The 57416-nt window shown below is 64.9% G+C and carries 53 protein-coding genes and 4 pseudogenes (2 of these 57 cut by a window edge); 32 read left to right on the top strand and 25 right to left on the bottom strand.

Annotated features, from left to right (window positions below):
- A pseudogene (locus MVA47_RS21340) lies at positions 1-204 on the top strand (RtcB family protein) (it extends 1004 nt beyond the left edge of the window).
- Between the two features lie 14 nt (positions 205-218).
- On the opposite strand, the gene MVA47_RS21335 reads toward MVA47_RS21340, so the two are convergent.
- Positions 219-1508, bottom strand: a complete 1290-nt coding sequence (locus MVA47_RS21335; protein WP_247209796.1) for a sodium:proton antiporter — start codon at positions 1506-1508, stop codon at positions 219-221.
- A gap of 96 nt (positions 1509-1604) precedes the next feature.
- Positions 1605-2177, bottom strand: coding sequence for a sigma-70 family RNA polymerase sigma factor (locus MVA47_RS21330; protein ID WP_247209795.1), 573 nt, complete (start codon positions 2175-2177; stop codon positions 1605-1607).
- Positions 2178-2692: 515 nt separating this feature from the next.
- Between MVA47_RS21330 and MVA47_RS21325 the strand changes: the two genes are divergently transcribed.
- From MVA47_RS21325 to MVA47_RS21315, 3 genes are read left to right on the top strand one after another with little or no spacing between them, the layout of a single operon-like run.
- The gene (locus tag MVA47_RS21325) at positions 2693-3256 is read left to right on the top strand and encodes a type 1 glutamine amidotransferase domain-containing protein (protein ID WP_247209794.1); all 564 of its coding nucleotides are present in this window, start codon (positions 2693-2695) and stop codon (positions 3254-3256) included.
- A 34-nt stretch (positions 3257-3290) separates the two neighbouring features.
- Positions 3291-4118 carry an oxygenase MpaB family protein gene (locus MVA47_RS21320; protein ID WP_247209793.1) on the top strand — a complete coding sequence of 276 codons (828 nt, stop codon included), beginning with the start codon at positions 3291-3293 and terminating at the stop codon, positions 4116-4118.
- A 29-nt stretch (positions 4119-4147) separates the two neighbouring features.
- Positions 4148-4783 (top strand): LON peptidase substrate-binding domain-containing protein, encoded by a 636-nt coding sequence (locus MVA47_RS21315; protein WP_247209792.1) that lies wholly within the window; start codon positions 4148-4150, stop codon positions 4781-4783.
- An 18-nt stretch (positions 4784-4801) separates the two neighbouring features.
- Here MVA47_RS21315 and MVA47_RS26820 read toward each other — a convergent pair whose 3' ends face one another.
- Complete coding sequence (locus MVA47_RS26820; protein WP_281504841.1) at positions 4802-5332, bottom strand: DUF4190 domain-containing protein; 531 nt, start codon at positions 5330-5332, stop codon at positions 4802-4804.
- A gap of 88 nt (positions 5333-5420) precedes the next feature.
- Positions 5421-6116 (bottom strand): hypothetical protein, encoded by a 696-nt coding sequence (locus MVA47_RS21305; RefSeq protein ID WP_247209791.1) that lies wholly within the window; start codon positions 6114-6116, stop codon positions 5421-5423.
- A gap of 18 nt (positions 6117-6134) precedes the next feature.
- On the opposite strand from MVA47_RS21305, the gene MVA47_RS21300 reads away from it, so the two are divergent.
- The 4 genes and pseudogenes from MVA47_RS21300 to MVA47_RS21285 all read left to right on the top strand — a co-directional run bounded on the left by MVA47_RS21300 (position 6135) and on the right by MVA47_RS21285 (position 10581).
- Positions 6135-6992 carry a rhodanese-related sulfurtransferase gene (locus MVA47_RS21300; RefSeq protein ID WP_247209790.1) on the top strand — a complete coding sequence of 286 codons (858 nt, stop codon included), beginning with the start codon at positions 6135-6137 and terminating at the stop codon, positions 6990-6992.
- Positions 6989-8026 (top strand): GTP-binding protein, encoded by a 1038-nt coding sequence (locus MVA47_RS21295; RefSeq protein ID WP_247209789.1) that lies wholly within the window; start codon positions 6989-6991, stop codon positions 8024-8026. The genes MVA47_RS21300 and MVA47_RS21295 overlap by 4 nt, the downstream gene beginning before the upstream one ends.
- 283 nt (positions 8027-8309) lie before the next feature.
- Positions 8310-9137: pseudogene (locus MVA47_RS21290) on the top strand (N-acetylmuramoyl-L-alanine amidase); the annotation flags it as partial.
- A gap of 493 nt (positions 9138-9630) precedes the next feature.
- Positions 9631-10581, top strand: coding sequence for an SDR family oxidoreductase (locus MVA47_RS21285; RefSeq protein WP_116914971.1), 951 nt, complete (start codon positions 9631-9633; stop codon positions 10579-10581).
- Here the strand turns inward: MVA47_RS21285 and nadE are convergent.
- Entirely contained in the window at positions 10550-11374 is an 825-nt protein-coding gene (gene nadE / locus MVA47_RS21280; RefSeq protein ID WP_247209788.1) for an ammonia-dependent NAD(+) synthetase, read from the bottom strand. The two genes, MVA47_RS21285 and nadE, sit on opposite strands and share 32 nt — an antisense overlap.
- Positions 11375-11380: 6 nt before the next feature.
- Between nadE and MVA47_RS21275 the strand changes: the two genes are divergently transcribed.
- Positions 11381-12187 (top strand): fructosamine kinase family protein, encoded by an 807-nt coding sequence (locus tag MVA47_RS21275; protein ID WP_281504840.1) that lies wholly within the window; start codon positions 11381-11383, stop codon positions 12185-12187.
- A complete protein-coding gene (locus MVA47_RS21270; RefSeq protein WP_247209787.1) occupies positions 12184-12744 on the top strand; it encodes a nucleosidase in 561 nt (186 codons plus the stop codon). The genes MVA47_RS21275 and MVA47_RS21270 overlap by 4 nt, the downstream gene beginning before the upstream one ends.
- Before the next feature lie 9 nt (positions 12745-12753).
- Here MVA47_RS21270 and MVA47_RS21265 read toward each other — a convergent pair whose 3' ends face one another.
- The 5 genes from MVA47_RS21265 to MVA47_RS21245 form a co-directional block, all read right to left on the bottom strand.
- A complete protein-coding gene (locus MVA47_RS21265) occupies positions 12754-13572 on the bottom strand; it encodes a DUF6542 domain-containing protein (RefSeq protein WP_247209786.1) in 819 nt (272 codons plus the stop codon).
- Between the two features lie 71 nt (positions 13573-13643).
- On the bottom strand, positions 13644-14138 hold the full coding sequence (locus MVA47_RS21260; RefSeq protein WP_247209785.1) for a hypothetical protein: 495 nt from the start codon (positions 14136-14138) through the stop codon (positions 13644-13646).
- Positions 14139-14278: 140 nt separating this feature from the next.
- On the bottom strand, positions 14279-15430 hold the full coding sequence (locus tag MVA47_RS21255; protein WP_247209784.1) for a DNA recombination protein RmuC: 1152 nt from the start codon (positions 15428-15430) through the stop codon (positions 14279-14281).
- Between the two features lie 51 nt (positions 15431-15481).
- Positions 15482-15985, bottom strand: coding sequence for a methylated-DNA--[protein]-cysteine S-methyltransferase (locus tag MVA47_RS21250; protein WP_247209783.1), 504 nt, complete (start codon positions 15983-15985; stop codon positions 15482-15484).
- Positions 15985-17502, bottom strand: coding sequence for an AlkA N-terminal domain-containing protein (locus tag MVA47_RS21245; protein ID WP_247209782.1), 1518 nt, complete (start codon positions 17500-17502; stop codon positions 15985-15987). The genes MVA47_RS21250 and MVA47_RS21245 overlap by 1 nt, the downstream gene beginning before the upstream one ends.
- Positions 17503-17719: 217 nt before the next feature.
- On the opposite strand from MVA47_RS21245, the gene MVA47_RS21240 reads away from it, so the two are divergent.
- Positions 17720-17974 carry a hypothetical protein gene (locus MVA47_RS21240; protein WP_062798692.1) on the top strand — a complete coding sequence of 85 codons (255 nt, stop codon included), beginning with the start codon at positions 17720-17722 and terminating at the stop codon, positions 17972-17974.
- Positions 17975-17978: 4 nt separating this feature from the next.
- On the opposite strand, the gene MVA47_RS21235 is transcribed toward MVA47_RS21240, so the two are convergent.
- Positions 17979-19091, bottom strand: coding sequence for a DNA glycosylase AlkZ-like family protein (locus MVA47_RS21235; RefSeq protein ID WP_247209781.1), 1113 nt, complete (start codon positions 19089-19091; stop codon positions 17979-17981).
- Positions 19092-19192: 101 nt separating this feature from the next.
- Here MVA47_RS21235 and MVA47_RS21230 point away from each other — a divergent pair, with 101 nt between their 5' ends.
- From MVA47_RS21230 to MVA47_RS21170, 13 genes are all read left to right on the top strand, one after another.
- Positions 19193-20419, top strand: a complete 1227-nt coding sequence (locus MVA47_RS21230; protein WP_374474289.1) for an AI-2E family transporter — start codon at positions 19193-19195, stop codon at positions 20417-20419.
- Positions 20420-20488: 69 nt separating this feature from the next.
- On the top strand, positions 20489-21568 hold the full coding sequence (gene ychF / locus MVA47_RS21225) for a redox-regulated ATPase YchF (protein ID WP_247209780.1): 1080 nt from the start codon (positions 20489-20491) through the stop codon (positions 21566-21568).
- Between the two features lie 234 nt (positions 21569-21802).
- A complete protein-coding gene (locus tag MVA47_RS21220) occupies positions 21803-22156 on the top strand; it encodes a DUF1801 domain-containing protein (RefSeq protein WP_247209779.1) in 354 nt (117 codons plus the stop codon).
- Between the two features lie 237 nt (positions 22157-22393).
- On the top strand, positions 22394-23458 hold the full coding sequence (locus tag MVA47_RS21215; protein ID WP_247209778.1) for a DUF222 domain-containing protein: 1065 nt from the start codon (positions 22394-22396) through the stop codon (positions 23456-23458).
- A gap of 447 nt (positions 23459-23905) precedes the next feature.
- On the top strand, positions 23906-24331 hold the full coding sequence (locus MVA47_RS21210) for a DUF6153 family protein (RefSeq protein ID WP_247209777.1): 426 nt from the start codon (positions 23906-23908) through the stop codon (positions 24329-24331).
- Positions 24332-24417: 86 nt separating this feature from the next.
- Positions 24418-25071 carry a DUF305 domain-containing protein gene (locus tag MVA47_RS21205; protein WP_247209776.1) on the top strand — a complete coding sequence of 218 codons (654 nt, stop codon included), beginning with the start codon at positions 24418-24420 and terminating at the stop codon, positions 25069-25071.
- 167 nt (positions 25072-25238) lie between these two features.
- Positions 25239-27308, top strand: a complete 2070-nt coding sequence (locus tag MVA47_RS21200; RefSeq protein WP_247210984.1) for a heavy metal translocating P-type ATPase — start codon at positions 25239-25241, stop codon at positions 27306-27308.
- The gene (locus tag MVA47_RS21195) at positions 27305-27754 is read left to right on the top strand and encodes a helix-turn-helix transcriptional regulator (RefSeq protein WP_116915150.1); all 450 of its coding nucleotides are present in this window, start codon (positions 27305-27307) and stop codon (positions 27752-27754) included. The genes MVA47_RS21200 and MVA47_RS21195 overlap by 4 nt, the downstream gene beginning before the upstream one ends.
- A gap of 5 nt (positions 27755-27759) precedes the next feature.
- Entirely contained in the window at positions 27760-28170 is a 411-nt protein-coding gene (locus MVA47_RS21190) for a VOC family protein (protein ID WP_247209775.1), read from the top strand.
- Positions 28170-28640, top strand: a complete 471-nt coding sequence (locus MVA47_RS21185; protein ID WP_247209774.1) for a nitroreductase family deazaflavin-dependent oxidoreductase — start codon at positions 28170-28172, stop codon at positions 28638-28640. Before MVA47_RS21190 ends, MVA47_RS21185 begins: the two co-directional genes overlap by 1 nt.
- 106 nt (positions 28641-28746) lie before the next feature.
- Positions 28747-31131 carry an excinuclease ABC subunit UvrA gene (locus tag MVA47_RS21180; RefSeq protein ID WP_247209773.1) on the top strand — a complete coding sequence of 795 codons (2385 nt, stop codon included), beginning with the start codon at positions 28747-28749 and terminating at the stop codon, positions 31129-31131.
- A gap of 153 nt (positions 31132-31284) precedes the next feature.
- Positions 31285-33477 (top strand): EAL domain-containing protein, encoded by a 2193-nt coding sequence (locus tag MVA47_RS21175; protein ID WP_247209772.1) that lies wholly within the window; start codon positions 31285-31287, stop codon positions 33475-33477.
- Positions 33478-33606: 129 nt separating this feature from the next.
- Positions 33607-34665: a glycerophosphodiester phosphodiesterase family protein gene (locus tag MVA47_RS21170; protein WP_374474442.1), complete on the top strand. Its 1059-nt coding sequence runs from the start codon at positions 33607-33609 to the stop codon at positions 34663-34665.
- Positions 34666-34681: 16 nt separating this feature from the next.
- Here MVA47_RS21170 and MVA47_RS21165 read toward each other — a convergent pair whose 3' ends face one another.
- Together MVA47_RS21165 and MVA47_RS21160 are read right to left on the bottom strand one after the other, a co-directional pair.
- Complete coding sequence (locus tag MVA47_RS21165) at positions 34682-36019, bottom strand: family 43 glycosylhydrolase (RefSeq protein ID WP_247209770.1); 1338 nt, start codon at positions 36017-36019, stop codon at positions 34682-34684.
- Positions 36020-36280: 261 nt separating this feature from the next.
- A complete protein-coding gene (locus tag MVA47_RS21160) occupies positions 36281-37162 on the bottom strand; it encodes an alpha/beta hydrolase fold domain-containing protein (protein WP_247209769.1) in 882 nt (293 codons plus the stop codon).
- Positions 37163-37298: 136 nt separating this feature from the next.
- On the opposite strand from MVA47_RS21160, the gene MVA47_RS21155 reads away from it, so the two are divergent.
- Both MVA47_RS21155 and MVA47_RS21150 read left to right on the top strand, forming a co-directional pair.
- Positions 37299-38384: an NADH:flavin oxidoreductase/NADH oxidase gene (locus MVA47_RS21155; RefSeq protein ID WP_247209768.1), complete on the top strand. Its 1086-nt coding sequence runs from the start codon at positions 37299-37301 to the stop codon at positions 38382-38384.
- A gap of 103 nt (positions 38385-38487) precedes the next feature.
- Positions 38488-38961, top strand: coding sequence for a hypothetical protein (locus MVA47_RS21150; protein ID WP_247209767.1), 474 nt, complete (start codon positions 38488-38490; stop codon positions 38959-38961).
- 4 nt (positions 38962-38965) lie between these two features.
- On the opposite strand, the gene MVA47_RS21145 is transcribed toward MVA47_RS21150, so the two are convergent.
- From MVA47_RS21145 to MVA47_RS21135, 3 genes and pseudogenes are all read right to left on the bottom strand, one after another.
- Positions 38966-39157 carry a YbdD/YjiX family protein gene (locus MVA47_RS21145; protein ID WP_062800843.1) on the bottom strand — a complete coding sequence of 64 codons (192 nt, stop codon included), beginning with the start codon at positions 39155-39157 and terminating at the stop codon, positions 38966-38968.
- A pseudogene (locus MVA47_RS21140) lies at positions 39157-41474 on the bottom strand (carbon starvation CstA family protein). The gene MVA47_RS21145 and the pseudogene MVA47_RS21140 overlap by 1 nt, the downstream one beginning before the upstream one ends.
- A gap of 173 nt (positions 41475-41647) precedes the next feature.
- Positions 41648-42331: a hypothetical protein gene (locus MVA47_RS21135; protein WP_247209766.1), complete on the bottom strand. Its 684-nt coding sequence runs from the start codon at positions 42329-42331 to the stop codon at positions 41648-41650.
- A 185-nt stretch (positions 42332-42516) separates the two neighbouring features.
- On the opposite strand from MVA47_RS21135, the gene MVA47_RS27100 reads away from it, so the two are divergent.
- The 4 genes from MVA47_RS27100 to MVA47_RS21120 all read left to right on the top strand — a co-directional run bounded on the left by MVA47_RS27100 (position 42517) and on the right by MVA47_RS21120 (position 46228).
- Positions 42517-44562 carry a histidine kinase gene (locus MVA47_RS27100; protein ID WP_247209765.1) on the top strand — a complete coding sequence of 682 codons (2046 nt, stop codon included), beginning with the start codon at positions 42517-42519 and terminating at the stop codon, positions 44560-44562.
- The gene (locus tag MVA47_RS21125; protein WP_308280579.1) at positions 44540-44998 is read left to right on the top strand and encodes a response regulator transcription factor; all 459 of its coding nucleotides are present in this window, start codon (positions 44540-44542) and stop codon (positions 44996-44998) included. The genes MVA47_RS27100 and MVA47_RS21125 overlap by 23 nt, the downstream gene beginning before the upstream one ends.
- A 29-nt stretch (positions 44999-45027) precedes the next feature.
- Positions 45028-45192 carry a LuxR C-terminal-related transcriptional regulator gene (locus tag MVA47_RS27095; RefSeq protein ID WP_308280578.1) on the top strand — a complete coding sequence of 55 codons (165 nt, stop codon included), beginning with the start codon at positions 45028-45030 and terminating at the stop codon, positions 45190-45192.
- Positions 45193-45979: 787 nt separating this feature from the next.
- Entirely contained in the window at positions 45980-46228 is a 249-nt protein-coding gene (locus MVA47_RS21120; protein WP_247210982.1) for an HNH endonuclease signature motif containing protein, read from the top strand.
- 166 nt (positions 46229-46394) lie between these two features.
- On the opposite strand, the gene MVA47_RS21115 is transcribed toward MVA47_RS21120, so the two are convergent.
- The 8 genes and pseudogenes from MVA47_RS21115 to MVA47_RS21080 all read right to left on the bottom strand — a co-directional run bounded on the left by MVA47_RS21115 (position 46395) and on the right by MVA47_RS21080 (position 55102).
- A complete protein-coding gene (locus MVA47_RS21115; protein ID WP_247210981.1) occupies positions 46395-47369 on the bottom strand; it encodes a 2-hydroxyacid dehydrogenase in 975 nt (324 codons plus the stop codon).
- A 17-nt stretch (positions 47370-47386) separates the two neighbouring features.
- Positions 47387-48745 (bottom strand): glucarate dehydratase, encoded by a 1359-nt coding sequence (gene gudD / locus MVA47_RS21110; RefSeq protein WP_247209764.1) that lies wholly within the window; start codon positions 48743-48745, stop codon positions 47387-47389.
- Positions 48746-48770: 25 nt separating this feature from the next.
- The gene (locus MVA47_RS21105; protein ID WP_308280577.1) at positions 48771-49487 is read right to left on the bottom strand and encodes a sulfite exporter TauE/SafE family protein; all 717 of its coding nucleotides are present in this window, start codon (positions 49485-49487) and stop codon (positions 48771-48773) included.
- Positions 49484-50550: pseudogene (locus MVA47_RS21100) on the bottom strand (ABC transporter ATP-binding protein). Before MVA47_RS21100 ends, MVA47_RS21105 begins: the two are co-directional and overlap by 4 nt.
- A complete protein-coding gene (locus MVA47_RS21095; RefSeq protein WP_247209763.1) occupies positions 50543-51565 on the bottom strand; it encodes an ABC transporter ATP-binding protein in 1023 nt (340 codons plus the stop codon). The pseudogene MVA47_RS21100 and the gene MVA47_RS21095 overlap by 8 nt, the downstream one beginning before the upstream one ends.
- Positions 51562-52578, bottom strand: coding sequence for an ABC transporter permease (locus tag MVA47_RS21090; RefSeq protein WP_023963241.1), 1017 nt, complete (start codon positions 52576-52578; stop codon positions 51562-51564). The genes MVA47_RS21095 and MVA47_RS21090 overlap by 4 nt, the downstream gene beginning before the upstream one ends.
- A 9-nt stretch (positions 52579-52587) precedes the next feature.
- The gene (locus tag MVA47_RS21085; protein WP_030164191.1) at positions 52588-53514 is read right to left on the bottom strand and encodes an ABC transporter permease; all 927 of its coding nucleotides are present in this window, start codon (positions 53512-53514) and stop codon (positions 52588-52590) included.
- 70 nt (positions 53515-53584) lie between these two features.
- Positions 53585-55102: an ABC transporter substrate-binding protein gene (locus tag MVA47_RS21080; RefSeq protein WP_247210977.1), complete on the bottom strand. Its 1518-nt coding sequence runs from the start codon at positions 55100-55102 to the stop codon at positions 53585-53587.
- Between the two features lie 423 nt (positions 55103-55525).
- Between MVA47_RS21080 and MVA47_RS21075 the strand changes: the two genes are divergently transcribed.
- A complete protein-coding gene (locus tag MVA47_RS21075) occupies positions 55526-56572 on the top strand; it encodes a 2-hydroxyacid dehydrogenase (protein ID WP_247209762.1) in 1047 nt (348 codons plus the stop codon).
- Positions 56569-56964 (top strand): universal stress protein, encoded by a 396-nt coding sequence (locus tag MVA47_RS21070; RefSeq protein WP_247209761.1) that lies wholly within the window; start codon positions 56569-56571, stop codon positions 56962-56964. Before MVA47_RS21075 ends, MVA47_RS21070 begins: the two co-directional genes overlap by 4 nt.
- A gap of 21 nt (positions 56965-56985) precedes the next feature.
- On the opposite strand, the gene MVA47_RS21065 is transcribed toward MVA47_RS21070, so the two are convergent.
- Positions 56986-57416 carry the 3' end of a LysR substrate-binding domain-containing protein gene (locus MVA47_RS21065; RefSeq protein WP_023963249.1) on the bottom strand. The gene runs 463 nt beyond the window's last position, so the window shows 431 of its 894 coding nt (coding positions 464-894); its start codon lies off the right edge, out of view; its stop codon occupies positions 56986-56988.

Raw genomic sequence — 57416 nt, 5'->3', positions numbered from 1 at the left:
TTCTCCCGCACCGAAGCCAAGCGCCGGTTCACCGAGGCAGATCTGGACAAGGCGATGGTCGGCATCGAATACCGGCACGGACCCGACTGGATCGACGAGATCCCGGCGGCCTACAAGGACATCGACGTTGTCATGCGTGACGCGCAGGAGCTCGTGGACATCGAGTTCGAACTGCGTCAGGTACTCAACGTCAAGGGAACCTGAGTCCGCGGGGTGGTTCACTGTTTCGGATCCCGGTCCGCGGCGGCAGCGTCATCGCGTTCGCCTTCGAGCAGGCGCATCACCCTCGCGGCGCTCACGCCGTGCACCACCACCGACAGCACGATCGTGAAAGACAGTGTGGCCCAGAGCATGTTCGCCTGTGGCAGGTCGGTTTCGGCGACCGCGTAGGCGAGGTAGTAGATCGAGCCGATGCCCCGGACCCCGAAGAATGCGGTGGCCCTGCGTTCTTTGGGGCCGAGGTCGGCGCAACCCTGCAGCGACAGCCAACCGACCACGGGTCGGATGACAAACACCAGGGCCACACCCACCAAGACGCCGCCCCAGGTCAGTTCGGCCAGCAGCCCGGACGTGAGGGCAGCGCCCACGAGAAGCAGCACAACCAATGTCAGAACGTGCTCGAGTTGTTCGATGAGACTGTGCATCTCCTCGTGGTAACCGCTGGACCGTTCGACGTTGCGGATGGCCAGGGCGCACGCGAACACGGCCAGGAAGCCGTAACCGCCGACGAGCTCGGTGAGGCCGTACACCGCGAAAGTAGCGGCGAGTGCGACGATCGGCTCACCGCGATCGGCCAGCCGCGCGTGTTTGATCGGGAAGCGGAAGAATCCGCGGCCGAGCAGGTTCCCGGCGAACCAACCGACCAGACCACCGATCACGATCTTGCCGACCAGGTCCCACGCCAGCCACGTCACGATCCAGTCCTCGATCGGGCCCTTGGTCGCCAGAAATATCGCCAAATACACGAACGGGAATGCGAGTGCGTCGTTCAGGCCTGCCTCAGATGTCAGCGCGAATCGAACCTCATCGTCTTCCTGGTGGGAGCCCTCGCCAGAGGTCGGTCCCTCCACTTGGACGTCCGAGGCCAACACCGGATCGGTCGGCGCCAGGGCGGCTCCAAGCAAAACCGCTGCGGCGGGGGTGAGCGCAGCAGCCCACCAACCGAGTACCGCGACCCCCGCGATGCACAGCGGCATCGCGATGAACAGCAGGCGCCAGGTGGAACTCCAGGTGCGCCAGTTGAGTGGTCGATCGATGGCCAGTCCCACGCCCATCAATGCCACGATGACACAAGCCTCGGTGAGGTACTGGGTCACGGCCGGATGGGAGAGAGGGGAGACCGGATCGGTTCCGGTGTCCCCGACGATGAGTCCCGTTATTGCGCCGATGGCGAGGACGATCATCGGGGCCGACAAGGCGCGGTCTCGGAAAAGTCGGGGAACGGTCGCAGCGAGTAGCAGCGCGACGCCGGCCGACACGTAGGCGATTTCGACGTTCAGCGGAGGCATCCCGGGGTGTGTGGTCTGACCATGACCACTTCGTACCCCGAAGTGCCGGTACCGAACCTCAGTACCGGACCCGAGCGACGGATCGGATGGGCGAGATCACGCCTCGGCGTGGATTTGCGACCTCAGCCGCAGGATCCCGTCGCGGAGGCGGGTCTTGAGAGTTGGCACCAAGATGCCGAGACGCTTCGCGGTCTCTCCGTGTGTCAGGTTGGCGAAGTACACCATGTCGATGCTCTGACGCTGGCGACTCGACAGCTTGCTGAGATGCCGCCGGATCTGAAGGTGCTCCTCGCGCAGCAGGAGGGGTTCATCGGCTCCGCCCTGCGGGATGTCGACCGAGAACATCGCGAGAACCGCGGTCTTCTTGCGTAGCCGTTCCTCTGCCCGCACCCGGTCGATCGCCCGCCGGTGGCAGATCATCATGAGCCAGGACAGCGGTCTACCCATCTCGGGCTGGTACTGACCGGCCTTCTGCCATACCTCGATGTAGACCTCTTGCAGGGTTTCCTCGGCGTATCCGAGATCCCGGACGGTCTTGTAGATCAACCCGAACAATCGTGCTCGGGTGGTGTCGTGCAATCGCCGAAACGCCGCTTCGTCTCCCTTGGAGACACGCTGGAGAAGTTGACCGAGGTCGACCTCTGACTCCGTCTCGGGTGCGTCGGTCATATTTCCATATAGGGACATGTTCTCAGTCCGTTACAGTCGCAGCTGTCCATCGCCCGGCCCCGAGACGGGTTTGAATTGTGAGTGGAGATGTCGAGCAAGGGCTTTCGCGTACCGCTGGTACACGCGCGGCCCGGTGTAGCCGGTGCTACTCGTCAGTAGAAGTGGATTCGACCGACCGGAACGTCGCTCTCAATCGTGTTTGGCGACGCAATTCGGATTGATGCAGTGCGGATCCGTCTTGGTCTTGTGAGTGTCGCCCCCGAAGGTTCGGAACTCCTTCACCTCGACCTCCATCTGCTGGCCGCAGGCTGGACAATGGTGAATCACTGGTTTGCTATACGTTTTCGTTGCCATACCCCACGGTAAGACTGTGATGTAGCTCACGTCTAGGCCCAATCGGCGGACAGTTTCGCGGTAACCGCTTGTTTGTCGGCAGGGTGGGCCGGGTATCCGGGTCGACGAGTGCAGAACGCGCCAAAAGCACACGTGCACAACGCTTTGACCGGAAGGTTGCAATGGCAAACGAACTGAGTGGGCAGAAGATCGCATTCTTGGTGGCGCCGGAGGGCGTCGAACAGGTTGAACTCACCGAACCCTGGGACGCGGTGGAGAAAGCGGGCGGTACACCGTCTCTGGTTTCCCTCGAATCAGGACAGATCCAGGCCTTCAATCATCTCGACAAAGCTGATCAATTCCCCGTCGACAAGGTGGTAGCCGAGGTCCCCTCTGCGGACTTCGACGCGTTGGTCCTGCCGGGCGGTGTCGCCAATCCTGACAATCTGCGGATGAACGACGAAGCCGTCAAGTTCATCTCCGGTTTCTTCACCGAGGGCAAACCTGTTGCCGCCATCTGCCATGCCCCGTGGACGCTCATCGAGGCCGGTGTGGTGTCCGACCGCAAGCTGACATCGTGGCCCAGCCTGCGCACCGACATCACCAACGCCGGTGGCCAATGGACCGATGAGGAAGTGGTTGTCGACAACGCCGGTTCGAACACGCTGATCACCAGTCGTAAGCCGGACGATCTACCCGCATTCTGTGAGGCACTGATCCGGGAGTTCGCCGCCGACAACAGGTGACATCGGGCATCATCACCCTGAAGTTAGGGGAACCGTGCGAACACCCACGAAGACCGCGGATTTGCTGACCCTCATGGGGAGCGCGAACAACACGGCCAACGTCATCATGCAATTGGCGATGGCGCCTGTTGGCCACGGCGTGCGTGAAAGTCGGGTCGACTCCGGGAATGTCTTCATGCATCCCGTGAAGCGGGCACGGACAACCTTTTCATTTCTTGCGGTCGCGTTGATGGGGGACGACGAGGACAAGGAGTTCGTGCGGGAGAAACTTCGATCCGTTCATCGCCAAGTGGTGTCCACGAAAACCAGTCCCGTGAAATACAGCGCGAATGACCCACGCCTGCAACTCTGGGTTGCTGCGTGCCTGTACCGCTGGTTCGTCGACCAATACGAGTTCCTGTACGGACCCATACCTCCTGGCCAGGCTGATGCCATTTACCAGGACGCCGCCACATTGGCGACAACTCTCAATGTGCGACCGCACATGTGGCCGGCCGACCGAGAACAGTTCGAGCGCTACTGGGAGGAGCAGCTCGGGTCGATCCACATCGACCCTGCGGTGCGCGAGCATCTGCTGGCCATCGCGGACCTCAGTTTCCTACGAGGTCACGTGGGTCCGGTGGGCACCTTGCTTCACTTGACGCTGGGAAAGCCCTACCTGTTCATGACCACAGGTAGCCTGCCCCAGCCGTTCCGTGACGAGATGGGCTTTCGGTGGTCGCCCGCGCAGCAGCGTGCCTTTGACGACATCCGGCGGATGGTGGCAGTGGTCGACCGTGTCGCGCCCGTGCTGAAGCTGATGATGCGGGCGCAAGTGTTCGACGTGCGGCTGCGGCGACGCGCTGGGATCCGGGTGTTCTGAGGTGCCGGCAGCCAGGCATGCTGGGTGACATGAGCGCACACCCGATGTTTCCGCTGGGAATGACGCTGCTGCCCGGCGAACCGTTGAGCTTGCAGGTGTTCGAACCTCGCTACCGGACGATGGTCGCCGACTGCACGTCCGCGGACGGCGACAACACCTTTGGCGTCGTCCTGATCGCTCGAGGCCACGAGGTGGGCGGCGGCGAAGAACGCGTGGACGTCGGCACACTTGCCTCCATCGAGGAATGCAGTCCACGTCCCGACGGCCGCTATCACCTGTCGTGCGTGGGTACCGAACGATTCCGGGTGAGGTCGTGGCTGCCCGACAACCCGTATCCGAAGGCCGACATCGAGCTGTGGCCGACGCCGCAGACCGATGAGCTGAACCTCGACCTCCAGCCGGTGGTCCACCGACTCGACTCGTTGGCCGAAGCGCTGATGCGGATCCGGGGAATCGCGGTCGGCGACCGCCTCATCGAACCGCTCGACAACGACGAGACGGTGGAGACGAAAGTTTACGGCACCGCTGTGCGACTGGGCCTCGGCCCGGCCGATCGACTGCGCATTCTGTCGGCCCCGACGACTGCAGAGCGTATCGATGCACTCTGCCAGGCCCTCGACGACCTGATCGCGGTCATCGAGTTCTCAGGACTGCCGAGTAATTGACCGCCCGAGTAGCGGTGGTCAGCTCGATCCGGAGCTTGCCGCGACAAGGATGACAAAGCCGATGACCCCGATCACCGAGATCGCGATCCCGATCCAGCCGAGGATCTGTCCGGCCTGCGCCATGCCCTTGCCGTTCTGCGTTCCCTGAGACTGGTCGATCTCTTTGATCGCCTTGTTGCCGAAGATCACCGCGGGAATGCTGACCAGGCCGCACACGAGCACAAATGCACCGATGCCCAGCACCAGCGAGATCACCGCACTGGTGTTGGTCTGGGCGACGGGGGTGTACGGATACCCCGCGGGGTTGTATCCAGGCACCTGGCCGTAACCCGGCTGGCCGTAGCCCTGCTGCCCATAGGTCGGTTGCCCGTAGCCCTGCTGGCCGTAGTCGGGCTGGCCGTAACCCGATTGCCCGTAGTCGGGCTGGCCGAATCCGGGCTGCTGGTAGCCGAATCCGGGGTCCGCGGGCGGCGGATTGTCGCCGGCGCCCGGATCCTGTTTGCGCAGCGGATCGTTGGAGGGCGGCTCGTACGGCGGGGGATAGGTCATGCCGTCACCTTTCAGGCTCGACTGGGGCGCTCGGGCTCAGCTGGAGTTGGTCAGGCAGCGGCCCGATTCGTGTGCCGAGTGTATCCGGCTAGCGCCCGGGTGTGGCGGTGGATTCCTCGCCGCCTTCGGTCAGTGCGGCCGGAGCCGGGTCGGCGCCGGACAGGGCGCGGTACTCACCGTCGCGCAGGGCAAACCCGTTGAGTGATCGGGTGTTCAGGCAGTACAGGCCGGAGTCGTCGTTCAGACATTGGAAGGTGCCGACGGACATGGTGGAGCCGGTGGGCAACACGGAGCCCCGAACCCACACCCACGGTGTGTCGGCACAGGTCCCCTGGGTGGGGGTGTCGGTGAGGACAACATAGTCGGCCTCCCAGTTGCAGTAGTCGCGGGTGGTCGTGGAGCTGCCGGCGGGGTTGGTGGGTTCGCACGCAAGGGTCGGCCGGTCACGCTGCACGGTGGAGCAGTTGACCGCACCGTCTGCGGTCGCGAAATGAAACTGCGAGGTGTCCTCTATCGGACCGTCCTGTGTCTGCGCGGCCTGGTGATACAAGCTGTTGTCGACGCGGGGCGCGGTGCTGATCGCGGTGGCCACGGTGAAGCCCTGTGACCGCCCGGCCGTGGTGCTCCGTGTGGTCGTGGTGGTGGAGGTCGCCGATTGCTCGGTGGACAACTCGTCGGTCGGCGGCAGTTCCGTGCGGGTGGGGCCGTCCTCCGGAAGGCAGCCGCCGAGCACCGCCGCGGTCGCGACGGCTGCGATGGCCGCGGCGATCGATCTGTTCCTCATGTCCGTACCCTTACCCGTGTGTCGACACCCAAGATCGTGCTGTTCTACGTCTTCACGCCGCTGGCCGATCCAGAGGCAATCCGCCTATGGCAGCAAACTTTATGCGAGTCGGCAGGCGTGACGGGCCGGATCATCATCTCCGAGCACGGCATCAACAGCACCGTCGGCGGCGACATCACCGCGGTGAAGCGCTACGTCCGCGGCACCCGGGCGTATCCGGCGTTCAAGAATGCAGACATCAAGTGGTCCGACGGCGCCGGGGACGATTTTCCTCGCCTCAGTGTCAAGGTGCGTCCGGAGATCGTCACATTCGGGGCGCCGGACGAAGTGCGGGTCGACGACGGTGGCGTCGTCGGCGGCGGTGCGCACCTCACGGCTGAGGCTCTCCATCAGCTGGTCGCGGACCGCGGTGACGACGTCGTGTTCTTCGATGGTCGAAACGCGATCGAGGCGCAGATCGGTCGTTTCCGCGACGCGGTGGTGCCACCGACGCAGACCACCCGCGACTTCCTGGAGGTCATCGAGCGCGGTGACTACGACCACCTCAAGGACAAGCCCGTGGTCACGTACTGCACCGGCGGTGTGCGGTGCGAGGTGCTGTCGGTGTTGATGCGCAACCGCGGGTTCGGTGAGGTCTATCAACTGGACGGTGGAATCGTCCGGTACGGCGAACAATTCGGCGATGACGGCTTGTGGGAGGGCTCGCTCTACGTCTTCGACAAGCGGATGAGCGTCGACTTCTCTGACCATGCCAAGGTCATCGGACATTGCGCGCAGTGTGGCGCAGCCACCAAGAACGTTGCCAACTATCCCGACGCCGACGGCAGAGACCTCGTTGTCGTCTGCCCCGACTGCGTCGCCGGACCGGAGCGATGAAGACCGTTCCTGTTCTGATAGTCGCGGGGTTCCTGGGTTCGGGCAAGACAACTCTGCTCAACCACCTTCTCCGCAACCGTGCCGGTCTGCGAATCGGGGTGGTGGTCAACGACTTCGGAGCAGTGAACATCGACGCGATGCTGGTGGCGGGTCAGGTCGACGGCACGGTGGCGCTCGGCAATGGCTGCATGTGCTGCACGGTCGACGACGAGGGACTCGAGGCAACCTTTGCCGCGCTGACCACTCCGCGCGCCGCTCTGGACCTGATCGTGGTGGAGGCGAGCGGCCTGGCCGAGCCGCGCAATCTGGTGCGGATGGTCGCGGCGAGCACTCATCCGCGAACCGAGTACGGCGGTCTTGTCTACCTTGTCGATGCGGCGAACTATGAGGCCACACGGGAGCGTCATCCGCAGATCGATCAGCATGTGGCGCTCGCCGACATGATCGTGATGAACAAGGTGGACCTGGCCGAGCAATCGTCTGTCGACGCCGTGCGCGACCGACTACGCGAGCGAAACGCCACGGCGCCGATCGTCGCGACCAGCGACTCCGCGATTGACATAGGGCTGCTGTTGGATGCTGACGACAAGCCCGTGGATGACAAGGCTCCGCGGCAGCTGGGTCTCGACGAGCTGCTGCTGGCCGAGGATCCGGGCGGCGCAGACGGCAGCGAGGAGCATTGCGGTCATCTGCACCACGACTACCAGTCGGTGTCCGTGACCGAGAGCGCCCCGATGAACCCGCGGGCGCTGTCGGCCTTTCTCGAACAACCGCCTGCAGGTGTGTTCCGTATCAAGGGATTCGTCTGGTTCGACGTGGTGGGGCATCGGCAGAAGTACGTCCTGCACACCGTGGGGAACTACGTGACGGTCCACTCCCAGCGCTGGGAGAAAGACGAGCCACGGCGTACCGAACTCGTGGTGATCGGGGTGGGCATCGACGAGGAGCAGGTGCGCCGGGTCCTGCTGGAGGCTCGCGCCGACGGCGACGTCGACAAGCAGGCCATGCTCAGCCTCACCCGCTACCTGCGGTAGCGCAGGGTACCTGCGGATCTGTCTGTCACGACCTGTGCCGCCGCACAGTTGCGCATCGACCAGATCACAAGCCAACAACAGTTTCTCAGCTGCAGGTCGGCAATTTCCCAAAAGTCTCAACTACTGCTTGACTGTTACTGAAGTGAATATTGTGACTGATGTTGCGCCTATTGGGTGGAACTCGGACTCGATTTCAGGCGTACTCGAAAGGAACACCGTGACCAAGAAGAACCTCCGCGTCGCCGGGCTCACCTCCCTGGCGGTTGCGGCCTCCCTGATCGCGATGCCCACTGCAGCCAATGCCGAACCTGCACCGGCACAGGGGAACACGCTGGCAGGCAAGACTGTTTTCCTCGATCCCGGACATCAGGGATCGGCTGCGGGCAACGACCTGAACAAACCGGTTCCCGACGGGCGTGGAGGCACCAAGCCGTGCCAGACCACCGGAGCCACCAGCCCCGATGGGGTGCCTGAGCACAAGGTCAACTGGGACATCACCCAGCTGGTCAAGGCCGGACTCGAGAGCCAGGGCGCCAAGGTTGTCCTGAGTCGCCAAGATGACACCGGGTGGGGAGGGTGCATCGATGAGCGGGCCAACGCGGCCAACGCCTCGAATGCCGACCTGGCCGTGAACATCCACGCGGACTCGACCTCGCCCGGCACCGATGCGGGTAAGAGTGGCTTCCACATCATCGTCCCCGAACTGCCCATTCCTGACGCGGCCGTGAACGAGGTGCAGTCGGGCAAGGGGCGCAAGGCCGCCGAGCAGATGCGTGACGCATTCAAGAGCGCAGGGTTTGCACCCGCGAACTACGCCGGCGCGCAGGACGGACTGCAGACCCGCGCGGACATTGCGGCCGTCAACCTGACGAAGGTGCCAGACGTCTTCGCCGAGCTGGGCAACCTGTCGAACCCGGCTGATGCCGCTGCGTTGTCGGGTGCCGAGGGCCAGCTCAAGTACGCCATCGCCATCGTCGACGGCGCCATCAGGTACTTGCTGACGGGTGCCACCGCACCGACCCCGACGACCGCCCCCACCACGGGCACCACGCCTACCACCGCTACGGCGCCGACGACCGGAACCTCGCCGACGACGGCCGCGCCCTCTGCCGCGGGTACACAGCCGACCACGCCGGCGGCATCGACGGTCGCCCCGACCGCACCTTCAACCACCACGCCGTCGACCACCGCGCCCTCCACCACCACGCCTTCAACCACGGCGCCGTCGGTGACCACCCCGTCAACACCTGCGCGACCGACGACGACACCCTCGACGGGCACCCCGAAGGCAACCACACCGAAGACGACCACCACGACTCCTTCGCCGGGTATCGGGTTTCCGCAGTTGCCTCTGGCCGGTCAGCAGTCCACAACACCCACCACCGAGCAGAGTGAGGGAATCGATCTGAGTGGTCTGCAGGCGATCCTGCCGCTGCTCGGACAGTTGTCGCAGACCGACGATCCCGAGGCCATCGAGGGTCTCCTGTCGAGCGAGGGAAGTGACGCCGCATCGCAGGTTCTGCAGGCGATGTTGTCGGTCGTCTACGAGATGTTTGGCGGCAAACTCCCTATCTGAGTACGGACGTGACCCGTAGGGTTGGGTCATGAGTGTTCGAGATCTGTTGGTGATGAAGGCTCCAGTGCCCACTTTGCAGGGCAAGCGGGTCCTGATTACCGGTGCCGGGAGCGGGATCGGCAAAGCCACTGCCGTGGCGGCTGCGCGTGAGGGCGCAGCGCTCGTGCTCACCGATATCGCCGCCGACAATCTCGACGAGACCGTCGCCGAGATCAAGCGCGCCGACGGCAAGATCCTGTTCCATCGTCCCGGTGACGTCTCGGACTACGAGTGGGTGCGCCGGTTCGCCCAGCAGGTGGACGCTGAGGTCGGCGTGATGGACGTGGTGATGAACATCGCCGGTGTATCTGCTTGGGGCACAGTGGAAAACCTGGAGCACCGTCACTGGAAGAAGATGGTCGACGTCAACCTGATGGGCCCGATCCACATCATCGAGTGTTTCGTTCCGCAGATCGTGCGCCGTGGCCGTGGGGGCCATCTCGTCAACGTGTCGTCGGCGGCGGGCTTGCTCGCCCTGCCCTGGCACGCGGCATACAGTGCCAGCAAGTTCGGGGTGCGCGGCGTGTCCGAGGTGTTACGAATGGACCTGCGCCGCCACAAGATCGGGGTCTCGCTGGTGTGCCCCGGCGGTGTCGACACGCCTCTGGTCAACACCGTGGACATCGCCGGCATCGACCGGGACAACCCGAAGGTTCAGCGGCAGATCGAACACTTCCACAAGGTGGCCGTCTCTCCCGAGCGTGCCGCGCAGGCCATTTTGCGTGGGGTGCGCAAAAACCAGTTCATGGTGTACACCTCGCTGGACATCCGGTTCGGCTACTGGGTGGCACGCAAGTTCGCCTTGCCGTACGAGGTGGTCATGCGTATTGCCAACAACCGATTCGATCAGCTGGCGAGAGTGAGTGGTCGTAACCTCGAAGCTCTTGCCGTGCAGTCGGATTCGAATACTAGCTCGTCCACCAGTCGTCAAAAGGGCTGACCGGTACCGTTCGCTTGTGGCGGGTGCGCAGAAACAGTGATTCGATCCGCTCGGCCACCTGACCGTCCACCTCGTGGCCCTCGAGGTAGTCGTCGATCTGGCTGTAGGTGACACCAAGCACCTCTTCGTCCGGCAGCGCCGGCCGATCATCTTCGAGGTCGGCGGTGGGAACCTTCGAGGTCACCGAGTCGGGTGCGCCGAGATGCCGGAGAATCTGTGCCCCTTGTCGTTTGGTCAATCCGGTGAGGGGAGTGATGTCCACGCCCCCGTCGCCGTATTTGGTGAAGAATCCGGTGACGGCCTCCGCCGCGTGATCGGTACCGACGACCAGGAGGTTGTCGTGGGCGGCGATGGCGTACTGCAACACCATGCGTTCGCGGGCCTTGATGTTGCCGCGCACCAGGTCTTCGAGCGGTTCGCCGATCATCTGGACGACTTCCTCGGCAGTGGCGTCCGATCCCGGTTTGACGTTGCACACCACCGACCGGTCGGGCGCGATGAACGTCAATGCGATCTGGGCGTCGTCTTCATCGGCTTGTTCGCCGTAGGGAAGCCGTACCGCGACGAAGGTGGCTTGGGTTCCTTCTGATCGCAGACCCTCGGCCGCCAGCTGGCACAGTTTGCCGGTGAGGCAGGAGTCCTGCCCGCCGCTGATTCCGAGGATGAACCCTGCCGAGCCCGCAGCCTTCAGATACTGCTTGAGGAAGGCCACTCGCCGTTCCACTTCTGCTCCGGGGTCGATGGTGTCCGACACCTCGAGCTCGGTGATGATGCGCTTTTGCAGGCTGGTCATGAGGCGATGGTAGTGCGCCCTACGGTGATCCGGCACGCTGGACGGGTGAGCGCAGACGAGTACCGCAAGCATCAGCCCGGGGTGCACCCCGATTTCTTCATGGCCGAGGCGGCCGGTCTCCGGTGGCTCGCCGCCGCCGGAGCTCCTGTCGTGCGGGTGTTGGATGTGGGAGCCGATCACATCACCTTGGCCAGGGTGGCGACATCGGCGCCCGGCAAGGCGGCCGCACGCAACTTCGGGTCCGCCCTGGCGAGGATGCATGATGCGGGGGCCGACCAGTTCGGGAGCGGGCCACCTGATTTCGACGGTCAGTTGTTCATCGGCCGGCGTCCGATGCCGTCAGACCCGACCGCCACGTGGGGTGACTTCTACGCGCGCCAGCGGGTGCTCCCATTTCTCGACGATGCGGTATCTGCGGGAAACCTTGGCGCGGCCGACGAATCGGACACCAGGGCGGCGTGTGAGCTGATCGCCACGGGCGCGTTCGACGACGCCTACCGCCCGGCACGAATCCATGGTGATCTGTGGAACGGAAACGTGATGTGGACATCGAAAGGGGTGGTGATGATCGATCCTGCTGCGCACGGCGGTCACCGTGAGACAGATCTGGCGATGCTCGCGTTGTTCGGCTGCCCGGAACTGGGGTCGGTCATCGAGGGGTACCAGGACACCCACCCGCTGGAACCCGGTTGGCGCGAGCGGATTGCGTTGCATCAGTTGCATCCGCTGGCCGTGCACGCGGCCGGCCATGGTCCGCATTACGGGGTCGAACTGGGCCGGGCGGCCCGCCGCACGCTGGAGCTGGCGCGTTGAGCAACATCCTGGTGGTGTCGGCCACCCGATCAGAGGCAGCCCACGTACCCGTCGAACTGCCGTTGCTCATCTGTGGGATCGGCAAGGTCGCTGCTTCGATCGCGGTGACCCGGTCGTTGGCGGCCCATCCCGACCCCGCGTCGGTGACCGTGATCAACGTGGGCACTGCCGGAGCTCTCCGGCCTTCGATGGCCGGCCTGTACGTGGCATCGGTGGTGCATCAGCACGACATCAGCAGCGCCGCTCTCACCGCGATGGGATACCCGGTGGTGGACCGGATCGAACTACCTGACGGGGACGGCAGCGAACTGGCCACCGGGGACACCTTTGTGGCCGACCCAGCTCACCGCGATGCGCTGGCGCATCGGGCGGCGCTGGTCGACATGGAGGGGTTCGCGATCGCCCGAGCTGCCGGAGAGTTCGGGGCGCCCTGTCGCCTGGTCAAGGTCGTCAGCGATGAGGCAGATGCGCAAGCCATGGACTGGCCGGCCAGGGTGGATGCGGTGGCAGGACTCCTCGGCGACTGGCTCAGAACCCACGTCGCGGACGCGTGCTGACCGGAGGACTCAGCTGGGTTCGCGGTACCGGAGCCGGGGGGCGTTGGTCAGATCATCGGGGGCCCGGTAGGCCCGTGCGCCCGGCGGCGGTGGGTCGTCGTACGACGATGCACGCCGGCGACGCGGCTCAGGGGCTTCCGGGACAGCCCGGCGGCGGCGAGGGGCCGCGGCCGGATCCGATGCCCGATTGACTGCGCGGTCGCGCGGCTCGGTGGATCGGGCGGTACCCGGGCGAGGCGCTTGGCCACTTCGCGACCGCGAGGTGGTTGCCGCAGGTGGCGTCGAGTCGTCGGACCGGCTCGCACGGGTTCGCGCCGGAGTGTCCGCGGATGCGGCAGGGCGTCGACCCGTGGCCGGGCGTCGATCGCTCTTGGTGAGGACCACGGTCTTCTTGGGATGGGTCAGCCATACCCGGGCCGCCGCGATCGCGAGCACCGCGGCAAAGGTCCAGCCCATCAGAGGAAAGAGCTTGGCAACCGGAAGGGCCACGTTGAAGATCAGCCGCTTCACGCCGGAGTCACTGTCCGACACCAGGAAGTAGAGGGTCACCACCGCGACGACGAACAGGATGAGCGGGGGTTGTGTGACGGCGGTGAACAGCGCGCGTCGGCGTACCGCGAGTACCGCGGCGATGCAGCCGATCACGTAGAGGGCCCGGAATCCGAACCCGAGACTGGTTTCGTCACCGGCGAGCGCGAGGACCGCACCCAACACCGTCAGGCCACCGGCGAGCAACACCGCGCCCCACCACGGAACCCCGGGTGCGGTGGGAAGTGCGGATTGCTCATCGAGGGGAACCCCCGAGCGAGAGCGCGGGCCAGAAATCACATGTCGACCGTACCGGTAAACCCTGAGAAACCCGGTAACGAACCCGTCGGATCGAACTGTGGCGAGTATCGCTAACGGGGGCCGTCGAGCGACGCCCGGCCCGGCAGACCCGACCCGGGAACGCTCCCCACGCGGGTTCCCGTGAACGTGGCGGTGATGGCATGCGGGCACGTGAAGTCCGCCGCCCGCGCCAGCGTCCGTGGTCCGCGCCGGTTGGATGACTGGACGGCTCGTTCCCGAATCAGCAGGCTGCGCACGTGGTCGGCTGATCCGACTCTGCTGCAGCCTGGCTGTTGCCCGGTGGTCCGAGTTACGTTGACGACGGCCGCGGTGACCTTCGCGTGTGTGAGGACACTGCCGAGCGAGCCGGTGTTCGCAGTTTCGACATTGGCGGCCACGGTCGCCGCAGGTGTGATCACCTGGCCGGTCAGCTCACGGTCGGCGTTGTCTCCGACCGCGAATGCGAATGCGCCCACGGCTGCGGTGGTGAGGAGCCAGCCACTGACCACACCGGCGCTGCGAAGAGTTCCGGATGACGGTGTCTGAGGAACGCGGCTGACATGCATGTGACTGACTCCAGGTTTTGAAGGGAACTGGAATCACTGTGTCGTCTGCCGCTTGGACTGGGCTTGAAGATGACTAGGAAGCCACGCGACCCGGCCTTCCAAGTCGTGTTGTCCATTCCAAGAAGGCCCGTCGGTGCACGTCAGACGAGGCCGGCACCGGTGCGTCTGGGCTGGGAGTCGATCGGAACCGGCGGGGCGAGGTCGTCGAGGTCGGCGAATGCGTCGAGCTCGGACAATTTGCGAGCGGTGACGGTGATCCGTGAATCGATGGTGCCGATCGCACCGTTGTAGGAGTCCACGGCCTTGGACAGCGAACCCCCGAGCTTGTCCAGGTGGCGGGTGACCATCCCGATGCGTTGATACAACTCTTTGCCGAGATGGTGGATCTGCTGGGCATCTCGGGTCAGAGCTTCCTGGCGCCAGCCCAGCGCGATCGTCCGGAGCAGGGCCACCAGATTGGTGGGGGTGGCGATCACGACGTTCTGGTCGAATCCGAAGTCGAGGAGGTCTGGGTCGGCGCGGCACGCCATCTCCAAGATGGCCTCTCCCGGGACGAACAGCACCACGAACTCGGGTGAGTTGCCGACAGATTCCCAATAGGACTTCGACGCCAGGTGCTGCACGTGAGCACGCAGGGCGCGGGCGTGCGCGCGGTACCCCTGCGCGCGTGCGGTCGGGTCGGTGCTCTCAGCGGCTTCCAGATATGCCGACAACGGCACCTTGGCATCGATGACGATGTCTTTGCCTCCGGGAAGGTGCACCACGAGGTCGGGCCGGACGCGGCTCGAGTCGTTGGTGGTTCCGGCGGCCTGCGTCGTGAAGTCGCAGTGTCGCTGCAGACCCGCCGCCTCGATCACGCGCTCGAGGTGCAGTTCGCCCCACCTTCCGCGGGCTTGTGGGGAACGCAGCGCTCCGGCCAATTGTTCGGCCTGCGACCCCAGATGTGCTGTGGTCTGGCGCATTCCGGTGACCTGCTCGGAAAGGCCCGCATAGGCCGCGATGCGGTTGCGCTCGGTACGGCGCAGTTCGCCCGCGAGCGAGTCGAGCGTGTCACGCAGCGGGCCGACGATGTGCGAGACCTGCTGTCCGATCGCCCCGGACTGGCGGCGGGCGGCATCCTCGCTGGCTGCCGACAACGATCGGACCAGCAGTTCGTGATTGGCGTGCGCGGCTTCGGCCTCCGCCCGCGCGACAGCCACTTCGGTGTTGGATCGGCCGGCGTGCACAAACCATCCGAGCGCGAAACCGATCACCAGCCCGAGGACGAGCAGTAGAACTGCGGTGGTACCCATGGTGTTGATGGTGCATCAGGGGTCGGACATCGTCGGGGAGGCGCGGTGGTCTCAGGCCCGTTCTTCGTGAGCGATCAGCCATCGTTTGACGTCGAGGCCGTACCGGAAGCCCCCGAGGGTCTTGTCGGTACGCAACACTCGATGACAAGGGACGAACAAGGCCGCGGCGTTGCGGGCACACGCGCTCGCAGCAGCGCGGATCGCGGCGGGCCTGCCGCTGCGGGCGGCGTACTCCGCGTAACTGACCGGAGCTCCGGCGGGCACTTCTCGAAGCACGTCCCAGGCATGTTCGAGGAACTCACCCGATCGTTGCAGGACAGGGATGTTGTCGATGGCCGTCAGGTCGCCTTGGTGGTAGGTCTTCGCGGCAGTAGTGACCTCACCCAGATCGGGCTTGTCCACCAACGTCAGCGGGCGGATCGACTTGTGGACAAGGGCTTTGAGGTATTCGGGATCGTCGGACCATCCGGAGGCGAGCACCTGACCGTCGCTGTCGACGATCATGGTGAACGGCCCGGCGGGTGTCGAGATGGTGGACCAGGCAGCTGTACTCATCAGATCTTCTCTCTTGTGGGTGCAGGGACGGAGGTGGGTGTCGACGCCAGCATCGGAACCGTTCGCGCGAGTGCATGGGCCCACAAGTGCATCGATGCGTACGAGCGCCACGGCGACCAGTGTCCGGTGGCGCCGAGATCGATCCCCAGGTCCTGAGCCGAGCGTTTGAGCACCAGGTCGGTACTGAGCAGCACATCGGGGTTGTTGAGCAGTCGCATCGTCACGTAGTCCGCGGTCCACGAACCGATTCCGCGTTGGGCGAGCAGCTGGGTACGCACCTCTGCTGCCGGCATCCCTGGATGGATGGTGAGGTGGCCGTCGGCTACGGCTCGGCTCACGTCGACGATGGACGAGGTACGGGCGGCCGGCCCGGTGAGCACCTGCATCCCTCGCTCGGCCACTGCGTCGGCCGTGGGGAAGAGGTGGGTGATGTCACCGTCCGGCTCGGTCAGAGGTTCCCCCAGGGCCGCAACCAGTTTGGCGGCGTGGGTCCGTGCGGCAGGTAAGGAGATCTGCTGGCCGATCATCGTACGTAGGAGAACTTCGAAGGCGTCGGTACATCCGGGGGCTCGTATGCCCGGGCGTTCGGCGATCAGGAGTGCCAGAGCAGGATCCGCCGCGAGGACCTCGTTGGCCGCGGCCACGTCGGCGTCCAGATCCAACAACTGCCGGATGCGGTGCACGGCGACCCCCAGGTCGCGCATGTCGTGCATCCGGAGGTCGGCGCGGACATGGTCGGACAAGATCTCCAGACCCACGATCACCGGCCCGTGCGGCAGCGACATCGAACGTCGGTAGATACGGCCATCCCAGCTCTCCACACCCGCCACGGCGTGTCCCGACAGGAACCACTGCAACCAGGGCGGTGTGAACGGCTGGCGGACAGCGAGTTTGAGTGTGACGGCACTGCCGGTGGCACCGGGTGCGTTGGTGGCGCCCTTGGCACGTAGAGCGGTGGGCGTCTGTGCGAACACCTCGCGCACCGTGTCGTTGAATTGCCGGATGCTGGCAAAGCCGGCGGCGAATGCGATGTCCGACATCGGCATCGTGGTGCATTGGATGAGCATCCGCGCGGTGGTGGCCCGGTAGGCCCTGGCCAGGGCGAGTGGTCCGGCGCCGATCTGTTCACCGAGAACCCGCCCGAGTTGTCGTGGGGAGTACCCGAGGTGCTGGGCCAGGCCGTTCACGCCGTCCCGGTCCACGATGCCGTCCTCGATCAGTCGCATGGCGCGTGAGGCGAGGTCGGAGTTGATGTTCCAGCGCGGCGAACCCGGGACGGCATCGGGGAGGCAGCGACGGCAGGCGCGATAGCCGTTCTGCTGGGCGGCCGCGGCGGTCAGGACAAAAGAGACATTGCCGGGCTTGGGCGTGATTGCCGGGCACGACGGCCGGCAATAGATGCCGGTGGTGCGCACCGCCACGAAGAACTGACCGTCGAACCGGGCGTCGCGCGCCTGTAGCGCGCGGAAGCAACGGTCGAAGTCGAGTTGGCTCGCACTGATGGCGGTGGTGGGCATGGCACCACTCTGGCAGCATTCCGGCGCTCTTACTAGCGGGAATCGGACGCCGCCATGACGGGGCCTTCAGGGCGTTCGCACACGCCTGGCGGCCCGCGTGAGACGCTGTGTCCCAGATCACGTGGGAGCTGTGGCGGTTGTCCTGAAACTGCCGACTTTCAGGCTCTTTGCGCAGGAAAAGGCGGACAAAACGTCCAACCCGTGCCAGAGTGGAAATATGTACGTAACACGATGGGGACGCAAAGAGGCGCCGTTGTCGCAGTTTCCCGGCTGGGGTGTCGAGATCATGATGGGTCTCTACGGCGAACAGTCGGTGCGGTCGGCGATCGAGGCCGAGAAGAACGCTTCTGCTGGGTCGGTCCGGCCCGCGGCGGGTACGGATCTGCCGCAGCCGAAGGATGTGGATCCGGTGCAGCAAGACCTCGACGCGGTCGGCGGGATGTTCCGCTGGCTGCAGCGTCGACGCGCCTAGGGCATCACTCCACGGTGTCGATGCCGGCGAGTTCGGCGCCGCGGAACCAGGCCAATCTCTCGGCTTCGGCAGCGATGGCTTTCTGCATTTTGGTGGTGTGACGGACCCACGGCTCGACCTTGATCCGTAATTTCTTGCCCGCCTTGGCGGGACGCCAGGTCCCCACCGGTTCGGCTGCCGCAAAGATCACCCCCGGTCTACCCAGGACCGGCCACACGGCTTTACGGCGATCATTTTCGGGGACCAGCATCTCTCGGTCGCGTCCTTGCAGGAGAGCGTCATAGGGTCCGGCGAGCCGGACAGCCGTCGGCTGTGGGGGATCGGTCAGGACGTCGATCGCCTCGATCAACGCCGATTTGCCTTGACCTCCGATGTCGACATCGAGAACGTCATCGGGCCAGTGCGCCTTGACCTCTTTCACCGGTGCGTCCAAAAACGCCGCCACCTCTTGGGCTGTGGAAGGACCGTAGAACCGCAGGTAGTTGCGGATGAGGTCGAACTGTGGGGACGCGTCCCCACCCGGCCTGCGGAATTCGTTGGGGCGCAAACCTTTCACCCTGTGCAACACCGGTGGGCTGGTGTTCGGGACCAGTTCGAGACCGGCCTGCAGAGCCGCGAGCCGGAACGTCTGCTCATGTGGGTGCACCGCGCCGCACGGTTTGCAGTCCCGTAGGTGGTGCTCGGGCAGCACGGTGGTCAATTGGCTCGACATCTCGCCCTTCACCATCGTGTCGGTGACGATGGCGCGCATCGTGGTGGCCAGCTCGCGCAGCGCCACCAGGGTGTCGACGCCTGCGTCTTTGAACTTCTTGTTGGCGTCGAAGATCCGTTTGGCGGCATCGGGTGACGAGTAGGGGCTGACGGCCACCGCGACATCGTCGAGGTCGGTGCGCCGGTAATAGTGTGGCGCTCCACGCACCGTCCAGGCCACGGTGAGACCCTCCATCGCGGCCGCTGACATTCCTCGGATCGTCAAAGCCCAAGGCGCGCCGTCGGGTCCGGTGTCCTGCACACCGAAGTCGAGCAGATCGCAGTCGTCGCCGGTTGCGTCGGGGCGTTCGAGTTGCTGAGCGAACCACCGGGCAGCAAGAACCTGTTCGCGACGGACTGACTGCATGATGACCTCCTCGTGACAACCGTACGGAGCACCGGCGACATCCTGTGAGCCGTTCGATGTCGAGTTCGGTCCCGGTCGGCGTCATGTGTGACGATCACACCATGGCAACAACACCGTCGGACGACGCGTCGGAGCAAGTTCGGCCCAAGGTCACCAAGTCCGTGACCGGCCCACGCCGCCGGTCGCACCCCACCCGCGGCAGGGTGATCGGGAACGGTATGGCGTGGACGGCCAAGCACAGCCTCCGGATCATCCTGATCACCATTGCCGCGTGGATCGCGGCATGGGTCATCGGCAAGTTGTGGACGATTCTGTTGCCCATTGCCATTGCGATCATCGTCTGCACGGTGCTGTGGCCGCCCGTGCGTTGGTTGCGGTCCAAAGGTGTCGCGCCTGCCGCGGCCTCCGGTTTGGTCCTGGTCCTGGCGTTGGCGGTGGTGTCCGGGGTGATGGGAGCGATCGCACCGTCGGTCGTCGACCAGTCCACCGACCTGGCGAACCAGGCCACCGAGGGTGTCGAGAAGGTGCAGGAGTGGCTGCACGGTCCGCCGTTCCGGTTCAGCGAGGATCAGCTCAACGACGGCGTGGACGCCATCACCAGCCGCATCCAGGACTCGAGCGCCACCATCGCCTCGGGTGTCTTCTCCGGTGTGACCGCGGCGACGTCTGTTCTGATCACGCTGTTCACGGTGATCTTCCTGGTGTTCTTCTTCCTCAAGGACGGACCACGATTCGTGCCGTGGCTCCGCCGGGCGAGCGGCCAGCCGGTCGCCGAGCACCTCGCAGAGGTGATGACGAGGGTGTGGTCGACGCTGGGTGCCTTCATCCGGACCCAGGCGTTGGTCAGTTTGATCGACGCCGTGCTGATCGGGCTCGGCTTGGTGATTCTGGGTGTGCCACTTGCGTATGCGCTGGCCATCATCACGTTCATGGGCGGGTTCATCCCGATTGTCGGTGCGTTTGTCGCCGGCGCTCTGGCGGTGTTGGTGGCGTTGGTGGGCAACGGTGTGTGGACTGCCCTCATCGTGCTGGGCATCATCGTGGCCGTGCAGCAGCTGGAAGGAAACGTGCTGCAGCCGTGGCTGCAATCGCGGTCGATGAACATGCACGCGGTCATCGTCTTGCTGTCGGTGTCACTCGGTGGATCGCTGTTCGGCATCGTCGGTGCGTTCTTGGCGGTCCCGGTCGCGGCGGTCGGCACGGTGATCCTGCGGTACCTCGACGAGCAGATCGCCATCCGCGCCGGCGAGACGGTGGAGACGGAAGAAGAGGACGACGATCTGGTGGTTCCCAAGAGCGAATTGCCCACCGAGCCCGAACCCACCTAGGCACTCGCGCGGCGGCGGGAATCGTACGGCGCGCCGACGTGCTCCGGGCGGCCACTAGACTGGTCGGTTGTGAGTCTTACCCTCGGTATCGTCGGACTGCCCAACGTCGGCAAATCCACCCTTTTCAACGCGCTGACCCGCAACGATGTGCTTGCCGCGAACTACCCGTTCGCCACGATCGAGCCCAACATCGGTGTGGTGGAGTTGCCCGACTCGCGGCTGGCCCGGCTCGCGGAGATCTTCGCCAGCGAGCGGATCCTGCCGGCCACGGTGTCGTTCGTCGACATCGCGGGCATCGTCAAGGGCGCCTCGGAGGGCGAGGGGATGGGCAACCAGTTCCTCGCCAACATCCGCGAAGCCGAAGCCATCTGCCAGGTGGTGCGTGTGTTCGCCGATGACGATGTGGTGCACGTGGACGGCCGGGTCGATCCGGTGTCCGACATCGAGGTGATCGAGACCGAGCTCATCCTCGCCGACATGCAGACGCTCGAGAAGGCGCTGCCGCGGCTGGAGAAGGATTCTCGGAAGAACAAGGACCTCGTCGAGGTCGTGGCGGCTGCCCAGGCCGCGCAGAAGGTACTCGACGAAGGCAAGACCCTGTTCTCACAGAAGGACTCGCTGGACTTCGCGAAACTCCGTGAGCTGCATCTGATGACCACCAAGCCCTTCCTTTACGTGTTCAACGCCGATGAGTCCGTGCTCACCGACGCCGACCGCATCGCTGAACTCAAAGCTGTTGTGGCCCCGGCAGACGCGGTGTTCCTCGACGCCAAGGTGGAGAGCGAGTTGCTCGAACTCGACGCCGAGGATGCCCAGGAGCTGCTCGACTCCATCGGCCAGGACGAGCCCGGCCTGCATTCACTGGCCCGCGCGGGATTTCACACCCTCGGGCTGCAGACCTACCTCACCGCGGGACCAAAAGAGTCGCGCGCGTGGACAATTCACAAGGGCGACACCGCGCCCAAGGCTGCAGGTGTCATCCACACCGACTTCGAGAAGGGCTTCATCAAAGCCGAGATCGTGTCATTCGACGACCTCGACGCCGCCGGCTCGATGGCTGCGGCGAAAGCTGCAGGCAAGGTCCGGATGGAAGGCAAGGACTACGTGATGGCCGACGGGGATGTCGTGGAGTTCCGCTTCAACGTGTGATCGAATCGCCGAGAAGAAGAGTCCTGACCTACTCTGTTTCGGCCCGCGCCGTTGCAAGAGCGTGGTTATCCTCAATGTGGCAGCGGATGCTGCCGACTGCACTTCCAGGCGCGGGTCGCCTGAAACATTGCGGAGAGGCCCGACTCGCTCGGGACATGTCCGGATGAGGTGCGGCGCGTGATTGCGCCGACTTCAACTGCCGATGCAAGGCATTGGCTGACGAGAGGACATGACATGGCATCGAAGGACGAGAAGAACCTTGCCCAGGTGGTCGACAAGATCGCGAAGATGGACGAACCGGGGCGGTCACTCATGCAGCGAGTGCACGAGGTCATCGTGGCTGCCGCGCCCACGCTGAAGCCGCGGATCTGGTACGGCATGCCCGCCTATGCGCTCTCCGCGAGCACGCCTGCACTGGTGACGTTGCGTAACGACGAACGCGTCAACCTTGCTCTCACCGAGAAGGTCGCGCTCGTCCCCGCAGGCGCGTCCGACGGAACATTGATGCCCGCAGCATGGTACTTCGAGACCCTCGACCAGCCCACGGAGAAGCGCATCGCCGAGATCGTCCAATCAGTGGTTTCCTGAGCGGGGTGTACTGGCGCGCTTGGGCCCGGCTCTGACCGCTCGACACGGCGTCGTTTGGGCTGGGCTCAGTCGCGTGCTCCGTTCATCGGCTCCACGGCGAGTTGAAACGCGTCGTGGACGCGGAGGTGTCGGCTGCACAGGTTGTTCTGTGACGGAACGTGGTGGAGTTTCGCTTGGACGTGTAGTCAACTGCGTTCGGCTCAAACACTTGTCAGACTTCGAACCTATGATCGAGTTGTGAGTTGGCCGGGGGCCACCACGATGGGCGCTGAGGCGTCGGAGTTGTTGTCGCGGGTGCAGTCTGGGGTTCGTGAGGTCAATCGGGCGTGGGCGCGGCGGCTCGATGACGGCCTGGAGTACTACCGGTATGTCTCGAGCAATGACGACGAGAACGGCACTCGGGCGGCGGCGTGTGAGATTGCGGTGGCGTGGCGATACACCACCGGGCAGGCCGATCATTTGTTGCGGTGTCGGCGGTTGCTGGATCACCTGCCGGCTTTGGCCGAGGCGCTTGATGCCGGTGAGGTGAGCATCGGCAAGCTCAAGGCGCTGCATCACCGGGCATCGCGGGGGTACCGGGACGCGGTGATGGACCTAGACGGTGTGCTCGCGGACGACGCGATGCTGTTGGGTGACAACTCATTTGCCGAAGAACTGGATCGTCATCTGATGTTGTTCGAGCCGGAGGCCGCGGACGATAACGAGGTAGCCGATCCGGCTCGGCGGGTGGTGGTGCGTCGGCGTGCGGGTGGGATGGCGAGTGTGATCACCGCATGCACTGCGGAAGAAGCGGTCCGGGTCAAAGCGCAGCTCGATGAAATGGCGCCGGACGATCGGGCCGGACAAGTGGACGCGGTGCTCGATGCGATCGCAACCAGCCATGGCCAGACTGAAGCTGCTGTCGCCGAGACGTCGAATCCCGCAGAATCAGCCGTCAGTTCAGAAGCAGACACGCGCGACCTGGCCGATGCAGAGCGGAAGCCGGCGCGGTCGGCTCCTCGCGCATGGACGGAGTTGGTGGTCGACCTGCCGACAGTCCTGGGGTTGTCATCAAATCCGGGATATCTGCTCGGGTATGGGCCGCTCGATTGTGAGCAGTCGCGGTCGTTGGCAGGTCGGTCCAGGTGGCGGGGCTTGGTGACGGTCGGGGAAAAGGCAGTCTCGGGACTCCTCGATTTGTTCACCACTGCCGCAGGCGCGGCGATCACCCGTGACGACATCACGGCGGTGTTGATGAGCTCGGTCGACGGCGGAAGTCGAATCGTGCTGGGGGAGAAGAACCTGGGCCTGCCGCCGCCCTGAAAGCGCCACCCGATCAGGATGGCCACGGTGGTTGGAGTACGCCGCCGCCGGGCGCGTTGAGATATCGACCCGGGGCAAGGCTGGCTCGAATAGTGCGTGCGCTCGATGGGCATTGCCGGTATCCGGGCTGTTTCGTCCCCGCGGACAAATGCGAGCTCGACCACATCGTGCCGTTCAACCATGCCAACCCCAAGGCCGGTGGGTGGTCGATCGAAGCGAACTTCGAGTGCCTGTGCAAAGAGCACCACGACCTCAAAACCCGGGGCATCATCCGAGTGGTCCTGAATGGCGACCGGAAGATCTGGATCAACACACGCGGGCCGGACAGCAGGTCGCTACGGAACCTGCGTTACGCCAGGCCACGAAGTGGCTCTAGTCGAAGTCGACCTACTTGCTTCGGTACCCTACGGGGGTATAGTCGATTTTGGCCGACACGAGGAGGGTGAGATGAAGCGTACGCAGCGCGCTGACTCCGCCTTCGTCGGCTCAACCGCCACTGTCGCGGTATCGGCGTTTGCAGCGCTACTGGCAGTTCTCCTCATGCACTCGGTGCCCATGGTGCATGCACCGGCGCATGGCGTCGCAGGCGCGCATGCCGCAGTCACCACCCACCAGGAGCATGCGGGCCACACAACCATGGCTCCGCCGGCGATGGCAGCCGACAGTACCCACTGGACGACGCACGCAGCCATGGCCCTCTGTATGGCGTTGATAACCGTCGCGTCGGTGTTGCTGATCGTGCGGCGGCTACTCGGACGTCAAGGCGCCAACGCCGGACCGCGAATTCACGTTCCCGGCGACGGCAGGTACGCCTCTCGCGCCCCACCCTGGGCCGCGCCCTCCCTCGAAAAGTTGTCGATCTTGAGGATCTGATGGGCCCCGCCCGTTTCCCGCGGGTGAGTCCTCGTCATGGTGTGTGTTTCGCACGCCGATCCCTTTCAACATTCGAAGGAACAATCATGTACAAAACACGTTCTCGCCGAACCGGTTTCGCGCTTGTCGGCATCGCTGCGTCGGCCACCCTGCTTTTTGCGGGGTGCAGTTCTGACAACGGTGACCACGACATGGGCTCGATGTCCCACCAATCGTCTGCCACATCTGCCGCTCCGACGGCCTCGAATTCGGAACAGGCCGCCGCATTCAACAATGCCGATGTGATGTTTGCGCAGATGATGTACCCCCACCATGCGCAAGCCGTCGAGATGGCCCAACTGGTCGAGGGTCGGACCACCACTCCCGATGTCGTCCAACTCGCTGATGCCATCGAGTCGGCTCAGGGTCCGGAGATGGAACAGCTCGCGCAGTGGTTGAAGCAGTGGGGTCAGCCTGATCCCAGCTCCGAAGGTGGAGGGCAGGGCGACATGCATCACGGTGACGACACCATGAGCGGAATGATGTCGGAGCAAGAGATGAATGATCTGGCGGCCAAGAATGGCACGGAGTTCGACCAGGCCTGGCTGGCCATGATGATCGAACATCACGCCGGCGCCATCGAGATGGCAAACGCCGAGATCGCCGACGGTGAAAACCAGGCCGCCAAGCAACTCGCAACGACGATTGCGGCGACTCAGCAGCAGGAGATCGACACCATGAAGTCGCTCCAGCAGTCCTGACTGCACACGCGGAATCAAAGATCCAGCAAAGGCGCTCCGGCTTCGGCGGGAGCGCCTTTGTTGTTGAAACATCTCCTCGACACATACCCCAGGGGGTATACATTCGAGGCATGGACACGATGCACAACCACTCGGCTCACGCCGAACATCACGCAGCTCATGAGGGAATGGACCATCAGGGTGGTCACGCGGGACACGCGGGGCATTCCGGCCACGGCGATCACGTCGGACAGTTCCGCCGACTGTTCTGGATCATGCTCGCGCTCGCAGTCCCGGTCGTCGGATTCTCGGGCATGTTCGCAATGCTCATCGGCTACGAACTACCCGACCACGGGTTGGTCTCGTGGATCTCGCCGGTGCTCGGCACGGTCATGTTCGTGTGGGGTGGCCGCCCGTTCCTCAGCGGCGCGATCGACGAGATCCGCTCGCGGGCCCCCGGAATGATGCTGCTCATCGCTCTTGCCATCACGGTCGCGTTCGTCGCGTCATGGGGCGCGAGCCTCGATGTGCTGCACCATGATCTGGATTTCTGGTGGGAGCTCGCGCTGCTGATCGTCATCATGCTGCTCGGGCACTGGATCGAGATGCGTTCGCTGGCACAGACCACGTCAGCACTCGACTCGCTGGCCGCATTGTTGCCGGACGAGGCCGAGAGGATTGAAGGTGGCTCCACGGTGCTCGTACCTCCCGCGGCACTCCGTCTGGGCGACGTGGTTCTCGTACGTCCGGGAGCGAGCGTGCCGGCCGACGGAACGATCATCGACGGGACTGCCGAGGTCGATGAGTCGATGGTGACAGGCGAATCGCGCACCGTCGGCCGGACGGTCGGAGACGCTGTGGTGGCCGGAACCGTCGCCACCGATTCAGCTCTGCGCGTTCGGGTCACGGCCATCGGCGACGACACCGCGTTGGCGGGTATCCAGCGACTGGTATCCGAGGCGCAGAACTCGTCGTCGCGGGCACAGCGCCTTGCCGACCGTGCCGCCGCGTGGCTCTTCTGGTACGCGCTCGGTGCCGCAGCCCTCACCGCAATCGTCTGGTCGGTCCTCGGATCCACCGACGACGCGGTGGTGCGCACCATCACCGTGTTGGTGATCGCGTGCCCCCACGCTCTGGGGCTGGCAATACCTCTCGTGGTGGCGATCGCCACCGAGCGCGCCGCCCGTGCCGGTGTATTGGTCAAAGATCGTCTAGCCCTCGAACGCATGCGGTCGGTCGACGCGGTGTTGTTCGACAAGACCGGCACATTGACGCAAGGGGAGCCGACGGTTGTCGCGGTCCACGCACTCGGTACGTCGACCGAGGACCAAGTGCTTGCCCTGGCCGCGGCGGTGGAGTCCGATAGCGAGCATCCGTTGGGCAAAGCGATTGTCGAGGTCGCCAAGGGGCGTCAGCTGCAGGTTCCCCCGGCCGAACAGTTCCGGGCGTCGCCGGCCGAAGGGGTGTCGGCGAAGGTGGAAGGGCAGCATGTCCGGGTCGGGGGTCCGCGCATGTTGGCGCGGTATCAGCGCGCCGAGGTCGAGATGGCCGAGAAGTGGCGTGCCGACGGAGCCATCATCCTGCACGTACTCGTCGACGACGAGGTGGTCGGAGCACTGAAGTTGGCCGACGACATCAGGCCGGAATCGCGGGAAGCCGTTGCGGCACTGCACCGACTCGACATCGAGGTTGTCATGATCACCGGTGACGCCGAAGCCGTGGCCCGGTCGGTGGCGACCGAGCTGGGCATCGACCGCGTGTTCGCCGGTGTTCGGCCGGAGGACAAGGCGTCGAAGGTCAAAGAACTTCAGGGCGCCGGCCGCACGACCGCCATGGTGGGTGACGGGGTGAACGATGCGCCCGCGCTGGCCCAGGCCGATGTCGGTATCGCCATCGGCGCCGGGACCGACGTCGCGATCGCATCGGCGGGGGTCATCCTGGCCGGGGACGATCCGCGTTCGGTCGTGTCGGTGATCGAGTTGTCCAAGGCGGGCTACCGGAAGATGAAGCAAAACCTTTGGTGGGCAGCCGGTTACAACCTGATCTCCGTGCCGCTGGCGGCTGGACTGCTGGCCCCGATCGGGTTCGTGCTACCGATGTCTGTGGGCGCCATCCTCATGTCGGTCTCGACGGTGGTGGTCGCACTCAACGCGCAGCTCCTGCGTCGGCTTGATCTACGGCCGAGCGCCCGCGCTGCAGGTAACAAGGCCGAGAACTCTGGGCAAGGTGGAGCAGACATGGCAACATTACGCTTGTGACCAGCGACTCCGCCGCAGCGCAGAACCTTCGAGACCTTGCTCTGCTGCGACGCGTCCGCGATCGGATCGACCGCGAGTACGCGGAACCACTGAACGTCGAAGCCCTTGCCCGAGGGGTGAACATGTCGGCAGGTCATCTCAGTCGCCAGTTCAAGCTGGCCTACGGCGAGTCGCCGTACTCCTATCTGATGACCCGGCGAATCGAGCGTGCGAAGGCGCTGCTCCAGCGGGGCGATCTGAACGTCACCGAAGTGTGTTTCGCCGTGGGTTGTTCATCGCTGGGAACATTCAGCACCCGCTTCACCGAGTTGGTCGGGATGTCGCCGAGCACCTACCGGAGTGAGGCCGCGGGTGAGACCGCAGGGATGCCGTCCTGCGTCACGAAAAAGGTGGCCAGACCGATCAGGAATCGAGAAGCCAAGGGCGTCGCGTCGCAACTAGCGTAAGCGGCATGGACATCAACATTCATTCGAGTTTCCTCCCGCACACCGACCCAAAGGCTTCGAAGGCCTTCTATCGGGACACCCTCGGCTTCGAGGTCCGCAATGAGGTCGGCTACAACGACATGTACTGGATCACGGTCGGACCGAAGGGTCAGCCCGACGTCAACATCGTGCTGACCCCGCCGGGTGCCGACCCGGGCATCACCGACGATGAGCGGCGCACGATCACCGAGATGATGGCCAAGGGCACGTACGCGAGCCTGCTGCTAGCCACCAGAGACCTCGACGACACGTTCGAGCGTGTGCAGGCAAACGGCACCGAGGTGGTGCAGGAGCCAACGCAACAGCCGTACGGCATCCGGGACTGCGCGATCCGTGACCCGGCAGGCAACATGATCCGTATCCAAGAAGTCGCTTGATGACGGACAGCAAGCAAGCGGACAGCCGAAAAAATCGCGGTAAGACGCCGGGGCGGTTGTCGCGGTGGATGCAGCAGCGCACAAACAGCCGGACGATCACCCGCATACGACGGGGCAAGGCGACCTTCATGGGTATGGACCTTTTAGTCCTACATACCGTCGGCCGGCGTACGGGGGAGCCGCGGCAATCGCCGGTGACCTGGTTCGACGATGGCGACGGTGCCCGGCTCATCATCGCGTCGGGCGGCGGGGACCAGAACCCTGATTGGTACGCCAACCTGATGGCCGCTCCAGACCAGGCGTCGATCGAATTGCCCGGTCAAAACGCCGTCGCGGTGACGCCGCGACGACTCGAAGGTCCTGAGCGCGAACGGGCGTGGCAACGAATCGTAAAGGCGCAGCCCCGGTACGCGAAGTATCAGCAGAAGTCCGACAGGCAGTACCCGGTTGTCCGGCTCACCCCGCGCTGATCCTCAACCGGCACCCAGGGCCCGAGAAACCCAGTACGCTGTACGAAACTAGACCGAGTCGGCGCTCTGCCGCGACGTCGCGCCAACAGATGGAGACCGGAGCAGCATGGCCACCACCAAGAAACCGCAACCGCAGGAACCGCACATCGCCGACACCCACGACCTGATCCGCGTGCAGGGTGCCCGGGTGAACAATCTCAAAGACATCAGCGTGGAGATCCCGAAGCGCAGGCTCACGGTGTTCACCGGCGTTTCGGGTTCGGGCAAGAGTTCGCTGGTGTTCAGCACCATCGCTGCCGAATCGCAGCGCATGATCAACGAGACCTACAGCGCTTTCCTGCAGGGGTTCATGCCCACCTTGGCGCGGCCGGAAGTCGACGTCATGGACGGTCTCACCACCGCCATCATCGTCGACCAGCAGCGCATGGGATCGGACCCGCGGTCCACCGTCGGTACGGCGACCGACGCCAACGCGATGCTCCGAATCCTGTTCAGCCGCCTCGGCAAACCTCATATCGGTTCCCCACAGGCATTCTCGTTCAACGTCGCGTCGATCTCCGGCGCCGGTGCTGTGACGATCGAGCGTGGAGGACGGGAGACCAAGGAGCGGCGCACCTTCAGCATCACCGGTGGCATGTGCCCACGCTGTGAGGGGCGGGGGTCGGTGTCCGACATCGACCTCACCGCGCTGTACGACGCCGACAAGTCACTCAACGAAGGCGCCATCACCATCCCGGGGTACAGCATGGAGGGGTGGTACGGCCGAATCTTCCGGGGCTGCGGCTACTTCGACCCCGACAAGCCGATCAGCAAGTTCACCAAGAAGCAGTTGAATGATCTGCTCTACCGGGAACCGACCAAGATCAAGATCGACGGCATCAACCTCACCTACCAGGGGCTGATCCCGCAGATGCAGAAGTCGTTCCTGTCCAAGGACATCGATGCGCTCCAGCCGCACATCCGGACGTTTGTCGAACGGGCGGTCGCCTTCGCCACTTGTCCGGAATGCGATGGCACGCGGCTGAGCGAAGCGGCCCGCTCGTCGAAGATCAACAAGATCAGCATCGCCGATGCCTGTGCGATGCAGATCAGCGACCTCGCAGAGTGGGTCCGTGGACTGGACGAACCGTCGGTGGCCGGTTTGTTGTCCAACCTGCAGCAGACACTCGACTCGTTCGTCGAGATCGGGCTGGGCTACCTCTCACTGGACCGACCCTCAGGAACCCTGTCCGGAGGAGAAGCGCAGCGCACCAAGATGATCCGGCATCTCGGATCATCGCTGACCGATGTCACGTACGTCTTCGACGAACCGACGATCGGGCTGCACCCACACGACATCGAACGCATGAACGGTCTGCTGCTGCGGCTGCGCGACAAGGGCAACACCGTGTTGGTGGTGGAGCACAAGCCGGAGACCATCGCGATCGGCGACCACGTGGTGGATCTCGGTCCGCGCGCCGGCACCGAAGGTGGTCAGGTGATGTTCGAGGGCACCGTCGAGGGACTGCGTGCCAGCGACACCCTGACGGGGCATCACCTCGACGACCGGGCGCAGCTGAAGCCCTCGGTGCGTGAACCGTCGGGCGCTCTCGAGGTACGCGGAGCCGATGCCCACAACCTGCAGAAGGTCGACGTCGACATCCCCCTCGGTGTACTCGTTGTCCTCACCGGCGTCGCCGGATCGGGTAAGAGTTCGCTCATCCAGGGCTCGGTGACCGGCCTCGACGAGGTGATCTCGGTGGATCAGGCCCCGATCAAGGGGTCACGGCGAAGTAACCCGGCCACGTACACCGGATTGCTCGACCCCATCCGGAAGGCCTTCGCCAAAGAGAACGGTGTCAAGCCAGCACTCTTCAGCGCCAACTCGGAGGGCGCCTGCCCCACCTGTAACGGCGCGGGCGTCATCTATTCCGACCTGGCGATGATGGCCGGGGTGGCCAGCACCTGCGAGGAGTGCGACGGCAAACGATTCCAGGCCGCGGTGCTCGAATACACCTTCGGCGGACGCGACATCAGCGAAGTGCTGGGTATGTCGGTGGCCGAGGCGGAAGCGTTCTTCGGTGATGGTGATGCGAAATTGCCTGCAGCGCACAAGATCCTCGACAGATTGGCCGACGTGGGGCTGGGCTACATCAAGCTCGGACAACCGCTGACCACGTTGTCCGGCGGTGAGCGGCAGCGGATCAAGCTGGCCACCCAGATGGCCGGCAAGGGTGGGATCTACGTGCTCGACGAACCAACTACCGGCCTTCACCTTGCCGACGTCGAGAATCTCCTCGGCCTGCTCGACCGGTTGGTCGAATCGGGGAAGTCGGTGATCGTCATCGAGCATCACCAGGCCGTGATGGCACACGCGGACTGGATCATCGACCTGGGGCCGGGGGCCGGCCACGATGGTGGCCGGGTTGTCTTCGAGGGCACACCCGCCGATCTTGTCGCGGCTCGGTCCACCCTCACCGGCGAACACCTCGCGGCGTACGTCGGCGCCTGAAACGACGCTGGGGGGCTGGTTCGCGCGCCGTAACGACGAGTTAGGTGTGTGCGATGATCTGATCAGTCGCACACGGTGTGCTCGCGCCCGATCCCGCCCCGTGGAATCGTTGCCCGCAGGGCCACATGCGCGTCGGAGAGGGATGGGCGGCGCATGGCCGGATTCGTGGACGACCCGCAGATTCTGCGTGCGATCCTCGAGTTGTCTCCCGACCTGATCGTCCTCTCCGAGTTCTCCGGTCGTGTCCTGTACGTCAACCCGGCCGGTCAGGCGCTGGTAGGTCTGGACTGGTCCCCGGAACGTGAACTGTTCACGGAAGACTTCTTCACGCCGGCGGGGTTGTCGATCTCGGATGAGGTCGAGGAGAACCTCAGATCGAGGGGGTACTGGCGTGGGCGCAATGAGTTGCGGCATTTCAATACGCATGCCCGCATCGCGGTGACGCTCACGACTTTTGTGGTGGAGCGGTCCGACGGTCAGCCGTCTGTGATCGCAACTATTGTCCGTGATCGCCGCCGCGGAGATGAACGTGATCGCCGGCTACGAGAGGTCGCTGACGCTGCAGCTCAGTTCGGCGCCGAACAGAAAGCCGTCGCCGAGCTGAGCCGGCTCGCGTTGGAGGCCGAACTCCCTCAACTGCTGACCGCTGCGACCGCGGCTGCGGTGACGCTGGTCGGGGTGGAGACCGCCATGGTCACCCGGGTAGACGAGTTGGACAGCACACGTCTGAGCCTCGAGGCGGTCACCGGCCCGCGGGGAGACGGCTTCGACGTGCCCGCGGGCAATCACTCGCTCATGGGCTACACCATGAACACTGCCGATGTGGTGGTGTGCCCGGACCGCCTGGCCGAAAACCGCTTTCCCACCGAGGTGATGAAGAGCTACGGCCTGCGTAGTGGTGTCGGCATACCCATTGCCGGCGCGACCGCACCGTGGGGAGCGCTCTCTGTCCACAGTGCCGACGCGCGCGATTATGCCGATCGCGACATCACGTTCCTCCAGACCGTGGCAGATGTGCTCTCCGCGGCCATCCGGCGCATTGAACTCGACCGCCAAGTGCGCCAGCGCAGCATGCATGACCCTCTCACCGACCTCCCCAACCGCGCTTTGGCCTATGCGTGCATCGACGAAGCCCTCGAAAGGGCAGAGGCCGCCGATACCCACGTCGCGGTGCTGCTCCTGGATGTCGACGACTTCAAACTCATCAACGACAGCCTGGGGCACGAAGCGGGCGATCTCGCCCTCGTCCGGTTTGCCCAGCGACTCAGAACTGCTGTGCGAGAACAGGATGTGGTGGCCCGACTCGGAGGCGACGAGTTCCTGATCCTCTGCGAAGAGGTGCGCGACATCGCCGAGGCACAGCAGATCGCGCACTCCATCACCGAGCGGCTGGGTGCTCCCTACGCGCACGGCAGTGCGCCGACGCCGTTGAGTGCCAGCATCGGTGTCGCCGTCAGCGAACCGGGCTCGTCCCGGCGGGAACTGATTCATCGGGCCGATCTCGCGATGTACCGGGCCAAGGACATGGGCGCCGGCGGCCACGCGGTTTACGACGATGACGACGTGTACGACGCCGAGCGGATACGCTCGTTGTCCATCGACCTGCGGTCGGCGCTCGAACGCGGCGACCTCACCTTGCACTACCAGCCGTTGGTGGAGATCGCGTCGGGGCGAATCGTCGCGGTCGAGGCACTCGCGAGATGGAACCATCCGGTCCATGGCCCGGTCAGTCCGGTGGAGTTCGTGGCTGTTGCCGAAAGGACAGGATTGGCAACAGATCTCGGGACATGGGCTTTGGCCGAGGCGTGTGCTCAGGCAGCCAGGTGGCGAGAGTTCACCACGGTGTCGATCCGGGTCAACGTGAGCGCGCTGCAGTTGCGCGACCCGGCCTTTCCGCGGGTGGTCTCACGGGTACTGGCCGCGACCGGCCTCGAAGCATCCGCACTCGGACTCGAGATCACCGAGACAGTGTGGGTGTCCGACACCGCAAGGGTGGCAGGCACACTCACCGAGCTACACAACATGGGGGTGTCTCTGCTGCTCGACGACCTCGGCAGGGGCCACAGCTCGATCTACTACCTGGATCGCTATCCGGTATTCGAGTGCTTCAAGATCGACAAGTCGTTCATCGCAGACCTTCCGGGTGCCCGACCGGAGGCGATCGTGTCCGCGATCGTCGGTCTGGCACGAGCTTTCGACGTCACCGTCGTGGGCGAAGGTGTGGAGACCGCCGAGCAGCTCGAGGCTCTTCGTGCGTGCGGTGTGGACTACGCGCAGGGTTACCACCTCGGCCGGCCCGCCGCTGCGGATGCCGTGACGGCGACGTTGCGTTCAGCGGACGTGTGACCAGGCGTAGGACTCGACGCCAACAGGAGATGAACTCAGCTCTGCTCGTCCAGCCCTGGAACCGCCCGTACGTTAGGTTTTCGCGGTACCAGACGACAGGGTGATGGGATGGGTGTGCGAAAGAATCTCTTGGCGACAACGATGGCCGCGATGGTCGCTACGGTGGGACTGGTCGCTTGTGGCAGCGACTCGGCCGATTCGACTGAGAGCGCGTCGACCGTGCCATCGGCATCCGAAGCGGAGTCGCCGAAATCCTTTGATTTGCAGGCACATCGCGGTGGACGCGGCGAATACACCGAAGAGTCGCTGCATGCGTTCGACCGGGCGCTGTCCCTCGGGGTCAGCACCCTCGAGTTGGACATCGTGCTGACCAAGGACAACCAGCCGCTCATCTGGCACGATCCGAAAATAGACGAGACCAAATGCGCGGACACCGCAGCGGCGACGCCGGGCGACCCGCAGTTCCCGTACGTCGGCGACCTCGTCCACGATCTGACCCTCCCGCAGATCCGGACCCTCAACTGCGACAAGGTGCTCGCCGGCTACCCCGAAGCCCAGCCGGTGGCCGGGAACAAGATCGCGGTTCTGCCAGAACTGTTCGCACTCGTCGAGACACGGGGCGCCGACGCGGTGCGGTTCAACATCGAGACCAAGATCGAGGCGGAGAAACGGGCAGACTCGGCGACACCGGAGGAGTTCGTCGACGTCACCTTGGCGGCGGTGAAAGAGGCCGGCATGGTTGACCGGGTCAGCATTCAGAGCTTCGACTGGCGCACACTGCCGCTGGTGCACGACGCCGAGCCGAGCATTCCGTTGGTGGCGCTCTGGGACGAGACCACTTGGAAGAAGGATTCCCAGTGGCTCGGCCCGGTTGACTTCGACGCGGTGGGCGGCGATGTGATCAAAGGGGCTTCATCGATCGACGGTGTGACGGTGTTGTCGCCCGGATATGTGAACCCGTACCCCGACGGACAGGTACCGCCCGCGGGCTACACGCTGGTGGCCGATGAGGACTTCGTGTCCAGGGCGCATGAGTCCGGGCTGGCCGTGATCCCTTGGACCATCAATGATCCCGCCGTGATGGACGCACAGATCGAAGCGGGTGCAGACGGGATCATCACCGACTACCCCACTCGCCTGCGGGAGGTGATGGCCACTCGGGGGATGACCTTGCCCACGCCTGCGTGAGCCCCTGGCGGTTGGTCTAAGCGTTGTCGAGTGACGTCGACAGTCCGGTGAGCCCACTGCCGACCGAGTTCCCAGCCTTGGTGGCCGTGACTGTCCCGAACTCTACGGGCGCATCGACGGTCGCGCCCGCATAGGCGAAGATGCCATAGATCCCGGCGGCGGCCTCAGGTGGAACCGTGTACGTGACCGTCTGTTCCATCGTCTGCCCGGGTTTGAGGTCCACCGGAATCGGTGCGAGAACGCTTGTGACGGTTGCGCTGCCTGGTTGCACCACATCCACCCACACCTGCCCGACGTAGGGTGCGTCGGCGGGTGCGGAGACCATCAGCTTCGCGTTCAGGGGGCCACCGCCCTCGGGCAGTTCGGTCGGTGTCTCCGGGGAAAGTCGGACCTGCACCGGCAGCTTGGTCTGCGGAGACGCCGGCCCCGTCGATGCGGGCGAGCCGTCGCCGACCTCCGGCCAGCCGTTGGCCCACACGATGCGGTCGATCATCCCTTCACGTCGCTGGGCGCCACTGGGCAATTCGAGGTCATCGCGTGGAACGGCGTGATACACAATCCAATCCGCTCCGGCGTCGTCGGTGACAACGGTGTTGTGGCCGGGGCCGGCCCATGCCTGACTGCCGGCGAGGATGAGCGCGCCACCGCCGGCGTTCAGGTCGTCGCCCTTGCGGTCGAGGTACGGCCCGGTGAGCGACTGCGAACGGCCCGCAAGAACTCGATATGCGGTGTCGGCGCCGTTGCAGCAGTTGCCCGCCGAGACGAACAGGTAGTAGTAGCCGTCGCGGAAGATGATCTCGGGACCTTCGAACCGGTCGTCGGCCACCCGTACCGGGGCTCCGGCCGCAGCATTTCCCTCGGCGTTGAGCGGTATCGCGTACACGCCGTGGAAGTTGCCGACGAACATTGTTTTAGTCTTGCCGTCGTCCCAGAGGAATGGATCGATGGTGCCCTCGACGCCGACGTCCTGCGCACAGAACACCGGATGGCCCAGATCGGTCCACGGTCCTGTCGGACCCGGTGCGGTTGCCAAGCCGATGCAGGGGTTCTTCTCGTCGTAGAGCGCGTAATACAGCGAATAGGTGCCGTTCGACTCCGAGATGTCTGGGGCCCAGGCGAGTCTGCCGGGTGGGTGCCAGCCTGGCGCCTCGTCGAACACATCGCCGACGTACTTCCAGTCCACCAGGTCGAACGAGGTGAACACGGTCATGTTGTGCTCGCCCTGGCCGTCGCCCCAGTCGTCGGCGGTGGCGTACATGTAATACCGGCCGTCTTGCGCGCGGATCACGGTCGGGTCGGCCGCCACCGGCTGCACGATCGACTGTGCCAGCGCGGACGGCGCCGGTGCGAGCATTACGACGAGTAGAGCCAGAAGAGCAGGAACCGCGACGCGGCGGGCATGTGCCCAACGGCGCCCGGCTGTCGGTTTTGTGCTCGAATCCATCGGTTCAGCGGCCGGAGCCCCCCACGCGTGCATGTCGCTCCTTGCCACAACTCACCATTCAGGTCGCGGCAAACATATCCAGCTCAAGTTGAGGTCGAGACTTCAGCCACGCTGCGACATCGTGCTGTGACGAAACCGTGTTCGGCCGGTTATGCGCCCAGCGCGGCGAAGTCAGACGAGCTGCAGCGTCTCGATGATGAGCTGGGTGGCGGCACGGCCCTCTGGGGTTGGCGTCAGCGGGTAGATGTGCAGGCCGGAGGGGCAGGTGTTGAGCTCCACTTCGGATCCAGCCGCGCTCGCTTGCTCATGGAATCGCAGGGCATCCGGGTACAACATGTCGTGGGTGCCGATGTGCACGGTCGTTGGGGCGAGCCCGCCGAGGTCGCCGTACATCGGGCTGACCTCCGGGTGCGTCAGTGGTTTGTCGGGAGCCCACACCCGTGCTGCCATGTCCAACGTGGACCGGTTGAGCCAGGGGTCGTGACGCTCGACACGAGCGATGTCGGGATTGCTGAGGGACAGGTCGAGCCAGGGTGAGATGAGAATCAGGCGCTGAGGCGGGCGCAGGTTCTTGTCACGCGCGGTCTGTGCCATCAGCAGCGCCAGGCCGCCGCCGGCGGAATCGCCGACCAGTGCGATGGGCGACCCGGGGTGCTCGGTCACCAGTCGCTGATACACCGCAGTGATGAACGGAAGGGCGTCCCGGTGGTCGTAGCGGGGAGCGAGCCCGTACATCGGTACCTCGACCCGCATGCCGGCGTCGGCCAGTTGCGCGATGAAAGCCCAATGCTGGGCACTGATCTCGCTGACATACGCGCCGCCGTAGAAGTACAGCACCGTGGTCTGGGGGCGGACGCGACGCGGGGTGACGCTGTAGCTACGGAAACCGCCGATCGACCGACGTTTGACGATGTGCGAGGTGTACATCGGTTCCGGAGGCGACACGACCTTCTTGGGCCGGTAGATCTGTCGGCGTGCGCGCTCCGCGGTGCTGGTGAGGGACAACCCGTTCAGCCTCAGCATCGTCGACAGTGCTTTCATCTGAATACTCATCTGTGTCGAGATTAGACCGTGGACCTGTGTTCAACCTGCAGCAACGTGTGAGATTTTGCTGATGATCCAGCGAGACCTATCTCACGGTCGGGTGGGTCGCGGAATCGGCACCTGGCCTCGGCGGTTGATGTGTGGCGTGACCACACCAGCACTCTTCACGCCCTTGACCCTGCGCGATCTGACCATCGCGAACCGCATCTGGCTTGCACCGATGTGCCAGTACAGCTGTTTCGCCGAAGACGGCGTGCCCACGGACTGGCATCTGGTCCATCTCGGCGCCCGGGCCACCGGCGGGTTCGGCCTGATTCTCACTGAAGCCGCCGCCGTCACGCCCGACGGGCGGATCAGCCCCCAGGACGCAGGCATCTGGAACGACGAACAGGCCGCAGGGTGGCGTCGAATCGTGGATTTCGTGCACGACCAGGGTTCGGCGATCGGCGTCCAACTGGCGCACGCAGGCCGCAAGGCTTCGACGTACGCCCCGATGGCCGACGCCGAGGGCAGCATCGCCGATGCAGACGGAGGCTGGGTGACCAGCGCCCCGTCTGCTGTTGCATTCGAGGGTTACACCACCCCGTCGGCCCTGACCCGTGATGGCATCGCAGGCGTTGTCGATGCTTTTGCCGCCGCGGCGTCCCGGGCACATGAGGCCGGCTTCGACGTCGTCGAGATCCATGCCGCTCACGGGTACCTGCTCCACGAGTTCTTCTCGCCGTTGTCGAACATCCGCGAGGACGAGTACGGCGGCGATTTCGAAGGCCGTACCCGGATCTTGCTCGAGGTCGTCGAAGCCGTTCGCCGTGTGTGGCCTGACGAAAAGCCCCTGTTCGTGCGGCTCTCGGCGACCGACTGGACAGAAGGTGGCTGGACGGTGGACGACAGCGCTCGGCTGGCCGAACTCGTCAAACCGTTGGGAGTCGACCTGATCGACGTCTCCAGTGGCGGGAATGTCCTGGCAGACATTCCGGTGGGCCCCGGCTACCAGGTCGACTTCGCCAAGGCCATTCTCGAGCAGTCGGGTGTTCCCACTGCGGCGGTCGGCCTGATCACCGAGCCGGGGCAGGCAGAGAAGATCCTCGAGACAGAGTCCGCACACGCTGTACTGCTGGCACGAGCTGGTCTCCGTGAGCCGGCGTGGCCACTGCGCGCGGCGCACGAACTGGGTCTGACCTGGCGAGAGGCCCCTTACCCGCCGCAGTACACGCGCGGCGCGTGGCGTTGATCGATCCCGGGTTGCGCCTGCACGCGATATCCCGACAATCGAGTAGGTGCCCCCGGATCTGCTGAGCCGCCCCGTCGATCGGTTCGAACGAAGGCTACGACGAGTGTCGGCGCTGTGCGTGGTGGTCGCCTGCATGATGTCGGTGCTCACGGGAGTTCTGGTGTGGGACATGGCCGAACGGTCGCCCATCGCCGAGCCGGTGGCGGCGGTACGAGCGGTGACCGATGAGGCGGCCATGCCCGCCACCGCCCAGACGATCGGTACCCCGGCCGTGGCGGTCCGGGCGCACTGGGAGTGGAAGTCGCAACGGCGTGACGGTGTGATCGCAGTACCGGCAGGTACCCCCGCGGGCACCAACCGCGACATCCCCGTCGACGAGAACGGCGACTGGGCACCGGCCGGTGCTGCCTTCGGGGGACCGATCCCACGAGTGGGACCCGCGGTGATACTGGCGATGCTGGTGGGCGTAGGCGGAATCGTTGTGATCCGGCAGGTGACCCGCAGAGCGGTCGAACAGCGACACGACCGATATTGGACCGAGCAACTCGCCCGCTTCTTCGCCACCCGGCCGGACTGACGGATCAGCAGCAGCGGCCCTGCGGATTCCGGTCCTGATCGCGGTACCGGGTACGCCAGTAATCGCGCTCGGTCATCGGGACATCGGCCGGGTGGTGCGCCCGGTGATGGGCGAGGTAGCGCTGGTAATCGCTGTCACCCATCATCGCTCCCACGTACCAGCGCACCGCGTCTGAGCCACGGCGGAGTACGTCCATCACGGGGCCGGCCTCGCTCCCTTGCTCGTACCATGCCCGTCCGGATCACCCGTGGCAGACGCCGTTGAGATTCTGTCGGCTTTCTCGAACTCGGCCCATTCCCGCTCGATCTGTTTCTCGGTGGGTGTGGCGATCAGGCCGCGGGGGGCAAACCTCTTCGACTCCACGGGGGTGTCCTCTGTCGTGGGCAGTCCTCCTGCCCGAATAGCCTTCACGCACACAAACGCTGCTGCGACGGCGACGATCAGGACCAGCACCGCGAACACGATGGACAACGTGCCCTGGATGAAGGTGTTCCGGATGACGGCGTCGATCTCGCCGACGTTCTTGGCGGTCTTGAATGCGGTCGCACCGCTGTCCTTCGCGTTCTGGAAATCGCTGTGCTGCTGCCAGTACCCGATGGCGGGGTTGCTCGAGAAGATCTTCTGCCACGAGGCGCTCATCGTGACGATCAGGTCCCACGCCAGTGGGATGCCGGGAATCCACGCCCACTTGAACAGCCCGCGCTTGAGGACTATCACCAGCACGATCGTCAGTGCGATGGCCGCCAGCAACTGATTGGCGATACCGAACAGCGGGAACAGGGTGTTGATGCCGCCGAGCGGGTCGGTGACACCCATCAACAAGATCGAGCCCCACGCCGCGACAACGATGAAGGTGCAGATCCACGCGCCCGGTCGCCACGACGGATCCTTGAATCGCTTGCCGCCCTTCACATTGCTCAGCCCATCCGAGAGCATGAACCGGGCCACACGGGTTCCGGCGTCGACGGTGGTGAGGATGAACAGGGCCTCGAACATGATCGCGAAGTGGTACCAGAAGGAACGCAACGACTCCCCGCCGAATGCGCGCTGCATCGTGTCGGCCATACCCATCGCCAACGTGGGTGCGCCGCCTGTTCTGGAGATCACCGAACTCTCACCCACAGCCTTGGCGTCCTGCTCGAATTGTGCGGCCGTGGCAGGATCCCCGGGAAGATTGAGGCCGTTCACGTAATCGGCTGCACCCTGCGGAGTCCCGTCGGTCAACGCCTTCGGCGCGTTCATCGCGAAGTACAGATGCTGGTTCAGGATGCAGGCGGTGATCAGGGCCATGATGGCGACGAAGGATTCGGTCAGCATGCCGCCGTAACCGATGATGCGTGCCTGGCTCTCCTTCTCCAGCAACTTCGGCGTGGTACCCGAGGCGATCAACGAGTGGAAGCCCGACAGCGCGCCGCAGGCGATGGTGATGAACAGGAATGGGAACAGCGCACCGGCGAAGGCCGGACCCTGGCCGTTGTGTGCGAACTCGCTGACCGCCGGAGCCTGCATCACCGGTCGTGCGATCACGATGCCCGCCGCGAGCAGCACGATGGTGCCGATCTTCATGAAGGTGGACAAGTAGTCGCGCGGCGCGAGCAACAGCCACACCGGTAGCACCGCTGCTGCGAACCCGTAGATGACGATGGCCCAGCTCAGGAACACCGGCGAGAGGCTGAACATGTCTGCGCCCCAGCTCGACTCGCCGACCCATCGGCCGGAGATGATCGCAAACATCAGCAGTACGAAGCCGATCAGCGACACCTCAGACACGCGTCCAGGACGCAGGAATCGCAGGTACATGCCCATGAACAAGGCGATGGGGATGGTCATCGCGATCGAGAACACACCCCACGGGCTCTCGGCGAGCGCGTTGACCACAACGAGTGCCAGGACCGCGATCAGGATGATCATGATGACGAATACGGCGATCATCGCCGCGAAGCCGCCGATGTCACCGAGTTCGTCGCGGGCCATCTGGCCGAGGCTGCGGCCGCGGCGCCGCGTGGAGATCGACAGCACGAGGTAGTCCTGGACGCAGCCGGCGAACACTGCGCCGATGATGATCCAGATGGTTCCGGGCAGGTAGCCCATCTGCGCGGCGAGGACGGGGCCCACCAATGGCCCGGCGCCCGCGATGGCTGCGAAGTGATGCCCGAACAACACCCGCCGGTCGGTGGGCATGTAGTCCTGGGCGTTGTCGAGGACTTCGGCCGGGGTGGCGTGATCGTCGCGGGGCCGAACGACTTTCATCTCGATGAGGCGCGCGTAGAAGCGGTAGCCGATCACGTATGTGCACAGTGCCGCGATGACAAACCAGATCGCATTGACCGTCTCGCCGCGGACGAACGCGATGATCGCCCAGGCGCATGCCCCGATGATCGCGATGATCGCGAACATGATGCGTTTGCCGACGGTCATCGGACTTCGGTCGACGATGGCGACGGGGGAAGGTCGGGGTCGGTGCGGATGAGATCGATGTGGGGATCTCGGTCGCGTTCCTGAGTGACGGTCACCGTGGCTCCTGTGCGTTGTGGGCGGTAGGAGGATTCACGCCTGCTGTCTGCCGCAAGCGCTGTATCCGGCGCCACCCTGACCCATGGGTTCACGGACCAGTGTGGCGCCGGTCACTCTACGCCCGGTCAGGAACAGTGATTTTCAGACCCCTTTTCGTTCCGAACGACCTCACTCACCGGTTGATGGTGCTCTTTCCCAGCGCGAGTCCACCGAACGCGATGACCAGCCAGACCCCGCTCACTACACCCGGGAATCCGGGCAGCCCGAATGCGCCGACGGTGACGATGACGGGGAGTACCGCCAGCACGCTGACCACCCCGATCCAGCGAGAGACCAGACGCTCGCCGAATGCCATCCAGGCGACGGCGCCCGCAGCGACCGTGACGCCGAGGTATCCGATGAACGAGCCGAAGTCGTTGAGAACGTAGAGCACGTACAGTCCCGACTTGTCGAAGGCCTCGTCCTCGGAGCCGCCGTTGTACAGACCCATCGCGCCCTTCCAGCCATAACCCAGGGAGAGGGCGCCCGCCGATGCGGTGAAGCCGAGCGGGACGACGCGCGCTGCGGTGCTCGACGGGGTGCGGGGTTCGACGTGGCGCTTCCACGCGGCGGCCAGCACCAGGAGCAGGGCGACAGTGAGGTAGCCGGTGATGATCGATGCGTGGGCTTTGCCGCTACTGACATCGTCGACAATGTCCGCGTTGTAGGGCGTGTTCTCGTCCCACTCGGGATGGAGATCGAAGGCCAGAGTGGCTGCCAATGCGCCGATTCCGGCAGCCACGCCCACCCACGGCCAGCGTCCCCTCGTCGCCGTCTCGGTGGTGTCCGCCAAAGCCTGTGTTGTGGGTGTGGTCATCGTTGTTCTCCTTCTTCTCGGGGTGCGGGCCGCTTCTGTCCGCGTTGTCGGTGGAACTGTCGGGAATGGACATGACAGAACTGTCTGGGGGGACGTGTCCCGGCCGACAGGGACGCCGGTCCCTGGTTGCCGGGAAGTTCGCGTCTGCAGCGGTTTTCTGGGAATCGGCGTGCCACGATGACCTGGTGAGAGCTACCGTCCACGGTCTCGCCGACAAGATCGGTGATTCCGCGCTTCGCCGGATCGCGCTGGTGCTCGGCGTCGGCGCGGTGACGTGCATCGTGGGAGCGCTTGTGCTCCACCATGAACTCACCGAGCGTGTGAGTGTCGAGCCGATGTTCGCGAGTGATCTCGTGCTCGGTTCGGTATGGCCCGTGGCGGGTGTGGTGCTGCTGTGGCACCAGCCGCGTAATCGCTGTGGCTGGCTGTTGGTGGCGACGGGGTTGATCAGTGTCTACCTGCTCCTCGGGCAGTACAGCGTCTGGAATGCGAAGGTCTCGCCGTTGCCGGGTTCAGCGGTGGCCGACTGGATTTCGATGTTCGGCTTCGGCGTCTACTTCGTAGTGCTCCCGCTGCTCACATTGATGTTCCCCGAGGGCGGATTCGGGTCGCGGCACGAGAAGATGCTGGCGATCTCCGCGCTCTCGGCCGCCATGGCGGCCGTCGGCGCGCGGATGGTGGTTCCAGGTCGCGCTGATGTCGACGCGGCTGTGCAGAACCCCATCGGGATCGACGCGCTGGAGCCGCTGAACTACGTGACGTTGGTGAGTTCGTTTTATTGCCTGGCGGTGGCGACGCCGCTCGCGGTGGTCGCGCTGGTGTTGCGGACGCGACGCGCGGTCGGGGTGCAGCGGGCGCAGTTGCAGTGGTTCATGGTCGGCGGCATCGTCATGGCCTGCGCGCTCATCTTGGCGCTCCTGCTCGGTGAGACCGGGCCGGGCAACGCGGCGTTTGTCATCGCGCTGCTGGCGCCCCCGGTGGCGGTCGTGTCGGCGACCCTGCGTTTTCGTCTGGTCGACGCCGAGTTCGCTCTGAGTCGTTCGATCGTGCTGGTGCTCGTGGTCGCTCTGGTAGCCGCGGGCGGCGGCCTGATGCTGTGGCGGCTGGATCCAGGGCTGGCAGGATCCCGAGCCGGAATCGCCCTTGTGGTGGTGCTTGTGCTGGGAGCGTTTGCCGTTCGCGCCGTGTTGCAACGGGTCATCGACAACTGGTGGTTTCCGCAACTGCGCGGCAGCCGCACCCTTGCGCCGCGGATCTCCGAGGCCGTGACACTGTCGGCAGAGCCGCGTGCAGCGCTCACCGACTTGATCTCGGCATTGCGCACGGAGTTGCGTATGCCCTACGTGGCCTTCGACGGTGTGGTGCGGGCCGAACAAGGAGTTCGGCCTGCCCACCTGGTCACCATCGACGCAATTGCGCTGGGACGCAGAGTCGGTCAGCTCGAGGTCGCACCACGGCGCGTCGGTGAAGGGTTCAGCGCTGAAGAACGCCGACTCCTCGAACAGGTCGCGGCGCACGCGGCGATGATGGCTTACGCAACGTCGCTGGTGGCCGAGACCGAGCACTCTCGGGCCCGTATCGTCGCGGCCCGGGAAGAGGAACGACGACGGCTGCGCAATGATCTGCACGACGGGGTGGGCCCGGGTCTTGCGGGGATCGCCCTGCAGATGGATGCACTGGCCGCCGAGCTCCGCCGAAAGGGTGATGATGCCCACGCGGCCAAGGCCGATGGGATCCGGGACCGGGTCCGCGAAGCAGTGGTCCAGGTACGTGCGGTGTCTCGTGGTCTGCGGCCACCGGTTCTGGACCAGCTGGGGCTGGCACAGGCGCTGCGTCAACTCGTGGACGGTCTCGGTGCCATCGAAGGTGTTGTGCAGCTTGATGACATGGGTGAACTGCCTGCGGCCGCGGAGGTCGCCACCTACACCATCGCGGCCGAAGCGGTCACCAACGTGGTGCACCACAGCGCGGCGTCACGGGTGAGGATCGACGTGGAATGCGACGAGGAGAACCTCGAACTCCGGGTCAGCGACAACGGTCGAGGAATGCCAAGCAGGCCGACACCTGGCGTGGGATTGATGAGCATGCGGCAGCGTGCCGCCGAAGTGGGTGGCCGTGTGGAGCACCTTGCCGCTCAAGGGGAGGAACGGTGGTGCGGTTGGTGGTGCCCGTCGCGTCCGTCGCTGTTCCGAGAGAGGCTGTGCGTCAATGACATCGGTGCTCGTGGTTGACGACCATGCGCTATTTCGCGCAGGTATGCTCGCGGTGCTGACGGCGATGGACGACGTCGAGGTCGTCGGGGAAGCCGCCGACGGCGAGTCGGCGCTCCGTGCTGTCGAAGAACTACGGCCGCAGGTGGTGCTCATGGACTTGCGGATGCCCGGTATCGGTGGGCTCGCGGCCACGGCGCGGGTGGTGGACAGGTATCCGGACGTCGCAGTGGTGGTCTTGACGATGAGTGAGGACCCCGACTCGGTCTTCGCAGCCCTGCGGGCCGGCGCCCGAGGCTATCTGCTCAAGGAAGCCGAAGCCGGTGATGTGCACCGCACGATTGCGGCGGTCGCCAGGGGGAGGCCGTCTTCGGACCCCGCGTCGCCGAACAGGTGGTCGGGTTCTTCTCGGCGATGGCCCCGAACAGTGCTGGACCCCAGGCCTTTCCGGAGCTGACGAGCCGTGAGCGCGAAGTCCTGGAACTGATGGCCCGGGGTTTGGACAACGCTGCCATCGCCCGCCGGTTGTTCCTGTCCGAGAAGACCGTTCGCAACCGGGTCAGTGAGATCCTGGCCAAGATGCGTGCTCGGACGAGGGCGGAGGCGGTGGCCAGGGCGAGGGACGCAGGTGTGGGAGGGCAGCCCGACTGACGCGACGGGGTGATGTCGGAGGCTGGTGGTAGCCTTCGCTCGGCGAGGTGCGTGCGCTCTCCTGGTTGGCCAAACCTGTTGTCGGACAGGAGAATCTGCAGTTCGAATATCGCGAACATGTGTTCGGATGCGGTAGTGTGACGGCATCAATTGGACAGCTGGCGCACGGTTCGAACGGTGTCACTGCTGTGGGGGTCCCTGGGGAGGGGTATGAGGATGCGGGTTCTCGATGTGGTCGACGATGTGATGGGGTTGGTCGTTCCGGATGACCCACCGGGTGTTGTGGGTCTGATCAAGGAATTGATCACCCTTCGCAATGCGACCGAGTGCAAGTTGTCTGCGGCGGCAGCGCATATCGAACGGCTGGGGATAGCGAAGAAGTCAGGGTCCACCACCTCGAAGCTGTTGCAGGCCAACGGGGTCGCTCCAGCGGTTGCATCACGGTGGTTGCGGATCGGGACCGGGCTGGCCGGTTTGGATCGCACCGCCGGTTACTTTCGCGACGGATTCCTGTCGACCGAACATGTTGATGCGGTGGTCAGGGGGCGCGCGCACGTCGCGGCCCGGGCCGGCTCCGAGATGGTTGCTGAGGAGCGACCGGACATCGATCGGAAATTGTTGAGCCACGCCATCTCCGGCGCCTCGCCCGACGAGGTGGGCAAGGCCGCGCGCAAGCTGGGGAATCAGGTCTCTGGGAACACGGGTGGGCCCCCGGCGTCCGAGGATTCGGCGATGAACACCGTGGACTTTGCAGTTGTCGACGATCATCATCCGGGACGCGTGCTGTGTGAAATGCGGGGCACCGGCGGAATGGCCCGACTGCCATCACATTGTCCACTGGCAAGAAGGTGGCCCGACCACCCTGGAAAACGGGTGCCTGTTGTGCCGCACCTGCCACCGCGCAGTTCACAACACGGACTGGGACGTTGTCATGGGGCCAGACAGACACCCATGGCTGCTCCCGCCCGCTGACGTGGATCCGCTGCGAAAACCCCTGCCGGCCTACAACCGTAGGACGCTCACCCTCGCTGCGTAAAGGCGGCCGAACCGCACAAAGCTGCAAGGCCACACCGAACTGCTGGGCCGATGATCGATAGACCCACTCGCAACCGGCCCCCGGCCGGAACCGCGATAGAACATTGACAACTCCACAGTGTGAACATGTTTCGGGCCGCCGGACGTACCGCCTGTCGCCCGTGCGATCAGCGGACGGTACGAGCCAGTGTCAGGCCCCGGGCGAGTCTGCGGATGTTGTCGGCGATGTCCCGAACCCGTCCCACGAAAGTGTCGTGCGTGACGCCAGAAGAATGTGGCGTCATCAGCAGATTGGGGAGTTCGGCAAAGGGCAGATCGCCCGGTACACCGCGACCATCCGGGCCGGGGTACGAGTACCAGACGTCGATGGCGGCCGCACGAATGGTGTTCGTGCTGAGGGCATCGTAGAGAGCCTGCTGCTGAAGAAGTGGCCCCCGTCCGACGTTGATCAAGACTCCTTCCGAACCGAGGGCCTCGAACTCTGCGGGACCGATCATTCCTCGGGTATGAGCGTTCAGCGGTGCCGAGACGACAACAACGTCGGACTCGGTCATCAGGCGGCCCAGATCGGTGGCATCGCCCGCCCATGACAGGCCCTGTGCTTCGGCGTCGACGGTGCCGCGGCCGGTGACCGCCGACGCGGTGCAGCTCAACATACGCAGGAGGTTCCAGCTCTTCGACCCGATGTGGCCGAACCCGACGAAGCCGATGTGCGCATCTCGCATGGTGAGGGGCTGGGGAAGGGAGTCGTTGTACACCGATGTCGCCCACACGGCTTGTCGGAGTGCCCGATCGTGCGCGAGAAAACCACGGCGCAGCATGACGGAAGTGGACAACACGTATTCGGCGATCGAGTCCTCGTGATGGAACGTGTTGGCGACTTTGGTGCGAGGTCCGAGCGCGTCGAATGCGACATTGTCAGTGCCCGCCCCTGCCACGTGCACCAGTTGCAGTCGCGGGGCGGCGGCGGCCATTGCTGTGGTGAACCTGCCGCCCACGTACACATCGGCTGCCGGGAGGTCGTTGATGATCGCCCGTTCGTCGAAGCGTTGGTGCCACCGGACCTCACTCTCGGCAGGCAGCAAGCTCTCGAACAACTCACGATGCGGCAGCAGATTCCGATCGCCGACGACGATCACCATCCGCCCGAATGGATCGCTCATGCCCGAACCAGTGCTGGACGCTTGCTGTCGAAACTCCAGCCCGGTACGAGGAACTGCATCCCGACCGAATCATCTCGGGACCCCAGACCCTCGCGGAGGTACAGCTCGTGTGCGGCGTCGACCTGGTCCATGTCGAGCTCGACACCGAGTCCGGGCCGGTCAGGAACCGTGAGGTGACCGTCGCTGATCTCGAACGGCTCCTTGGTGATCCGCTGACCGTCCTGCCAGATCCAGTGGGTGTCGATGGCCGTGATGTCGCCGGGTGCGGCAGCGGCGACGTGGGTGAACATGGCCAATGAGACGTCGAAGTGGTTGTTGGAGTGCGATCCCCACGTCAGGCCCCACACATCGCAGAGCTGCGCCACCCTCACCGATCCGGCCATCGTCCAGAAGTGGGGATCGGCCAATGGGATGTCGACCGCTCCGGATCGAATGGTGTGCCCCAACTCCCGCCAGTCGGTGGCGATCATGTTGGTGGCGGTGGGCAACCCGGTGGCCCTCTTGAACTCACTCATCACTTCACGCCCGGAGAAGCCGCCCTCGGGGCCGACCGGGTCCTCGGCGTAGGCGAGCACGTCGCGCAGTCCGCGGCAGGCCTCGATCGCCTCCGAGAGCAGCCAGCCGCCATTCGGATCAAGCGTGATGCGCGCGGCCGGGAAGCGTTCGGCGAGCGCGGTCACCGCGGCTGCTTCCTCCCGGGGCGCCAGCACCCCGCCCTTGAGTTTGAAGTCGGAGAAGCCATAACGATCGTGCGCGGCCTCGGCGAGAGCGACGACGGCCTCAGGAGTCAGCGCCTCCTGGTGCCGTAGTCGAAGCCAGTCGTCGGACTCTCCGGAACCGTCGAGGTAGTCGAGTCCCGTCTTGGTGCGGTCGCCGACGAAAAACAGATATCCCAGCGCCTGCACGCGCTCGCGCTGCTGGCCGTCGCCGAGGAGGGCGGCAACCGACACTCCGAGGTGTTGGCCCAACAGGTCTAGCAAAGCGGATTCGACAGCGGTGACGGCGTGAACAGTGGTGCGAAGATCAAACGTCTGATTGCCTCGGCCACCCTCGTCGCGATCGGCGAAGGCGCGCCGTATGTCGCCGAGAATTGCGTTGTGGTCGCCCACGTGGCGTCCGACCACCAGGTCGATCGCGTCGCACAGGGTCTGACGAATCGGCTCGCTTCCCGGCACCTCGCCGACCCCGGTGTTCCCGTCCGCATCGGTGATCATCACCAGGTTCCGGGTGAAGAACGGAGCATGTGCCCCGGACAGGTTGAGCAGCATGCTGTCGCGGCCGGCGATCGGGATCACCCGCATCTCGGTGACCGCGGGAGCACCACGCGATACTCGCGATGTGGCTGATGACGTCATGGTGGAGCCTTTCGCTGTTGTGATTTCAGATGATCTGCTGCCCGATGAGCAGGACAGCCCCCACCGAGGAGATGGCGATGGAGAGCCGGCGCAGCCGCACCGGGTCGAGCAATGTGTTGACGAATCGAGAGGCCGCGTAGCCCAGCACAACCGCCGGGATGAGAATCAGGAACATCTCGGCGTTCTCCCGTTCGATGGCACCGGCGGCGGCCAGCACCGCGATGGACATCAACGACCCGACCAAGAAGAACGCGCTCATGTTCCCGCGTAGCCGGGGGCCACTTGATCCCTGCAACACCAAAGCCATCGGCGGACCACCGATCGAGGTCGCGGTGCCGAGCAGACCCGACGCAGCGCCCGCCGTCGCGAGGTTTCGTCGCCGCGGCGGTGGCGCCCAACCCATCGTCGCCATGACAACACCGGCCAGCACGACGGCCGCGAGTAACAACGCGAGCCCGCGTTCGGGTAGGAACAGGAGCAGCAATGCCCCCGCGATGGTGCCGGGGACACGGCCCGCGAGCGCCCACCCGGTGCCCCGGAGGTCGAGACTCTGTCGTTCACGGATTACGACGAGCAGCGTCACCACCACCGCGGACATGATCAGCGTGCCCGGGATGAGCGATGGGTCGACCAGGGCGACGATCGGCGCGGCAAGCATCCCCATGCCGAACCCGATCGATGCCTGCATGCAGGCGGCAGCGAACACTGCCACGCTGATCACGACGAGAGCTGTGATGCTCACCCGACCGCGGCGGGCATACCGAGCGACACCGTGTTGCGCGGGTGGAAGCACTCGGCCACGTGTGGCGGACCGCTCAGCGCTGCCCGGATCGACTTGCTCTGTGGAACGTCGGTGGCGACGGGCGGCGCCGACTCCGCGCACTCGGAAGTGGCGTGCATGCACCGGGTACGAAACCGGCAGCCCGACGGCGGATTGAGCGGCGAGGGCACTTCGCCCTCCAGGATGATCCGGGTGCGCCGGGTTCCGGGGTCGAGGTGGGTGCCGCGGACATCAGCGCCTCGGTGTAGGGGTGCATCGGGGTGTCGAAAACTCTTTCGGTAGGCCCTGTTTCGACGATGCGACCGAGATACATGACGGCGACGCGGTCGGCCACGTGCCGCACGACCGACAGGTCGTGCGAGATGAAGACGTAGGAGATGCCGAGTTGCTGCTGCAGGTCGTTGAGCAGGTTCAGCACCTGGGCCTGCACCGAGAGGTCCAGTGCCGACACGGGCTCGTCACAGATGACCACCGACGGGTTGAGGGCCAGCGCTCGGGCGATTCCCAACCGCTGGCGCTGCCCACCGGAGAACTCTTGTGGTGAGCGGTGCTCGTCGCTGGGGCGTAGACCCACCAGGTGCAGGAGTTCGCGAACCCGGGCGGCCCTGTCTCGCTTGGACTTGTAGAGGGTCTTGTGGGTCCGCCACGGCTCGGAGATGATCTCGGCGGCTGTCATCCGCGCGTTGAGTGAGGCATACGGATCCTGGAACACCATCTGGACGCGGCGTCGCAGGGCGAGCATGTCCTTGCCCTTGAGGGTGTACGGATCGACGCCATCCCAGCTGACCGTACCGGCGTCGGGGCGCTCCAGCATCATCAGCGTGCGGGCGAGAGTTGACTTGCCACAACCTGATTCACCGACCAGACCCAGTGTCTCGCCGGGGGCGAGATCGAGGTCGATCCCGTCGAGCGCCTTGAGTTCGGTCTTGCCGTCTTTGCCTGCCGGCACCCGGAACGTCTTCGTGAGGTCGCGAACCTCGAGGACCGACGATCCTGTCGATCTCGGTTTCGTGGACTCAGACATTGCCGACCTCCTCGGTGAAATGACATGCCGCAGAACGGCCGGTGGCGATTGACTTCAGTGCAGGTCGGGAGGTGGCGCAGATGTCTTGTGCCAGGGGGCACCGGGCCTGATACACGCACCCGGTCGGGATCGAGTGCAGGTCCGGGGGAGTACCACCGATGGACTTGAGATCTTCGCCCCGTTTGGCGTTCACGGGCACCGAGTCGAGCAGCCCCTTGGTGTAGGGGTGTCTCGGACGGGAGAACACCTCGGCGACCGGCCCGGTCTCGACGACGTTGCCGGCGTACATGATTGCCACGCGGTCGGCCTGCTCGGCCACCAGCGCCAAATCGTGGGTGATCAAGATGACCGCCATGTCGAACTCGGCTCGCAGGTTCTGCAACAGCGACATGATCTGTGCCTGCACGGTGACATCGAGCGCGGTGGTCGGCTCGTCGGCGAGGAGAACCTTGGGGCTCAGGGCCACCGCCATCGCGATCAGCAGTCGTTGGCGCATGCCACCGGAGAACTGATGGGGATAGGAGTCGATACGCGACTCGGGCTCGGGGATGCCGACGTGCTCCATCAGCCGGATGGCCTCGCGTTTGGCGGCCCGCGCAGACATCCCGCGATGGATACGGAACGGCTCGGCGAGCTGGGTACCGACCGTGTACACAGGGTTGAGCGCGGTCAGTGCGTCCTGGAAGACGATTGCCAGTTCGGTTCCGGCGACCTGGCGGCGCTTGCGTTTGCTCGCCGTCGTCAGGTTGGTGTCCCCGAGCATCACCGTGCCGTCGGTGACATCCGCGATCGGGTCCAAGAGCCCGACCAGGGCCTGGGCGGTCATGGACTTGCCACATCCGGACTCGCCCAGCAGGGCCAGCGTCTCGCCGCGGCGGGCGACAAACGAGACGTGGTCGACGGCCCGCACCACCCCGGTTGGGGTGCGAAGGTCGACGGTCAGGTCGGTGACGTCCAGGGCGACCCGCTCGTCGGCGGTGGTCGCGCCGGGATCGGCGATGGCTGGTGCGTTCATGCGACTGCCTTTCGTGAGGAGAACAGACGGCGGCGGGCACGCGGCACGGTGAGGCGCCAGCGCTGACCGGGATCGGTGGCGATCCGGGCCCACGCCGCGAGGATCGTGGCGGACACCGTGGTCACCACGATGGCCAGACCTGGGAAGAACGACAGCCACCATGCGGTCTGCAGGTAGGTGCGTCCCTGCGACACCATCAGGCCCCAGCTGATGTCCGGGGGCTGGATTCCGATGCCCAGGAAGCTCAGCGACGATTCGGCCAGCATGACAAAACAGAAGTCGAGGGTGGCAACGGTGAGCAAGGTGGGCAGCAGGATCGGCAGGACATGCGAGCGGATGATCGATCCACTGCTGGCGCCGAACGTGCGGGCCGCATCGACGAAGACCCTGCTCTGCAGTTCGGCCGACTCCGCCCGTGCGGTACGCAGATAGATGGGGATGCGTGTGAAGGCCAGCACCAGAACGATATTGGCCGCACTCGGCGAGAACACGTAGAGCACCACCACCGCCAGCAGCAGGGAAGGAAAGCTCATGATCACGTCGGCGACCCGCATCGCCGTGGTCTCGCGCCAGCCGCGGTGGTAACCGGCCCACATGCCGATCACCGAACCGATGACGCAAGAGATCACCACGGCGGGCAGGGCCACCATCATCGTGGTCTGACAGGCGACGATCAGACGAGCCAGCATGCTGCGACCGAGCGGGTCGGTGCCGAGCACGTTCATCCAGCCGGTATCGAGGTTGAACGGGGCCAGATTCGACTGGTCGAGGTTCTGATCGGTGGCGGCGCTACCCACCAGCCACGGCCCGAAGCAGGCGACGAGAAGGACAAAGGCGAGGATGCCGGCGGCGACGGTGGCCATCGGATCCCGCAGCAGCAGTCGCCAGAGGGGCATCCTGTTGGACGGAACCTTGCCTGCGGCAACGGAATCGCCGGTGATGTCTGTGGGCGCGACCAGCGAACCGGTGGGATCGGTGACTGTGGACTCGGACGGTCCGGTGACAATCGACATGACGTTCTCCTAGACCTTGACCTTTTCGCGGACCCGCGCGTCCAGCAGCGCGTAACCGGCGTCGATGACGACGTTGAGGATGAAAATGCTGACAGCGGTGAGCAATACGGCGGCCTGCAGCACTGCGAAGTCGCGTTGCAGGATCGAATCGATCATCAGCTTGCCGATGCCGGGCCAACCGAAGATGGCCTCCACCACCACCGCACCGTTGACCAGCGCGACGGCGAGGTCGCCCGCCACGGTCAACGCCGGTGCGGCGGCGTTCCGCAGCGCATGATGCGTGACGACGCGCATGTCGCCGGCCCCTTTGCTGCGGGCAAGCCGCACATACGGCGCGGAGAGCGCCTGCACCATCGCGCCCCGGACCACCTGGGTCAGGACTCCCAGCGGCCTGATCAACAGTGTGGCGATCGGCAGGATCCAGGAGAGGGTGCTGCCCGTACCGGACGTGGGCAGCCAGCCCAGGACCACCGCGAAGATCCAGATGCCGGTGATGGCGAACCAGAAGTCGGGGACGCTCGCCGCGGTCATCGACAGCAGCGACGAGAAGCGGTCGGCAAGTGAGTTGGGCCGGAAAGCCGCCCAGCAACCCAGGATCACGGCGCCGACGATGGCCAGCAACATGGTGAAGAACGCCAGCTGCAATGTCGCGGGAAATGCCCGCAAGGCCATCTCGGCGGCCGACTCGCCGGTGCGTAGGGACTCGCCGAAGTCCAGGTGGACCACGCCGCCCAGGTAGTCGAGCATCTGGTTCCAGACGGGCTTGTCGAGACCGTTCTCGGCCGCGAACTCGGCACGCTGATCCGGGGTCGCAGACACCGGGAGGTACAGGTTGGTGGGATCACCGGTGAGTCGGGCGAGCAGGAAGACACCGAAGAGCACGACCAACAGAGGGATGAGGCTGGTGTACATGCGGCGTCGCAGGAAGGCGAACATCTCTCACCGCTTTCTCGAGGACATGGGGCTGGTCATGACAGGTTCCTTCAGGTGGTGTGGAAAGCGGGGGTCAGTCGTTGCCGGAGGAGGTGGCATGGGTCATCTCGGCCAGTCGCATCTCGTCGCCGGTTGCCGAGTTCGGTTGGTAGGCAACCGACGGCGCCTTGGCCAGTACCGCGTTCATGTGAGCGAGGTAGGCGTACTGACGGATCTTGCTCGGTTCGTCGGCGAGTACCGCGGCGAACGCCCCCTGGCGGGCGTCGCCGGTCTGGTTCTGGGCTGTCTCTATCTCGGCGTCGAACTCGGACGTGCCATAGGTGCTCTGATAGCCATCGCTCAGCAGGTACTGCTCGGCGGTGAACTGGGCATCACCGGCCTGGTTGCCGTGCTGGATCATCAGCAGGATCGGTCCCTCGTCGGGGAAGGGCCGGATCTGATATAGCATCTGGCCCGAGGTGTCCATCATCTCGATCTTGACGTTGAGACCGATCTGGTCGAGTGAGTTCTGGATGACCTCGATGGTCTCGTTGATCTTCGGGTACATCCCTGTGCGCCCGATGAGCTTGATCTGCTTGTCGACCGGCACTCCGTCTGCTTTGGCCTCGGCCACAAGCTCTTTCGCGCGGTTGAGGTCGTAGGGGGTGGCAGAGATCGTGTCGTTGAACCCGATGATGCTCGGGCCGACGAGCTGTGCTGCCGGATCCCCGAGGCCGCGGAAGAGGGCCTTGATGATCCCGTCGCGATTGATCGACAGATCGATGGCCTCGCGAACCCGGTAGTCGTCGAGCGGTGGTTCATCCGCCTGCATCCGCAGCGCGGTGGTCTCGTTGTTCGGGTACGACACACCCAGGTCCCCGGCGCCGTCTTCCGGGCCAAGGTAGGTGGCTATCTCCGCCTCGTCGTTGGTCACCATGGCTGCCCGCACGCTGCCCTCGGTACGCCACTGGTACACCGCACGGCTGTACTCCGGGGTGGGGCCGGCGTACTCGGGATTGAGCGCGAGAGCCAGCTTTTGGCCCGGATCCCAGTAGTCGACCCGGTAGGGGCCGGTGCCGATCGGGATACGCACCTTGTCTGCGGTGTCGGTACTGGTCGGGACCATCTCGATGAACGAGACACGCAGCGGCAGAATCGGATCCGGAGTGGGAGTGGTCACTGTCACCGTCGCCGGATCGGTCGCTTCGACGACCAGTTCGTCGTCACCGAACACGTAGCCGTCCACCTCGCAGCCGATCGTGGAGTTGATCGTGCGATTGATGGAGAAGGCGGCGGCTTCGGCATCGAAGGGCGTGCCGTCGCTGAATCTGACGCCCTGGTGGATGCGGAACGTCCAGGTGTTGGGAGAGGTCTGCTCCCATGAGTCGGCCAGCTTCGGCTCGAGGTCACCGGTATCGGGATTGCGTTCGATGAGCGGCTCGGTGATGTTGGACCGGACCACGGGACCCGTGGCCGTCAGCGAGGCGTCGCACGGCTCGAGCGTCGGAGGCTCCTGCGGGAGCACGATGCGCAGGGTGTTCGGGTCGGCAGCGTCGGTCTGTGTCGAGTTGGCGACCGAACAACCGGTGGCCAGAGCGGCCACGGCGGCCATGGCGACGACCGCCCGTACGGAATGGCGTCGGGATGCCGGCTGCGGGGCTGCGGCGTGCATGGGTCCTCCGTTGATGATGGTGAATCGCGTCGATCGAGACGCTGACCGTTTGTGACGGTAGCCACAACCTAGAAGTGCCCCGAGGAGGCGTCAACAGGCCAAAACGCCTGCAAACCGCCATTTCTGTCGGTGATGGGCGTCACTGGATGTGTCATCTGGTGACACGACTCACCTGCAATATAGTCTTTGACCTGCCGCATTACGGATTGCTTGTCGCCGAGCCCGCTCGGCAGCCAACCCAGTGATGCCGTTTGGGTATCAGTCCATGTTATTTACGAGTTGGACAGGTATTCCTGAGGCGGCTTACCGTACGGGTAACTCGATGAAGACCATGATGGTCTTTCCCTGTCGTCAGGAGGCACGATGGCCGATGTCGCACCAGTCGCGGCACGACCGGCGAAAAGCACTGCACCACACCAGTATCGCGATTCGGCGGACCAGGCGGGACGGGTGCTGCAGGTCGGCCCGCTCAAGCCGTCACTCGCTGAGTCCCTGGCAGCCGGCTACGGAGCGTTGTTGCTCCCGGACGACAGTTCCAGAGAAGGCTTCCTCGCCACTCGGGGGGACGTCGTCGCCGCTGTTGTCACCTCTGGCCGCACGGGCGTCGACGCGGCACTGATGGCGCAGTTGCCGAACCTCGGCGCGATCATCCACTTCGGCGTCGGTTACGACACCACCGACGTCGAGGTTGCCCGGCAGCGGGGCGTGGGGGTGAGCAACACCCCGGACGTCCTCACCGATTGCGTTGCGGACACCGCGGTGGGGCTGCTCATCGACACGCTTCGCGGTTTCTCTGCCGCGGACCGCTACGTGCGGGCCGGCCGGTGGGCGAGCGAGGGCAACTTCCGCCTGACGCGCAAGGTGAGCGGCGCCCGAGTCGGAATCATCGGACTCGGCCGCATCGGTTCGGCAATTGCCGAGCGTCTCAAAGGCTTCGGGTGCAGCATTGCCTACCACAACCGCCGCGAGATAGTCGGCTCGCCGTATCGGTACTCATCGTTGCCGGCCGAACTGGCGGCGTCGGTGGACGTACTCGTCGTGGCGGCCTCAGGTGGTGAACACACCCGGCAGCTCGTCGATCGTGATGTCCTCGAGGCGCTGGGGCCCAACGGTTTTCTGGTGAACGTGGCGCGGGGCAGCGTGGTCGACGAAGAAGCGCTGGTCGACCTGCTCACGTCGGGCGGTCTGGCCGGCGCGGGTCTCGACGTGTTCGCCGACGAGCCGCATGTCCCGGCAGCGCTCGTCGGCCTCGACAACGTGGTGCTGCTGCCCCATGTAGCCAGTGGCACCACCGAGACCCGCGCCGCGATGGAAGCCCTGACGCTGGCCAACCTCGACGAGTATCTCGCCCGGGGCACGCTGAGGACGGCCGTGCTGCAACCTCAACCGAAAGGAAGGCCGCGCCCATGAGCGTTGTGCTGAGCTATGTGCCCTCTACAGAGGGGCGCGGTGCGTTGTCGTTCGGCTTCGCCGAGGCACGCATGCGCGGAACGGATCTGATGGTCATCGCCGAGGACGACAGCGGATCGTCTCCGGAGTTCGAATCGGATCTCGACGCGGCTCGCCAGGCCGCGGGGGCGGCCGATGTGGCTTTTGCGATCGAGCCAAACGACCCGGCTCTCTCGCACGCCGACAATCTCATCGACGCGTCGTATCGCGACGATGTCGAGCTCATCGTGATCGGTATCCGTCGACGTTCACCGGTTGGCAAGTTACTGACGGGCAGCGCCATGCAACGGGTTCTGCTCGACGCGCAGTGCCCGGTCGCGGCAGTCAAACCCCCGGTGCGCTCCGCTGTGTGACAACTGCTTCACGATTCGAAGTCATATCCATTCGCGTTGCGGTAGAACGTCTTCCATGATCCGTGCCAGAGCCGGATTCGGATTGTCCGGGCGCCACGCGGCATTCATCTGAACCGGGCGGTCTCGAACCGCTGTCACCTCTTTGAAGACGACGCCCTCAGGATGCATTGTGGCGGCTGATTCGGGCACAAGCGCCATTCCGAGACCGGATCTGACCAGCACCAGCATGGTGTGCACCTGGGTGACGTACTGGACGTACCGTGGTGTCGCGCCGACGATGGTGAACGTGCTGATCAGCAACTCGTGGAAATAGCGGGCGTCGACGGGGGAGTACATCACCACGGGACGATTGTCGAAGTCCTCGATGGTGAGATGCTCGGCATCGATGAGATCGTGATCCGCGGGCAAGGCGGCGATCAGCCGCTCGTGATGGATCGGCCGGCTGCTGATAC

The sequence above is a fragment of the Williamsia sp. DF01-3 genome, assembly GCF_023051145.1.
GTDB lineage: Bacteria > Actinomycetota > Actinomycetes > Mycobacteriales > Mycobacteriaceae > Williamsia.
The sequence above is the reverse complement of the archived record's forward strand: the minus strand, read 5'-3'. Positions and strand labels throughout refer to the sequence as shown.

Coding starts and splice junctions, on each gene's coding strand:
- MVA47_RS21335 (WP_247209796.1), bottom strand. CDS start 1,508: ATGCCTCCGCTGAACGTCGAAATCGCCTACGTGTCGGCCGGCGTCGCG.
- MVA47_RS21330 (WP_247209795.1), bottom strand. CDS start 2,177: ATGACCGACGCACCCGAGACGGAGTCAGAGGTCGACCTCGGTCAACTT.
- MVA47_RS21325 (WP_247209794.1), top strand. CDS start 2,693: ATGGCAAACGAACTGAGTGGGCAGAAGATCGCATTCTTGGTGGCGCCG.
- MVA47_RS21315 (WP_247209792.1), top strand. CDS start 4,148: ATGAGCGCACACCCGATGTTTCCGCTGGGAATGACGCTGCTGCCCGGC.
- MVA47_RS26820 (WP_281504841.1), bottom strand. CDS start 5,332: ATGACCTATCCCCCGCCGTACGAGCCGCCCTCCAACGATCCGCTGCGC.
- MVA47_RS21305 (WP_247209791.1), bottom strand. CDS start 6,116: ATGAGGAACAGATCGATCGCCGCGGCCATCGCAGCCGTCGCGACCGCG.
- MVA47_RS21295 (WP_247209789.1), top strand. CDS start 6,989: ATGAAGACCGTTCCTGTTCTGATAGTCGCGGGGTTCCTGGGTTCGGGC.
- MVA47_RS21285 (WP_116914971.1), top strand. CDS start 9,631: ATGAGTGTTCGAGATCTGTTGGTGATGAAGGCTCCAGTGCCCACTTTG.
- nadE (WP_247209788.1), bottom strand. CDS start 11,374: ATGACCAGCCTGCAAAAGCGCATCATCACCGAGCTCGAGGTGTCGGAC.
- MVA47_RS21275 (WP_281504840.1), top strand. CDS start 11,381: ATGGTAGTGCGCCCTACGGTGATCCGGCACGCTGGACGGGTGAGCGCA.
- MVA47_RS21260 (WP_247209785.1), bottom strand. CDS start 14,138: ATGCATGTCAGCCGCGTTCCTCAGACACCGTCATCCGGAACTCTTCGC.
- MVA47_RS21255 (WP_247209784.1), bottom strand. CDS start 15,430: ATGGGTACCACCGCAGTTCTACTGCTCGTCCTCGGGCTGGTGATCGGT.
- MVA47_RS21250 (WP_247209783.1), bottom strand. CDS start 15,985: ATGAGTACAGCTGCCTGGTCCACCATCTCGACACCCGCCGGGCCGTTC.
- MVA47_RS21245 (WP_247209782.1), bottom strand. CDS start 17,502: ATGCCCACCACCGCCATCAGTGCGAGCCAACTCGACTTCGACCGTTGC.
- MVA47_RS21240 (WP_062798692.1), top strand. CDS start 17,720: ATGTACGTAACACGATGGGGACGCAAAGAGGCGCCGTTGTCGCAGTTT.
- MVA47_RS21235 (WP_247209781.1), bottom strand. CDS start 19,091: ATGCAGTCAGTCCGTCGCGAACAGGTTCTTGCTGCCCGGTGGTTCGCT.
- MVA47_RS21230 (WP_374474289.1), top strand. CDS start 19,193: ATGGCAACAACACCGTCGGACGACGCGTCGGAGCAAGTTCGGCCCAAG.
- MVA47_RS21220 (WP_247209779.1), top strand. CDS start 21,803: ATGGCATCGAAGGACGAGAAGAACCTTGCCCAGGTGGTCGACAAGATC.
- MVA47_RS21210 (WP_247209777.1), top strand. CDS start 23,906: ATGAAGCGTACGCAGCGCGCTGACTCCGCCTTCGTCGGCTCAACCGCC.
- MVA47_RS21205 (WP_247209776.1), top strand. CDS start 24,418: ATGTACAAAACACGTTCTCGCCGAACCGGTTTCGCGCTTGTCGGCATC.
- MVA47_RS21200 (WP_247210984.1), top strand. CDS start 25,239: ATGGACCATCAGGGTGGTCACGCGGGACACGCGGGGCATTCCGGCCAC.
- MVA47_RS21190 (WP_247209775.1), top strand. CDS start 27,760: ATGGACATCAACATTCATTCGAGTTTCCTCCCGCACACCGACCCAAAG.
- MVA47_RS21185 (WP_247209774.1), top strand. CDS start 28,170: ATGACGGACAGCAAGCAAGCGGACAGCCGAAAAAATCGCGGTAAGACG.
- MVA47_RS21180 (WP_247209773.1), top strand. CDS start 28,747: ATGGCCACCACCAAGAAACCGCAACCGCAGGAACCGCACATCGCCGAC.
- MVA47_RS21175 (WP_247209772.1), top strand. CDS start 31,285: ATGGCCGGATTCGTGGACGACCCGCAGATTCTGCGTGCGATCCTCGAG.
- MVA47_RS21165 (WP_247209770.1), bottom strand. CDS start 36,019: ATGCTCGCACCGGCGCCGTCCGCGCTGGCACAGTCGATCGTGCAGCCG.
- MVA47_RS21160 (WP_247209769.1), bottom strand. CDS start 37,162: ATGAGTATTCAGATGAAAGCACTGTCGACGATGCTGAGGCTGAACGGG.
- MVA47_RS21145 (WP_062800843.1), bottom strand. CDS start 39,157: ATGGACGTACTCCGCCGTGGCTCAGACGCGGTGCGCTGGTACGTGGGA.
- MVA47_RS21135 (WP_247209766.1), bottom strand. CDS start 42,331: ATGACCACACCCACAACACAGGCTTTGGCGGACACCACCGAGACGGCG.
- MVA47_RS21125 (WP_308280579.1), top strand. CDS start 44,540: ATGACATCGGTGCTCGTGGTTGACGACCATGCGCTATTTCGCGCAGGT.
- MVA47_RS27095 (WP_308280578.1), top strand. CDS start 45,028: ATGGCCCGGGGTTTGGACAACGCTGCCATCGCCCGCCGGTTGTTCCTG.
- MVA47_RS21115 (WP_247210981.1), bottom strand. CDS start 47,369: ATGGTGATCGTCGTCGGCGATCGGAATCTGCTGCCGCATCGTGAGTTG.
- gudD (WP_247209764.1), bottom strand. CDS start 48,745: ATGACGTCATCAGCCACATCGCGAGTATCGCGTGGTGCTCCCGCGGTC.
- MVA47_RS21095 (WP_247209763.1), bottom strand. CDS start 51,565: ATGAACGCACCAGCCATCGCCGATCCCGGCGCGACCACCGCCGACGAG.
- MVA47_RS21090 (WP_023963241.1), bottom strand. CDS start 52,578: ATGTCGATTGTCACCGGACCGTCCGAGTCCACAGTCACCGATCCCACC.
- MVA47_RS21085 (WP_030164191.1), bottom strand. CDS start 53,514: ATGTTCGCCTTCCTGCGACGCCGCATGTACACCAGCCTCATCCCTCTG.
- MVA47_RS21080 (WP_247210977.1), bottom strand. CDS start 55,102: ATGGCCGCCGTGGCCGCTCTGGCCACCGGTTGTTCGGTCGCCAACTCG.
- MVA47_RS21075 (WP_247209762.1), top strand. CDS start 55,526: ATGGCCGATGTCGCACCAGTCGCGGCACGACCGGCGAAAAGCACTGCA.
- MVA47_RS21070 (WP_247209761.1), top strand. CDS start 56,569: ATGAGCGTTGTGCTGAGCTATGTGCCCTCTACAGAGGGGCGCGGTGCG.